The following is a 57,346-nucleotide window of genomic DNA, read 5'->3' on the forward strand; positions in this document are numbered from 1 at the left end:
AGGGCCGCTGGCGGGCGGGCCGGCGCATCCACGCGTACTCGGTCTTCGGCAATGTCGAGATCGACCTGAGCGAGGCGATCTTCGAGTACCAGCAGGTCGTGATCAAGGCGATCTCGGTCTTCGGCAACGTCGAGATCTTCGTTCCGGAGAATGTCTCGCTGCGGGGCAGCGGCGGGGGCGTGCTGGGCAACTTCGAGGTGGACACGCTGGATTCGGGCGACCCCGACGCACCCGTGGTCTACATCGACGGCCTCGCCGTCCTGGGGAACGTCGAGGCGAGGCCCAAGCGCGGCAAGCTGATCGCGGACATCCTCGACCGGGTCACGAGCCGGGTCAACGAGCGGGTGGCGGACCGGCTGGACCGGAGTTTGCGCAAGCACCTGGACCGTTGACGCCCGTGAACGCGCGGACGGCGGATGCGAGGTGGTCCGGCGCGGGGTGGTCCAGAGTCGAACGATCGATCATGCCCGAGAACGGCCGGGCTTCGGAACGCAGTGCATAGGCGCGCGCACAGCGGGTAGGGCTTGCTGCATCGTCTCTTGGAGGGCGCAGCGGAACTTTCCGCCGTGCCCGGCACGCTCGCGAAGCCGTCGTCAGGAGTAGACCGTGCTGCAACCGCCGCATCAGTCCCTGCAGGTAGCTGCCGTTCCGGCCCAGCGGGCGCCAGTGCGGGACAGGGATCAGGAAGCGCCATGGCACACGGAGGCGGTGTGCCGGCGCGACGAAGCCGGCCTGTTCTTCGCCCCCTCCAAGGAGCCCACCGCTTCCCGGCTCTCCCGTGAGGAGGCCGCCAAGCGCGTCTGCGGCCGCTGCCCGGTCATGGTCGAGTGCCGCGAACACGCGTTGCTGCAACCCGAGCCGTACGGCGTCTGGGGCGGCCTCACCGCCGCCGAGCGCCGCGTCGTGCTCGCGCGCCGCCGCCGCCGCGACCTGGAACTCAAGAAGGCCGCCCGCGGCACGATAGCCGCGGCCGGCTGACCCACCCGCGGCACAGCGGGCCCCCGGCCTGCGTGGCGGCGGGTCGGTTCACCCGCAGGGCGGCGGGCTCGCCACGCATGGCAACGGCCGGACAGAGCCACGCGGCACCGGACTCGGCCACCCGCCGGGCAGGAGGCCGGCCCACCCGCGAGGCGGCGGGTCGGTTCACCCGCAGGACGGCGGGCTCGCCACGCATGGCAACGGCCGGACAGAGCCACGCGGCACCGGACTCGGCCACCCGCCGGGCAGGAGGCCGGCCCACCCGCGTGGCGGCGGGTCGGTTCACCCGCAGGGCGGCGGGCTCGCCACGCATGGCAACGGCCGGACTCGGCCACCCGCCGGGCAGGAGGCCGGCCCAGCCGCAAGGCGGCGGGTCGGTTCACCCGCAGGGCGGCGGGCTCGCCACGCATGGCAACGGCCGGACCCAGCCACGCGGCACCGGACTCGGCCGCCCGCCGGGCAGGAGGCCGGCCCACCCGCGTGGCGGCGGGTCGGTTCACCCGCAGGGCGGTGGAGTGGCTCACCCGCAGGGCGGCGGGCCGGTCCACGCGTGGGGAGTCGGTCGGCATGCCCGCAGCGGAACCGGCCCGGCTCGCCTGTGGGGCAGCCGGGCTGACAGGCGGGCCTTGCCGGCCGGTGCCGGTCGGCACGAGCGCAGGGAAAAAACGGCCGGTGCCGGTCGGCACGAGCGCAGGGAAAAAGGGGCGCCCCTCCGCACAAGGGGCGCCCCTTCCACGCCTCGCGGCGCCCGGCCCAGGTGGGCCGGCGGTCCTACTTGGCGCGGTCGAAGTCGATCGCGCTGTACGCACGCAGCTTGCTCAACCGGTGCTCCGAGGTGATCTGGCGGACCGTCCCGGACTTGGACCGCATCACGATCGACTCGGTCGTCGCGGTCTCGGAGCGGTAGCGCACACCGCGCAGCAGCTCGCCGTCGGTGATGCCGGTCGCGACGAAGAAGACGTTCTCGCCGGAGACCAGGTCGCTCGTGGTCAGGACACGGTCGAGGTCGTGCCCGGCGTCGAGCGCCCGTTGCCGCTCCTCGTCGTCCTTGGGCCACAGCTTGCCCTGGATGGTGCCGCCCAGGCACTTGACGGCGCAGGCCGAGATGATGCCCTCGGGGGTGCCGCCGATGCCGAGCAGCAGGTCGATGCCGGTGCCCTCGCGCAGCGCGAGGATGGAGCCCGCGACATCGCCGTCGGAGATCAGCTTGATGCGCGCGCCGGTCTCCCGGATCTCCTTGATGATCCCGTCGTGGCGCGGCCGGTCGAGGATGACGACGGTGACGTCCTCGGGCGTGACCCGCTTGGCCTTGGCGACCCGGCGGATGTTCACCGACACGGGCGCGTTGATGTCGACGAAGTCGGCGGCCTCCGGGCCGGTGACCAGCTTGTCCATGTAGAAGACCGCGGACGGGTCGAACATGGTGCCGCGGTCGGCGGCGGCGAGCACGGCGATCGCGTTCGTCATGCCCTTGGCGGTGAGCGTGGTTCCGTCGATCGGGTCGACGGCGATGTCGCACTCGGGGCCGGTCCCGTCGCCCACGCGCTCCCCGTTGTAGAGCATCGGGGCCTCGTCCTTCTCCCCCTCGCCGATGACGACGACGCCGTTCATCGAGACGGTGGAGACGAGGGTGCGCATGGCCCGGACGGCGGCGCCGTCGGCGCCGTTCTTGTCGCCGCGGCCGACCCAGCGGCCCGCAGCCATCGCGGCGGCCTCGGTGACGCGGACGAGTTCGAGGGCGAGGTTCCGGTCGGGGGCTTCCGACGGGACTTCGAGTTCGGAGGGCAGATGATGCTCGGTCATCGACACGCACCTTTCTGATACGACGACGGCCGGATGAGGGTGTTGTCCCGACTCTATCGCCAGGCTTACAAAATGAGCAGGGGGGCCCACGGATGAGCAGGCCAGGGCACCTGCGACGATAGGTCCGTGGCAGGTATGAAAGGCAAGCAGTCGGTCCGGGACATGATTCTTTCCCTGGGCCTCATCGGGCTCATGGCGGGCGTTATCTACATCTTCATCCCGCATGACGACTCCAAGCCCGATCTCCAGCGTGTCGACTTCCGGGTCGAGCTGCTGACGGCTCGCCGCGCGGCGAGCTATCCCGTGGCGGCGCCCGAAGGGCTGCCCCCGGCGTGGAAGGCGACCTCGGTGCGCTACGACGGCAGCGAGTTCGACGCCTGGCATCTGGGCTTCCAGGCCCCCGACGGTCAGTACGTCGCGGTCGAGCAGTCCACTCAGCGGCCGGCGGTGTTCATCGACACGGCCAGCCAGGGCGCGCGGCAGACGAAGGCCACCCAGCGCATCGGCGACCGGACCTGGCAGCGCTACGAGGGCGACCACTACGACGCCCTCGTCCTGGAGGGCAAGGGCTCCACGACCGTGGTGACCGGCACGGGGTCGTTCGGCACGCTGGTGAAGTTGGCGCAGGCCCTGAAGACGTCGTAGACCCCGCGGTCGGTGATCCCGCGAGGTCGCAACCGCGGTCGTGGAACCGCGCCCGTTCATCCCGCACGCGTACGAGAAGGGCCCCCGGCAGCAGTGCCGGGGGCCCTTTTCATACAGGTGCGGGTCGAACGGTGGTGCCGGTGATGCCGGTGGAGCCGAGGGTCAGACGGTCGTGATGACCTGGTCGGCGTCCAGGCGCGGGCCGCGCGGGAACCAGGCGTCCTCGCCCGGCTTGCCGATGTTGACGATCATCAGCGGGGTGTGGTCGTCGTCCAGGAACTCCTTCTGGATGCCGGCGAGGTCGGCGCCGGTCATCGGGCCCGCGGCGAGACCGGCGGCGCGGATGCCGATGATGAAGTACGCGGCCTGGAGGGCGGCGTTCATCGCGGCGCTGCCCTCACGGACCGGGCGCTCGGAGAAGAAGAGGTCCTTGGCGGCGGGGAAGTGCGGCATGAGCGTCGGCAGTTCCTCGTGGAACTCGTTGTCCGCGGCGAGGATCGCGACCAGCGGGGCGGCGGCGGTCTTCGCCCGGTTGCCCTCGGCGAGGTGCTGCACCAGGCGCTCACGGGCCTCGGGGGAGCGGACCAGGGTGACGCGCAGCGGCGACTGGTTGAACGCGGTCGGGCCGTACTTGACCAGGTCGTAGATCGCCTGCACCTGCTCGTCGGTCACCGGCTCGTCGGTGAACGTGTTCGCGGTGCGGGCCTCGCGGAACAGCAGGTCCTGAGCGGTGGGGTCAAGGACGAGAGACATGAGGAACCTTCTCGGTATGTGCGGTGGATCCCGGGGGGATCTGTTGGCGAGTACGACAGTACGACGAAGAGGTTTAAAGTTCAACCAAAACCGGGGCGTCGTGATCCGCTTCACAGATACGGGACCGGAAAACGGAGGCTGCCGGCCGAAACCGAGAGCCTCCCGCTACTCCGAACCGCTCGTCACTCCGAGACTCCCGCTACTCCGGGCCGCTCGTCACTCGGGGCCGGGGCCGGTGTCCTTCTCCTGGGACTCCTCCTCGGCCAGGGCCGCGTCCAGGCGGGCCCGCGCGCCCTCCAGCCAGCGTCGGCACACCTTGGCCAGCTCCTCGCCGCGCTCCCAGAGCGCCAGGGACTCCTCCAGGGTCGTACCGCCCGCCTCCAGGCGGCGTACGACGTCGATCAGCTCGTCCCGTGCCTGCTCGTACCCGAGCGCCTCGTCCACCTTGCTGGTCATGCGTCCACCCTATGCATCGACTCGAACCGTGAATTCACCCTCGGCGACCCGCGCCCGCAGCGTCTCGTCCGCCGCGACCCCGGCCGGGTCCCGGACCACGGAGCCGTCGTCCTTCTGCAGCACCGCGTACCCCCGCTGGAGGGTCGCCGCGGGGGAGAGGGCCACCACGCGCGCGTGGGTGTGCGTCAGCTCCGAGTCCGCGCGGTCCAGGAGATGCCCGAGCGTGCGCCGGCCCCGGTCGAGCAGGGCGGCGACCTGGTCCGCCCGCTCGTCGATCATCCGGTGCGGATCCTCGATGGAGGGCCGGGCCAGCGTGTGCGCGAGCCCGCGCTCCTCGCGGTCGAGGAACGACTGGACGCAGCGCCGCGCCCGGTCCCGCAGGAACCGCACCCGCTCGTACTCCTCGCCGACGTCCGGCACGACCTTCTTGGCGGCGTCGGTCGGTGTGGACGCCCGCAGGTCGGCCACGAGGTCGAGCAGCGGACTGTCCGGCTCGTGCCCGATCGCCGACACGACCGGGGTGCGGCAGGCCGCGACCGCGCGGACGAGCTGCTCGTCGGAGAACGGCAGCAGGTCCTCCACGCTGCCGCCGCCGCGCGCCACGACGATCACGTCGACCTCGTCGAGCGCGTCCAGCTCCTTCACCGCCTGCACGACCTGCGGGACGGCGTGGACACCCTGCACGGCGACATTGCGGACCTCGAAGCGGACCGCGGGCCAGCGGTGCCGCGCGTTCTCCAGCACGTCCCGCTCGGCCGCCGACGCGCGCCCGCACACCAGCCCGACGAGCTGCGGCAGGAACGGCAGCGCCTTCTTTCGGTCGGCCGCGAACAGCCCCTCGGCCGCCAGCGACTTCTTGAGCTGTTCGAGGCGGGCGAGGAGCTCGCCCACGCCCACCGGCTTGATCTCGACGGCCCGCAGGGAAAGCTGCCCGCGCGGCGCGTACCACTCCGGCTTCGCGTGGACCACCACCCGGGCGCCCTCGCTCACCACGTCGGCGACCGCGTCGAAGACCTGCCGGTAGCAGGTCACGCCCACCGAGATGTCGTACGACGGGTCGCGCAGCGTCAGGAAGACGACGCCGGCGCCGGGGCGCCGCGACAGCTGGGTGATCTGCCCCTCGACCCAGACGGCGCCGAGCCGGTCGATCCATCCCCCGATGAGCCGTGACACCTCTCCGACGGGCAGCGGAGCGTCCGCGGACGTGTTGAGAGCCATGCGCCCGAGCGTAGTGGCCGCCACCGACAAGGCCGTACGCCCGGCACGGGCCGGGGCTCCGAGGACTCTGCGAGGAGGCGATCCCTGGCCTGCCGGGAGCGGCCTTACGATGGGGGGCATGACTGCTTCGCCTGGCCGCCGTGTCCTGCTCGCCGCCCCCCGTGGCTACTGCGCGGGCGTGGACCGCGCCGTGATCGCCGTCGAGAAGGCCCTCGAGCAGTACGGGGCCCCGATCTATGTCCGTCACGAGATCGTCCACAACAAGTACGTCGTGCAGACCCTGGAGCGGAAGGGCGCGATCTTCGTCGAGCAGACGGCGGAGGTCCCCGAGGGGTCCATCGTCATGTTCTCGGCGCACGGCGTGTCCCCCGTCGTGCACGACGAGGCCGCCGCCGGCAAGCTCGCCACCATCGACGCGACGTGCCCGCTGGTCACCAAGGTCCACAAGGAAGCCGTCCGCTTCGCGGGCGAGGACTTCGACATCCTCCTCATCGGGCACGAGGGTCACGAGGAGGTCATCGGCACCTCCGGGGAGGCACCCGACCACATCACCCTGGTCGACGGCCCCGAGGACGTCGCCAAGGTCGAGGTCCGCGACCCCTCCAAGGTCGTCTGGCTCTCCCAGACCACCCTGTCGGTCGACGAGACCATGGAGACGGTCGACGCCCTGAAGGAGAAGTTCCCGCTGCTCATCTCCCCGCCGAGCGACGACATCTGCTACGCCACGCAGAACCGCCAGCTCGCCGTGAAGCAGATGGGCGCGGAGGCCGACCTGGTCATCGTGGTCGGGTCGCGCAACTCCTCCAACTCCGTACGGCTGGTCGAGGTCGCCAAGCTCGCCGGTTCCCGCGCCGCGTACCTCGTGGACTTCGCCGACGAGATCGACGAGGCGTGGCTGGAGGGTGTGAGCACGGTCGGCGTCACCTCCGGCGCCTCCGTCCCGGAGATCCTCGTCGAGCAGGTCCTGGAGTTCCTGTCCGAGCGCGGCTTCGAGGACGTGGAGATCGTCAAGGCCGCCGAGGAGTCCATCACCTTCTCGCTCCCCAAGGAGCTGCGCCGCGATCTGCGCGCCGAGGCGGCCGCTCTGGTGGACGAGCGCACCGCCGGTACGCCCGGGAAGTGACGCTCAGTCGTACGACGTAACGTGGGTCCATGAAGATCTTCGGTGTGGACATTGGCGGATCCGGGATCAAGGGCGCCCCTGTGGACCTTGATCGCGGGGACCTGGCGGAGGAGCGCTTCAAGGTGCTCACCCCGCATCCCGCGACGCCCGACGCGGTGGCCGACGGCGTGAAGGACGTCATCGGCCACTTCGGCTGGACCGGCCCGGTGGGCATCACCTTCCCGGGCGTGGTGACCGGCGGTTCCACCATCCGTACGGCGGCCAACGTCGACAAGGCCTGGATCGACACCGACGCGCGCGCGTTGCTCGGCGACCGGCTGGGCGGCCTGCCCGTGACCGTGCTGAACGACGCGGACGCGGCCGGCGTCGCCGAGATGGAGTTCGGCGCCGGGAAGGGCCGCCGGGGCACGGTCATCCTGCTCACCTTCGGCACCGGCATCGGCAGTGCCCTGTTCATCGACGGCGAACTGGTCCCGAACACCGAGCTGGGGCACCTGGAGCTGAACGGCCACGACGCGGAGACGCGCGCGTCCACCAAGGCCAAGGACGACAACGAACTGACCTGGGAGCACTGGGCGCGCCGCGTCACCAAGTACCTCGCCCATGTCGAGATGCTCTTCTCCCCGGAACTCTTCATCATCGGCGGTGGCGTCAGCCGCAAGGCCGACAAGTTCCTGCCGCTGATCGAGGACATCAAGGCGGAGATCGTCCCGGCGCAGCTCCAGAACAACGCGGGGATCGTGGGCGCCGCGATGCGAGCGGCGCAGCTGGCCCAGTAGCGGCCGGCAGCGGTCACACCGCGGCCCGCGAAGGTGCCGGCCGGCGGCGGTACGAGGGTCAGCGGGCCTGCCTGTCGGGCGGCAGGCCGCGCGCCGCCGCCCGCCGCTGGGCGGCCCGGCGGTTCATCAGGCGGACCCTGCGGACGGTCACGACGAGGCCCGCGACCAGCGTCCCGCCGTACAGCCAGCCGGCCTGGAGGGCGAGGCCGGTGATCAGGCCCATGAAGAGGCCGCCGACGCCGCCTCCGCTGTCGTCGGTGATCGGCAGCAGCCCGAAGGTGAAGGCGATCGGTGCGACCACGGGGGCGGTCATCAGGTCGCCCGGCCGCACCCACAGCGCGGTCAGCACGCACACCGGCAGGAACAGCACCCCGTAGACCGTCGCCGACCCGCCGAACAGCAGGTGGTCGACACAGGCCAGCGCGAACATCGACGCGCCGCAGAGCAGACCGCCGCCCAGTCCGGTCAGCCGGGGACGCGACGTCCGGCGTGTCGGGCGGGCGCCGGCGGGCGCGGGCCGCCGCGCCACCGGGGCGTCCCGTCGGACACCGCCACCCGCGGCCCGCCCGGCCTGAGCCGGAACGGGTGCGCCGCGCCGCGGTCTGTACTGAGGGGGACGCGTCCTGTGTTGCTCCACTGGACCAACTTAGGTCGTTTTATGTGTGGAATGGCCCATCGGACACGCCGGAGACCGGCCGAAGGCGAGGCCGTGGAAAGAGCTTGGCCATGCGTTCGATACCTCGCGGGTCGGGGCCGGGTCACGCCGTAGACTGGTGGATCGGCCCGCTCTCCTGGAGGGCCCTTCGCCCATCCTCTCGTACGGGAAGTCGCAACGTGTCGCTCACGATCGGAATCGTCGGTCTGCCCAATGTCGGCAAGTCGACCATGTTCAACGCCCTGACCAAGAACGACGTGCTCGCGGCCAACTACCCGTTCGCCACGATCGAGCCGAACGTCGGCGTGGTCGGCGTCCCCGACGCCCGTCTCACCAAGCTGGCCGAGATCTTCTCCTCGCAGAAGATCCTCCCGGCGACCGTCGACTTCGTCGACATCGCGGGCATCGTGAAGGGCGCCTCGGAGGGTGAGGGCCTGGGCAACAAGTTCCTCGCGAACATCCGCGAGTCGGACGCGATCTGCCAGGTCATCCGCGCCTTCAAGGACGAGAACGTCGTGCACGTCGACGGCAAGGTCTCGCCCAAGGACGACATCGAGACGATCAACACCGAACTGATCCTCGCGGACCTCCAGACGATCGAGAAGGTCCTGCCGCGCCTCCAGCGGGAGTCGCGCATCAAGAAGGACATCGGCCCGAAGGTCGCGGCGGTCGAGGCGGCCCAGGCGATCCTGGAGAAGGGCGAGACCCTCTTCTCCGCGGGCATCGTCCAGGGCTCCGGCAACGAGGAACTGCTGCACGACCTGCACCTGCTCACCACCAAGCCGTTCCTCTACGTCTTCAACGTCGACGAGGACGAGCTGGTCGACGACGCCTTCAAGGCCGAGCAGAGCGCCCTGGTCGCTCCGGCCGAGGCGATCTTCCTCAACGCCAAGCTGGAGGCGGACCTCGCCGAGCTCGACGAGGAGGACGCGAAGGAGCTCCTGGAGTCGGTCGGCGTGGAGGAGCCCGGCATGGCGACCCTGGCCCGCGTCGGCTTCAACACCCTCGGCCTGCAGACCTACCTGACGGCAGGCCCCAAGGAATCCCGCGCCTGGACCATCAAGAAGGGCGCGACCGCCCCCGAGGCCGCCGGTGTCATCCACACCGACTTCCAGAAGGGCTTCATCAAGGCCGAGGTCATCTCCTTCGCCGACCTGGTCGAAACGGGCTCGGTCGCCGAGGCCCGCGCCAAGGGCAAGGCCCGCATGGAGGGCAAGGAGTACGTCATGCAGGACGGCGACGTGGTGGAGTTCCGGTTCAACGTGTAGGGACTGACACATCGCCACGTCGCTGACGTGGCAAACATGCAGGTCAGAAGGGGTCGGGCTCAGTCGAGTCCGACCCCTTCGTCGTCACCGTGCTGGATGGGCGCTGGATATTCTGACGTGGGGTCAGCGGCAATCAGGTCTCGTAGGCAGTGGACCGGTGTCCCACGTGAACGACCCAGACCACCAACTCTCCGTTGTCGATCGTGTAGACGACGCGATGGTCGCCGACGCGCAGACGGCGTCGTTCGGGCTGGGACACGAGTGCGGTGGTGTTCAAGCCGAGGGGGTCGGTCTCCAGCTCGGTCAGCTTGGCCAGGATGCGCAGTGCCGTGTCGCGAGGGATCTTCCGAAGCTCGGCCTGCGCCTCGGGGCGGAAGACGGTTCGGTACTCACTCACCGCGCGCCAGCGTCTCCCTCATGATGTCCTCGATCGGGATACCGGGAGCCGGGTTGGCCATGCGCTCGTCGATGATCCGGTTGATCTCGCGCTCTTCCCATTCCTGGTACTTGCGCAGCACCTCGATGGAGACCACGGCGGCGACTTCCTTGCCCCGGCGCGTGATCACCGTGGGTACGTCGTCGCGGTCCGCGCGCTCCACGACCTCGGCCAGATGTGCGCGCACGTCGCGGATGGACTCTATGGGCAGCGGCTGCGTCATGCGCACAAGCGTACCGAGTGTCCCATGTGTACACAACTGATGGCGCCCGGCCCGCTTGTTGGCGGGTCGGGCGCAGACGCCTGGCCGTGGGGGGTCCTCGTCCGCGAAGTGCTGTGGCTGCCGGCCGACCTGGTTGGAGTGGCTGTGGCCGGCGCTTCAGACCTTGACGACCTCTACGGAAGGGCCGCACAGGAGGGCCTCGGGAAGACCATCCAGGCGATCGCCGTGCTGGCGCACCTGGCCGGCGAGGGACAGAGGCACTTCATGGTCGTCTGCCCGGCGAGCGTCCTCGTGAACTGGACACGGGAGATCGAGGCCCGCAGTGCCTTGCGGGTCATGGTGCTCCACGGCCCCCATCGGCACTACGCGTTCGCCGACTGGACGGGGCGGGGCGGGGTCGCGGTGACCACGTTCGACGCGCTGCGCGGCTTTCCCGCGCCGGGCGGCGGGGAGGTCGGACTGCTCGTGGTCGACGAAGCGCACTTCGTGAAGAACCCGAAGGCCAAGCGGTCCCAGGCGGTCGCCCTGTGGGCGGAGCGTTGCGGGCGCACCCTTTTCATGACCGGGACCCCGATGGAGAACAGGGTCGGGGAGTTCCGCGACCTGGTCCGGATGCTCGACGGCGACCTCGCGGACTCCCTGGGCGAACGGGACGCGTCGGCCGGATCGGTCGCCTTCCGCAAGGCCGTGGCCCCGGTCTACCTGAGGCGCAACCAGGAGGACGTGCTGACGGAACTCCCCAGTCTCCAGCAGACCGACGAGTGGGAGGAGCTGAGCGCGTCGGACGAGGAGGCGTACAGCGAAGCCGTGCGCGCGGGCAACTTCATGGCGATGCGCAGGGCGGCGTACATGCGCCCCGAGAAGTCGGCCAAGCTGGACCGGCTCCGGGAGATCGTCCAGGAGGCCGGCGAGAACGGGCAGAAGACGGTGGTCTTCTCCAGTTTCAAGGACGTACTGAGCGTGGTGGAGGAAGCGCTCGCGGCGGGAACCACCGACGGCACTCCACTGTTCGGTCCACTCACGGGAAGTGTCCCGGCCGGGCGGCGGCAGCAGACCGTCGACGACTTCGTCGGCGTCCCGGGCCCCGCGGTGCTCCTGGCTCAGATCCAGGCGGCGGGCATCGGCCTCAACCTGCAGGCCGCCTCCGTCGTCGTCATCTGCGAACCCCAGATCAAGCCGACCATCGAACACCAGGCGGTGGCCCGGGCCCACCGTATGGGCCAGGTCAGGCCGGTTCGTGTGCACCGTCTCCTCGCCACCGGGGGCGTGGGCGAACGCATGGTGAAGATGCTGGAGGACAAGACTCGCCTCTTCGACGCCTACGCCCGCCGCAGCGCCGTGGCTGAGGCCACCCCGGACGCGGTCGACGTGTCGGACACCGAGCTGGCACGCCGGATCGTCGAGGAGGAACAGGCGCGTCTGGGCATGCCCGGGTGAGCCGGGGCGCCGGTCCCGGGTCAGGGACTCTGCCGGGCTGCGGTGTGCAGGGCCGGACGTGCCGTGCCCGGGTAGTCGGGCGGGGTCGCCCAGCCGAGGAGGATTCCGGCGACGGCCGCGAGGGGGCGGGAGCGGATCTTCGTGGCGAGGCTTTCGAGGAGCCGGAACGTCGTGTAATACAGGCCGGTGAGGAGCGCGGTGACCGCGCTCGCCACCGAGGCCGAGCCGAAGTCGACGCCGAGGTGGACCAGCAGGGTCAGTGCGAGCCCCGCGACGATCGGCACGACCGTGCGCATGAAACTGGCGAAGAGGTTCACGGGATTTCCTGTCTCACGGGTCAGGGTGTCGGGTTCTGGACGCGGGGTTCAGGACGCGTAGTTCAGGGCGCGGGATTCATGGCGCCGGATTCAGGACGTGGGGTCGAGGTGGACGACGACCTTGCGCAGGGCCGTGTCGATCGCCGCCGTGATCGAGGCGACCAGAGCGGCGGCGTCGACGGTCTTGTCGAACGCCGCGATCGTGCCGGCGAGTTGAGCGATGGCGGCGCTGTGGGCCGCCTCGGTCGCCTGCACGAGGCGCACGCGGGCGTTGGTGTCCTTGACGTAGGACTCCAGGGCCCAGTACGGATTGGTCTTCACGTCCGGGGCATCGGCAGGGGCCGAGATCACCCCGTCCATGGTCAGGACCGCCCTCGCCGCGGCGGACGCCACGTTGGTGACGTCCTGCGTCTCCAGCACACCGCCGCCGGCGATGAGCTTCGCGGCGACCGCGGCCGCGACCTTGTTGATGTCGTCCGTGGTGAGTGCCATGTCTGTCTCCGTTCCGGCGGCCCACGCGCGCAGCGCGGACTCGCTCAGGTAGCAGATGGATCGGTCGAGCGGAGTCGAGGTGAACTGCCAGAACAGTGGCGACCTGCCGGACGGGCTCGGCTTCGCGTGAGCCTCGGCCTGCGTGTAGGCCGCCGCCCCGGACCAGGGATAGGCGGGATACCAGAGCGGGACGGCGGTGGGCGCGTGGCCCGCGGCCAGGTCGCTCGCCGAGGTGTAGACGCCGACCCGCTGGCCGGGGAACGCGGCTTGCACCCGGGCGATCCAGGCGGTGGCGTAGGTGTGGATCCCGGCCGCCGTGACGCCCGCGTAGTTCGAGCCGTCCGACCTGCGTTCCAGGTCGAGCCAGTGCACGAAGCCCCGGCCCGCGTACGGCCGGACGGCGGCGATGTAGTTCGCGGCCTCCTCGCCGACATCCTGGTTGGGCCAGCCGAAGTGGTAGGCGCCGGGTACGAGACCGGCCTCGGCGATGCCCTTGACGTGCAGGGCGAAACGCTCGTCGTGGGTGTGCCGGCCCTCGCTGGCCTTGGCGAAGGCGAAGACCACGCCTTCCGCCCTGCGGGCCTTCCAGTCCTGGGCTCCCTGATAGACGGAGAGATCGATTCCGCGGCATGTGGCCATGGGGGCCGTCCCCTTTCCTGGTGTCGATCGCGTACTGACGTCGTGCGTGGCGTTCTCGTCCCGCGGCGGTCTCCCGGCGCGGGTGCGATCTCCGCTCGCCGGACGTGCTGCCTTCCGTTCGCCGGACGGGACCGCGCGCACCGGCGGACGGTCCCGTCCGGTGACCGGTCCGGTGACGCTGACACGCGCCCCGTGACCGTTGCGTCACCGCCGCGTCAACTCCCCTTGCGGCAGCGCGCCGTCATCCCGGGCGGTCGTGTGTCACGGGCGTCGAGACCAGGGGTGCGGGCGCTCGCCTGCCGTCCTTGGCCCGGTACGGGAACATGCCGGCGAAGCGTGCCGAGGGTTCGAGTCCCAGTTCTTCGCGGAGCAGCCGCCGGAACGCCTCGTAGTGCCGGATCGCCTCCACGACGTTGTTCTCGGCCAGGTGCACGGCCACCAGCGCGCAGTGCGCGCTCTCCCGGAGGGGTTCGATCGCGACGCACTTGAGGGCGGCCTCCAGCGCGAGGGCGTAGCAGCCGCGTCCGATGAGCCGTGTGCTGAGCGATTCGAGGGCGTGCAGGCGGAGTTGGCGCAGGCGCTCCCGTTCGAAGGAGATCCACTCCTCGTCCCATCCCGGCAGCAGCTCGCCCCCCTCCAGAAGGCCCGGCGGGGGCGTCGCGTCACCCGTCTCGTGCGCCGGGCCGGTCAGGCGCAGGGCCGCCCGGGTGAGGTCGTCGACGTCCACCGACACGCCGTCCGCCAGGTGGAGCGTGTCGCCGTCGGCGCGGACCGCCGGATGCCTCGCGCGGCGCAGCCGCCACAGCGCCGTACGCAGGCTGCCGTGGGCGTGCTCCTCGGTGACGTCGGGCCACAGGGTCCCGGCGACGACGGAACGCGTCGCGTGCTTGTGCAGGCCGAGGTAGGCCAGCAGCCGCTGTTCGTTCGCCGGGACGGTGATGCTCCCGTTCGCGCCCTCCAGCCGGAAGGCGTCGAACAGCCGCAGTCTGGCCGTCGCCGCCTGTCCCGGCTCCGTCAGGTGGTCTCTTCGTGGTTTCGTGGGTAATTCGTTCCAGGCCATCGATCGTTCCCGTTCCCCCGTGTCGAGGCCGCCGGTTGAGCGGCCTGTGTGCCCGGGCGGATCGCCTGTGCCCGGGTGGCCAGAGTGAAAGGCCGGGGGCGGTCTGTCACGTGGTGTTCCGCTCAGCGAACCGGACCCCGTACGCCCGGGGCCGACCGGATCGCGGACGGATGCCGGCCGCCCGCCGGGGCGGCCTCGGTGCTCCGCCCGGCCGGGAGCGTGAGGGGCGGCTCCCGGCCGGTGGAACGGCATCGCCCCGCGCCTTCGGCCCTGGGGGGCCACGGCCGTGGCAGGACCGACCACCGATGGACAGCGTGAGCCCCCGGCCCCCGGCTGTCGCGTCCCGTTCCGTTCAACGGACCCGGTGGCCGTGCGCGCGGCTCGGCGTCGGGAACGGCCCGGCGCGGGAACGGGAAGGGGGCGCGGGTCAGATGGGAAGGACCGCGGGTCGGACGAGAAGGGCCGCGGGCCAGACGGGAGACGGGTGCGGTCGGACGGGAAGGACCGCGGGTCGCACGAGGAAGGTCGCGGGTCGGGCGGGAGACGGGCGCGGTCGGACGGGAAGAGGTCGCGGGTCGGACGAGGAAGGCCGCCGGGTCGGACGGGAGACGGGCGCGGTCAGATGGGAAGGACCGCGGGTCGGACGAGAAGGGCCGCGGGTCGGGCGGGAGACGGGCGCGGTCGGACGGGAAGAGGTCGCGGGTCGGACGGGGAAGGCCGCCGGGTCGGACGGGAGACGGGCGCGGTCAGATGGGAAGAGGCCGCAGGCCAGATGGGGAAAGCGCAGGTCGGTGTCCGGGTCCGAGCTCGGTGACGGGGTCGTGACGGCGCGGTGACGGGCGGTCCCGCACAGTCGTCGGCATGCGACAGCACGGATGCGGACAGTACGGATGCGGGCCATGACCGCGCGGATCATCGAACCCATGGGCGACGCGGCCCAGTGGGCGGCCGTGGGGCCGGACGGCTCCACACCGTCCACCGAGGTCACCATCGCCGACGAGACGTTCGTGGTCGGCTACGGTCCCGACCGGCGCAGCGCGAGGGTCTCCGCGACGCCGCTCGCCGAAGGACACCGCCTGCGGCGCACCCTCGCACCGGTGGACCTGAGCGGGTTCACCGAACTGCGGCTCTCCGTGCGGGCCGATCGCCCGGCGGGCTACGGCGGTGCCCCCTTCTTCCTCGAACTCCGCCTCGGGTCGGCGGCGACCGCGATCGACGACCCGGCCAACACCTGGCACCGCCTGCTGCCGGTCAGGGCCGCGGACCGCTGGGAGACCGTGCGGCTGAGCCTCGACGACCTCACCACGGCCGGCCCCCTGACCGAGATCCAGGTGCGCTGCCTCGGCGGCACGGGATTCACCGCCTACCTCGACGACGTGATCGCGGTCGCGCCGCGGCCGTTCGCGGACGCCGACCGTGCCCTCGCCGTGCGCCTGGCCGGCATCGAGGTCGGTGGCAGCGCCGTACCCGTGACGGTACGCGCGGCCGGTGAGCCTTCGCCGGTGGCACCGGCACTCGACGTCGTCCAGTTCGACGTGCGCTACGCGTACGACCGGGTGGTGGACGCCGTCGTCCCCCGTGACTTCACCGCCGCCGGTTCGCGGCAGGCGGTTCCCGGTGACCCGTACGACATCGACTACGCCGTCACACCGGTCGCCGCCACCCGCGGCGACCAGGCGGCTCTGCTGGAAGCGGTGCTGGACCGGCTGTCCCCCGTGGACGAGCTGGTCGCCGACGGCGAGCGGCTGCCCACCCGTCTCGTGTGGATCCCCGGTCCGAACCGCATCGGCGGCTTCCTGACCGAAGTCCCCGCCCTCACCTACCGCGTGAGCGTCCGGCGCACCCCGCCGGCCGTCCCGCCGGTCCGCCCGGTCGACCAACTCGCCGTCACCGCAGACCTCTTGGAGACCGTATGAGCACGGCCCTCGCCAACACCCGCAGCCGGCCGGTCGAACTGCATCTGAGCTCGGGCGTGGTGGTCGTCGGACCGCTCGGCCAGGTGCCCTGCGACGCCGAGGACCTCGATCTCGGCCAGGTCCGATTCCTGTGCCGCACCGGCGTCCTGGTCGCGCACACCGTGTCCGTCACACCGGCCCGCCGCCCCCGCAAGCGCGGCTGAGAGCAAGGAAGGAGAACCCTGCGATGGCCTTCAACATCGGCGTCAACGTCATCGAGACCGACGGCACCGAGGCGCCCACGGTCACGGGTGCCGCCGTCTCGGTCGGCGCGTTCAACGTGCTGACCCAACGCGGCGTACCCAACACCCCGGTACGGGTGACCAGTTTCGTGCAGTTCGTGGCCCAGTTCGGCAGCTACTTCGCCAGTGGTCTGGGCGCGTACCTGGTGAAGGGGTTCTTCGACAACGGCGGTCAGACGGCGTACGTCAACCGGGTGGTCGACCCCACGCTCAGCGCCGCCGACGCGGTCGCGAGCCGGACGCTGCCCGACACCGGCGGCACCAACGGCACCCTGCGTCTGGAGGCCGGCTACCGCGGACAGGCCGACCCCGGCGCATGGGGCCGCGGACTGTTCGTGCGGACGGCGCTCAGCGCGTCGGCGTCCAGCAGGCTCCGCGAGTCGGCACGCGCCACGGTCACCGGCTCCCCGCTCGCCGCCACGGTCAACCTGTCCTCGCCGCCGGTCCTGTCGGTCAAGGTGGACGGCGCGAGCACACCGACCGCGCTCACCTTCGTCAGCACCGACTTCGCCAACCCCGCGGCCGCCACCCGGCAGGAGATCCGCGACGCGATCAACCGGCAGACCCATCTGCTGGTCGCCTCGCTCAGCGGCGGCAACGCCCTGGTCCTCACCTCGACCGGCGAGCGGGCCGCGGTCGGCGGCGGCTGGACCGGGCTCCAGGTCACCGCGGACGCGACCGCGCTCGGCTTCGCCGTGATGGCCAACCCGGTGCAGGGCACGCCCGTCGCGCTGGGCGCCGGAGGCACCCAACTGGCCAGGCCGGACGGCTTCGACGTGGGCGACGCGATCGTCGTCGCCGACACCGTCACCACCGCCCGCGTCCGGCTGCTGTCCGTCGACCCGGCGAGCGGCGCCGTCGCCTGGGCGCCGGATCTGCCCAACCCCGGCGCCTTCACCGACCTGCGCGCGGTCGCCGTCTCCAACGCCGAGTTCGACCTGACCATCGCGCAGGGGACCGGGGACACCGACCACGCCGTCGAGACGTACACCGGGCTGTCGATGGAGCCGGGCGCCGCGAACTACGCGCCCACCGTGCTGAACAACCCGCTGTCCGGATCGCGGTACGTACGACTGGTCGACGTCGGCACGCCGAGCCCGGGAGCCGACCGGCCGGCCGCGACGAACGGCTTCCTGTCGTTGCAGGGCGGTGCCGACGGCACGCCCACCGCCACGCACTTCATCGGCGATCCCGCGGCCCGCACCGGCTTCTTCGCGTTCGACCCGTTCGACGTCCAGCTCGTGTGCTGCGAGCGCACCGACACCGCGATCGCCGAAGCGGCCCTCGCCTACTGCGCGGGCCGGGGCGACACCCTGTTCGTCGGCTCCGTCCCGGAGGGCTTCGTCGCCGCCGGGCAGGCCGTCGCGTACGGGCAGGCGCTGCAGACGAGGAAGGCGTACGGGGCGCTGTACGGGCCGTGGATCGTCGTACCCGACCCGATCGGCACCGGGAACAGTCCGCAGATCACGCTCCCGCCGGTCGGGCACGTGCTGGGGGTCTGCGCGCGGATCGAGGCGACCCGAGGCATCTGGAAGGCGCCGGCCGGCGACGAGGCCAACCTGCTCGGCGTCCTGGACGTGGAGACCCGGCTCTCCGACACCGACCACACGGACCTCGTGGTCAACGGCGGCGTCAACGGCATCCGGCCGGTGCCGCGGGCCGGGATCGTGGTGGACGCCTCCCGGACGCTCAGCTCCGACCCGCGCTGGCGCTACGTCAACGTGCGGCTGCTGTTCAACTTCGTCGAGAGCAGCCTCCGTACCGGACTGCGCTGGGCACGGCAGGAGCCCAACCGGGCATCGCTGTGGAGCGCCGTGAAGTTCGGCACCGTGACCCCGTTCCTGATGGGGCTGTGGCGGCAGGGCGCGTTCGGCACCGGCAGCCCCGAACAGACCTTCAAGGTCACCGTCGACGCCACCAACAACCCGCCCGACCAGGTGCAGCAGGGCCTGCTGCAGGTCCAGGTGCTGTTCTACCCGTCCCGGCCCGCCGAGACGATCGTGATCGTCGTCGGCCAGCAGGCGAGCGGCGCCACGACCAATGAGGCCTGAGTCCACCGGAAGGTCCCACCCGACAGCCGCGCCGGACCGTCCATCGGAAGGTCCCGCCGGACGGTCCCACCAGAGGGAAAGTGAGGAGCGGTCATGCCCAGGGTCAACGACTTCGACGAGGGTTACCGGGCCAACGAGTTCGTCCTCGTCATCGAGGGCGTGGAGAGTCCCGGCGTGAGCAAGGTGTCCGGGCTCAGCGAGGGGGAGCTCGACACGATCGAGCAACCGGACGGCGGCAGCGGTCATGTGTACAAACTGGCCGCCGCGAAGATGAAGTTCGAGCCGCTGACCATCGAGCGACGGGTCGACGGCAGCGCCGACGACAAGCGGTTCCTGGACTGGTTCCAGCAGACGTTCCGTCTCAACGCCCCACGGCAGGGCGGCTCTTCGGTGCGCAAGAACGGCATGATCGTCAAGCGTCACTTCGGGGATGTCGTCCTGCAGTTCGCCTTCTACGGCGCGTGGGTCAAGTCGTCCAAGTTCACCGACCTCGAAGCCGGGTCGACCAACCTCTTCCTGCAGACCATCGTGCTGGAGCACGAGGGTCTCGAACGCGTCTCCTAGGAGCCCGCCGATGACCCTCACCGATACTGCGCCCGGCCGGGCCGGCGTCCGCGAACTGGACGTCACCCTCCCGATCGGCCACGTCGACCACGACGGACAGACGCACCGGCAGGTGACGTTGCGCAAGATGACCGGCCGCGAGGAGGCGCTCCTCGCCGACCCGGCCAACCAGCGCAACGGCGGCCGGCTGGTCACCGCCCTGCTGCACAGCTGTGTCGTGCGGCTCGGCGACCTGCAGCAGGTACGCCGCGCCGACATCGACGCCCTGTACTCCCTGGACCGCAACTTCCTGCTGATCCGGCTGCGCAGCTTCACGTTCGGGCCGGAGCTGAAGGCCGGCTACACCTGCCCGTCCTGCGGGGACCGTTTCGAGCAGACCGAGGACCTGGACACACTGCCGGTGCGCCCGCTCGCCGACGGGGAGCCGCCGCAGGACGTGGTGGTCGAACTCCTCGACGGGTACGTCGACCGCGACGGGTCGGTGCACACCGCCATGACGCTGCGCCTGGCGCGTGGCGACGACGAGGCGGCGGCGGCACCGCAGTTGCGCAAGAACGCGTCGCTGGGCAAGAACGCGCTGCTCGCCCGCTGCCTGAAGTCCCTCGGCGACCTGCCGCCGCACCGGCTGGAGGCGCTCGGCCCGAAGATCCTCGCCGATCTCACCCTGACCGACCGCCGGCTGATCGACCGGGCCTTCAACGACGGCGCGCCCGGCATCGACTTGATCCGCGAACTGGACTGCCCGGCCTGCGGGCACGAGATGCGGGCCACTTTGGACATGACGAATTTTTTAGTTCTGGAGTGAGTCTCGACCAGCTCCGCCGGGAGGTCTTCTTCCTCGGCTACCACCTGCACTGGCCCCACGGCGAGCTGATGGACATGGCCGCCGGGGACCGGCGCGAGTTCGTGGATCTGCTCGTCGAGCAGATCCAGCGGGAGAACGCCCAGGTCGAGGCGGCCCGCGACCGCGACTGACCAGCTGACGGAGGGGAGGGCCGGCACCATGCCGGTGATCATGCTGCTGCGCGGGCTGACCCGCTCGCTGTGCGCGACGGTCCGCACCCTGACACCGTGGCTGGAGATCGTCGACCACGAGTCGGTGATCGTCGAGCGCGCCCGCGCCGCCTTCCTGGTGCACTGGTGGGGGTTCGAGACTCCTCTCACCCGTCTCAACCTGAGCGGGTACCTCGTCAACATCGGCCAACTGGAAGAGCGGTTCGCGGCCGCCCAGCGCTCGGTGCCGGTGAGCCAGGGCGGCCCGAACGCCGTGGGGTCGCTGCTCGGGCTCGCAGGGAAGATCGTCGGCATGGCGCTCGACCCGCTGTACGCCGTGGCCGGGATCTACCTGCTGATGAGGTTCACCGAGTTCAGCTGGAAGACGCTGGTCCTCGCGGTGGTGTGGAGGCTGGCCCCGTTCGCGCTCGCCGTCGGCCTGGTGGTCGCGCCGGTCGGTACCGGCGTCCTCGTGGGTGGCGGACTGGCTGCCGCGGGCTTCGGTTACGGCCTGCTGGCGGCACTCGGCGACCGCCGCGAAGTACGCGCCGCCTACGACCTGTTCGGGTCCCTGACCCGCCTGTTCATCGCCGTGCGGGACCTGATCGGCCAGGTGCTCGGCGACCGGATGCGCAACCCGCTCACGGCGGGTCTCGTCATCGTCGGGACGCGGCTCGGGCGGCTGTCCGGCCAGGCGCTCGGTGCCCTGGCCCTCCTGGTCGTCCGGGTGGGGCCGGCGCTCGCACCGGTCGCCGCGCTGATGAACGGCCTCGCCGCGCTCGCCGGCGGTGCGGCCACCGCGATCGGGGAGGTGGCCGCGGGCGCGACGTCCCGGGTCGACGGCGCGCTCTCGGCCGACCGCCTCCTCACCCGGGTGACCGGCGTACTGCGGACACAACTCATCGCCGCGGGCGCCGCGTTCGGCCAGGGTCTCGGCCAACTGGAGTCCGCTCTCTCGACGGTGGGAGGCAAGCTCTCCGCCGGCACCCTTCCCGCCGAACTCGGCACGTTCGCCGGGGCGTTGATCGCCGGGCACCCGACCGTCCGGGTCGTCACCGCGCTGCGTACCGAGGCGGACGTCTTCAAGGCCGCGCTGGACGCCGCACCGGCGAAGAACAAGAAGTCACCGTCCGGACCGGGCGGGTCCGCATCACCGTCCGAGCCGGGCCGGCTCGCGCCGCTGCTCGCCGCGCTGCCGGAGCTGCCGCCCCTCTCCTTCCCGGCGCTGCCCGTGCTGCCCGTACTGCCCGACCTCACGGTGCCGTCCCCCGCCCCCGCCGCCGAACCGCCCTTCGTGGTCCGGGTCCCGGCCGTCCGGGTTCCCGCCGTGACCGGACTGGCCGTGCCGGAGCTGCCGGGCTTCCTGAGCGCGCCGGTCGACCTCACGCCGCTGAACGCGATCGTCGACCACCTGCTGCCGGCCGCGTTGGCGGGCCCGGTGCGGGAGAAGGTGGACCGGCTGCTCTCCGACTTCCCGGTCGCCGAGCTCCCCGAGAGCGACGTGCTCCGGCCGGTGGTGCGCACCCTGCGCCTTCGGGTGCCCGGCGCCGACCCCGACGACGTGCGCCGCTTCCAGGACGGGCTCCTGGCACGGCTGCGGAGACAGCCCTACCTGACCGGCGCGGGCGGGTGATGACGATGCCGATCGACTTCGCCGCGGCCGCCGCCCGGTTCGCCGATGCCTTCGCCGCCCAGGAGCACGCCCTGCGCGTGGCACGGCGCGCCGTGCGGCCGGTACTGGAACGCCGGCTGCTGGCCGGACGGCAGGCCGACCGGGCCACCGCGCGCTTCCCGGCGCTGCGGTTCGTCGACGGCGCGGTGACCCTGCGCGTCGTACCGTCGCAGCGCCGCGCGCTCACCCAGGCCGCGCCCGTGCCGAGCCTCGCCGACGCCGGGCTCGCGTTCCTCGCCGGTCTGACCCGGCCGCTGCGGCTCGACGACGCGGACGCGATTCCCGGCCTGCTGAGCCAACTCCTCGCGACAGCAGCCGCGTTGGACGTCTCGGCGTCCAACGCGGCACCGCGGCCGGCCCTCTTCGACAGCCCGGACCTCGTCGCGGTCGCCGTACTGGCCTTCCGCGCCTTCTCGGAGGCCAGCGTCAAGGGCGGCGAGCTCGAACGGTTCACCGACCAGCTCCGGCCCTTCGTGCCGGCCCACCGGGCCGAGACAACGCCGCCCTCCCCGTCCCCCGCGTCCTCGACCGGGTCACTGGACGGGATCGCGGCGGGCATCGCCACCGGGATCGCGGTTGTCGCGCTGCTGCCCGCCGTCGCCGAGTCGTTGCTGGGCGCGCTCGGCACGGTGCTCCGGCGCACCCTCCAGCAGCAGTTCCAAGCCGTGTTGGAGCTACGGCGCGACGCGCTGAGCACCGCGTACGCCCGGTTCGCCGGTCTGATCGGCACGGCGACGCGACTGACCCGCGGGATCGCCGGACTGCTCGGCGCGCACCTGGACCTCACGGTGCGCGTCCTGCTCGCGTTCGGCACCGCACTCGGCACCCGGATCCGTGACTTCGTCGGCGCGCTCGGCTACGCGCTGCGGGGCGTGGTCCGGTTGCTGCGCGTGGCGCTGTTCGTCGTCACCACGGCGTTCGACTTCAACCTGGCCCGTCTGATCCCGGGGATCGGCGACACGTTCGTGGCGAACGTGGCCGCCTTCTCGCTCGACGACCTTCTCGACAAGCCCGGAACCGGACTCAACCGGAACCTGTACACGACCCTCTCGGACGTCCTGGACTGGATCCGGAAACGGGTGCGCCGCAGCCCGCTGGTGCTGTGGCCGTACGCGCACCGGCAGCTCCGCCGCGCCCGCCTGCTCCTGGACGCGCTGTTCGACACCCACGGCCCCGGGCAGGTGCTCCTGCCCGCGTTCCCCGAGGGCCCGCCCCTCGCCTTCCACTCGGACTTCCCGCGCCTGGTCGACCCGGCGCTCGGTCCCGCCCTGGCCGGCGCGGTCGGCGCGCTGGGCGACGGACTGCGCACCGCCGTCCGGGGAGCGCTCACCAGCACCGCCACCGGCCTGGGCGAGCTCGCCGAGGCGAGCGTCGCCGCACAGCTCGACGCGAGCCGGCTCCCCGGCCTGGACCGGATCGGCGATCAGTCCGTCGCGCTCGCCGACCGGGTGTTCGGCGACGAGATCAGGCGGCAGAGCGCGGACCCGCCGGCGGACCAGCTCGCGCGGACGTTCGAGTCGTGGCTGGCGAGCGGCGGATTCGTGGTGGTCGGCGCGGTCATCGACGGGTACGTCGGCGGGCTGGTCGACCGCGCGGGCGAGCGGCTGCCCACGTCACCGAGGATCCTGCGCCGGGCCGCGCTCGGACGGGTCGTCCTGCCCCGGCTGACCCTGCGCGTCCGCGCCGGCCGGGACCTCGACGAGGACCTCGCCGACGCGGTGGCCGCCGCGTTCGCCGGCGCCGTCCGGGACGCCTTCCGCACGGGCGAGCGGCGGCTTCGGGTCCTCACCGAGGGGGTGCGGGTCTGACATGGACGAGACCGAGGAACTCATCACCCAGCTCGGACTGCTGCTCACCCAGACCCGGTTCGGGCGCCGCGCCCTGGAGGACATCGAGCGCGCCACCTCGACCTACGGCACGTTCGCGTTCACGTCCGTCATCACCGCCGGGCCGAACTTCGGCGCACCGCCGATGTACGAGGGCGCCCTCAAGGTCCATGTCGTCAACATCAACGACCTCGCGCCGGGCGCCGGGTTCGGCGACTTCCTCTCCGGGCTGCTGGGCGGTCTCGGCGGGTTCGTCGGCAACCTGATCGGCGGCGCCGCGGGCGGTGTCGTCTCGCAGTTCCGGCTGGTCTGGTCGTTCCAGGACATCGCGAAGCTCGCCGAGCACGTCGAGCACATCCTCACCATGATCGGCGGCCCCGCGGTCACTCCCAAGGCCGGACCCGCGCCCGGTGCCGGGGCTCCAACGAGCCCGGGAACCGGCCTGGTCGCCCAGCTCGACAGCATCAAGGGCGCGGTCGACTCGCTCACCAAGCTGTTCCAGGCCGCCGGCGACCCGCCCGTCGGCACTAAGCCGCCCATCGACCAACTGGGCAGTGCCACCGCGCTGTTGAACGCCGTCGCGAAGGTCGTGGACGGCCTCGTCCTCGCGCTGCCCATCGCCGTCGGCTCGCTCGCCGTGCTGATCAGCCGGCTCGGCGACATCCGTCAGGGGCTCGCCGAGACACTCCGCTTCGCGCTGCGGGTCACGCTGCTGACGCGCGGCGCCCTGTTGGTGCTCGCGCTGGACACGGTGGCCGTCGTGGCCCGGGTCGGAGCCTCCGTCGTAGGCGTCCTGGCATCCACCGTGGACGGGATCGTCGGCGGCGTCTTCGACGGCGTCCAGCAGGCGCTCATCGCGGTGCTGCGGATCGGTGTCGTGCTCGGCGACGCCGTCCGGGCCACGGTGGACGGTCTGCTCAACTGGCTGATCCCGACGATCGACGCGGTCCTGCGCAACCTCGGCGACCTCAGGGCGTTCCGGATCATCACGCACCTGGTCCGGATCCTGCCCGCGGTGCTCCCTCTGGTCTTCCAGCTGCTGACCGACACCCAGGTGTCCGACAAGCAGCAGAACGCGCTCACCCAGGCGGCCGAACTCGGCCTCCCGGCCACCTCCCTCGACAGCGCGGGCCCGGTGGCCGTCCGGCCCGCGCCGCCGAACTTCGCCGCGGTGCTGTCCGATCCGGCCTTCATCGCGGGCCTGACCGAGCCGCTCGGCAAGGTGCGCAAGCTCGGCACGGACGCGCTCGACCTCGGCACCGGGCAGCTCTCGGACGGACTGCGCACCATCGGGTCCACCCTGGAGGCCGCCGCGCGGGCCGAGACCAGGCTGTCCGACGCGCGCCTCGGCCGCGCGCTGGACGACGTCAGCACCCAGTCGGCACGGCTGGCCGACCGACTCGTGGTCGGCGAGGCGACGACACCGCAGACCGGCCTGACCGCGGTCGCGAACGCGTACGAGGCATGGCTGACCCACGGCGGACTCGACGGCCTGCTGTCCTCGATCACCGGCCACTTCGCCGGTCCTGCGGGTCACGACGGGATTCCGCGCCGCGCGGCCGAGACCGCCGACCGGACCCGGGCCACCGTCCAGATCGACGAGGTGGTCGTCGACGTGGAGAGCTCCGCACCCGGACCGGTCGCGACACCCACCGTCACCTGGACCACCACGGAACCCGCCCTCTCCACCGCCCCGTCGGACGACATCGACCAGCACGCCCGGATGTGGTTCGACTACGACCAGCGCGGCGGCGGCAGCCGGCTGCCCCTACCGATCTAGGAGTCGTCATGGCACGCACCGCCGGCTACCTCGCCAACCTCATCGCCGTTCCGCCGCTGATCTTCCGGTTCCAGTTCAACCCGGAACTGCTGTCCGAGAAGAAGAGCTTCGCCTACCGGGAGACCACCAGCCTCGGCAACTGGGCGTTCGACCAGACCGCGGCGTCCAAGGGCTTCGGCAACGTCAGCGGGATCGCCACCGACCTGAAGGAGATCGGCAGTTCGCTGGTCGGGACCAAGGCGCTGGAGGCCGACTTCGGCAAGCCGCGCTCGTTCGCGCTGGACTTCGCCCTCGACGCGCGGTCCCTCCCGGACATCCCGGCGCAGCAGAGCGGAGACGGCCCGGCGCCGGACGACGCGCGGTTCGGCGGCCGGATCGAGCCCAGCCTCGCGGTGCTGCGCTCGTTCATGAACCCCGCCTGGGATCCGGTCAACGACGTACTCGCCTGGTTCAGCGGTGCCAAGACGTTCTGTCCGCCGGCCCAGCCACCGGTGTGCACGCTCAAGCTCGGCGGCATCGACCTGGACTGCGTGATGACCGACCTCAACATCAAGATCACCAAGTTCAAGCCCGACCTCACGCCGGAGCGCGCCGAGGTCAGCCTGACCCTCAACGAACAGACCGCGTCGATCACCACCAGCCTCGACGTGCTCGACCGGCTGGTCGAGGTCGGTAAGTCCTACGGACAACTGGACTTCCGGGACTGGGTGCAGGCCGTACCGGGCGCCGGCCTGGTGCAGAACATCTTCGAACTCTGAGAGGGGCGCCCGATCATGTCCGTGTCGATCACCTCGCGGTACCGGCAGGCGGCGGTCTATCCGGCCGTCGACGCCACCGGCAGCACGCGGGCCACCGTGGCGATCCGCCGGTACACGCCACCCGCCGCCGACGACATCACCTACGAGCACCGGGTGACCGGCGTCGAGGACATGGAGTACCTGTCCTGGCGCTACTTCGGCGACAGCGAGGTGTGGTGGCGCATCGCCGACGCCAACCCGGTGGCGTTCCCGCTCGACCTGCGGCCGGGCGCCGCCCTGTCGGTGCCGGCCTCGCAGGACATCGGCGTGGTCGGCCGGGACCGGGTGTTCTGACATGGCCGTAGCGACCCCGCCCCCTACGGGCGGTGACAACCGGGCCCCGTTCGCCACCGTGCGGATCGGCACCGGCCCGGGCGACCTGGCCGACGTCACGGTGCCGGTGCGCTCGGTCGCCGTGGAGGACCACGACCGGCTCACGGACGAGGCGAAGGTGGTCCTCGACGACCACACGGGTGTGCTCGCGCACGCCCTGTTCGAGGGCCTGGTGGTGCGGCTCGACCTGGGTCGGCAGATGCAGCACGCGGCGTTGTTCGAGGGGGTCGTGGTGAGCAGCCGGGTGCTGGCCGGCCCCCAGGGGCAGCACATCGAACTGACCGCCCGGGACTACAGCCACCGGCTGGCGCAGACCCCGTTCGCCCCCGAGACATGGAACACCGGCGAACCGCTCAGCGCCCTGCTCGGCAAACTGGTCACCGCGTCCGGCACCGGGATCACGGTGGGGAAGATCGAGCCGGTCGACGACACCGCGCCGGACGTCCGCGGCGCCGGCCGCTATGTCGCCACCTCGGTCTGGGACTTCATCCTGGAGCAGGCCCGCGGCCAGGGCTGCCTGGCGTACGTCGAACTGACCGACAACAAGGAGTCACAGTTCTCGTTCCGGCCCATCGCCGCGATCGCGGCCTCGGAGCCGATCGGCACGCTGCGGTACTGCCGGGTGGGCAGCGACCTGGTCACGTTCACCTACGAGCGGATCAGCTCCGGCGCGCTCCCGGTCCGCTCGGCGAGCACCGTCGATCCGGACACCGGCCTGCTCGTGGACCAGCCGGCGCCGGTCGCCCCGCCCCGGCCTCCGCTGGCCGCGCCGCAGACGGGCCGCGCCCCGGCCGCGTCGGACCGGATGCGCGCGGCGATCGAGGCGCTGACCGGGAAGGCGGCCGTGGCGCAGGGCCGGCTCACCACACCGGCCGAGCGGGTCGTCGGCAAGGCGGCGGGCACCGCCCAGGACGCCAGGAACCGCGTGAGCGTCGACCCGACCCGGATCGTCGGGATGAGCGGCCGGGGCAAGGCCGTCGGCAACGCGCTGCTGCGGGCCAAGGCGATGCTCCGGATCACCGGGCTCGCGCCCTGGGCCGAGGGGGTCTGGTACCTGACGAAGGTCAACCACGTGTACACCCGCGACCTGGTCGGCGACCGCCAGGAATCCAGCTACTTCACCCACATCACCGCGACCCGGTGACAGGAGGCCCGCCATGCTGTCCGACGAACTGACCCGGCACACCGGCAACTACTACGGCAAGTACCGCGGGATCGTGCGGGACAACACCGACGACGGCCGGCGCGGCCGGCTCCGGGTGATCGTGCCGGACATCTTCGGACCGGAGGCGCTCGTCACCGCCGAGCCGTGCTTCCCGCACGGGCACTTCTTCGTACCGCCCAAGGACGCCAACGTATGGGTGGAGTTCGCGGCCGGCGACACCCGGGCCCCGATCTGGGTGGGGGTCTGGTACCCGGCGGACGCCGTCCCGCCCGAGGCCGCCGTGACGCCGCCCGACCACCAGGTCATCCGGACCACCGCCGGGCACACCGTCGACCTCACCGACACCGGCGGCGGGGAACGGATCCTGATCCGGCACAGCGGCGGCGCCTTCGTCTCGATCGAGTCCGACGGCAGCGTGCGCGTGAGCGCCGACCACATCGTGCTGGACGGGTCGAAGGTCGAGGTGGGCAGCGGCGCGAGCGAGCCGACGCTCCTCGGCAACGGCTTCGGCCAGTTGTGGGGCCAGTTGCTGACCCACGTCCACGGTCCGCCCGGCTCCCCGTCGCCCCAACTAGCACCGCTCGTCCTGCAGCCCGGCGTGCACCTGAGCCGGTCCGCCGTCGTGAAGTGAACGAAGTGAAGGAGACCTCTATGGCCGACGCCCGCGGAGCGGCGTTCCCGTTCCGGATCGACCCGCACACCGGCGGCATCGCCTGGACCGAAGGCACCGAGAAGATCCGCGACGACCTGCGGATCCTGCTCGGCACCCGGCTCGGAGAACGGCCCATGCTGCGCGACTTCGGCACCCGGGTGCACACGCTGGTCCACGAGCCGGACGACGACGTGACCGCCGACCTGCTCCGCAAACAGGCGCACGAGGCGGTCGTACGGTGGGAGCGGCGCGTCGTCGTCACCCGGGCCCGGCTGTCCCGTTCGGACGGCGGACTGCGGCTGCTGCTGAGCTATGTGCACAGCGACAAGCCGGTGTCCGCCGAGATGATCGTCCCCCTGGTGTAGGCGATGACGACACCGGCACCCGCGATCGACTACACCGACAAGGACTTCGCCTCCCTGCGTACGGCGATGCTCCGGCTGGCCCAGCAGCGCCTGCCGGAGTGGACCGACCAGAGCCCCGCCGACCTCGGCATGCTGCTGGTCGACCTGTTCGCCTACGTCGGCGACATCACGCTCTACTACCAGGACCGCATCGCCGGCGAACTGTTCCCGGGCACCGCCACCGAGCGGGCCAGCATCGTCGACCTGCTCCGGCTGATCGGCTACGAGCTGACCCCGGCCGCACCGGCGATGGCCGATCTGCTGCTCACCTTCCCCCGGCCGGCCGGCGCGCGGACCGTGGCCGTCCCCAGCGGCGCGCGGTTCGCCGCCCGGCCGCCGGGCGCCGCCGCGATCGAGTTCACCTACCTCGGTCCCGACCTGGACCTGGTTCTCCTCTCCGACCAACTGCGCCCGGGCGTCGGCACGGACGGCAGACCGGTGGTGCGCTACGACGGACTGCCGGTCGAACAGAGCCGCACGGTCGGGCCGGTGCTCATCGGCTCGTCCACCGGCGAGGCCGGCCAGTCCTTCGCGCTGCCCGACGCGTCCGTGGTCGTCGCGTCCGTGGTCGTCGAGGTGAACGAGGGCGCCGGCTGGGTGACCTGGGACCGCAGGGACAGCCTGCTCTTCGACATCGCCCCGGACGGGCGGGCCGTGTTCTCCCACCCGGAGGCGCGCTACTACCAGCTCCTCTTCGACGCCGACGGGATCGGACACGCCGTGTTCGGCGCCGGCCGGGTACCGCCCGCCGGGCCGAACAACGTCCGCGCCTCCTACCGGGTCTGCCAGGGCACCGCCGGGAACCTCGCGGCCGGCACGGTCACCACCGCGCTCACCACGATCGACACGCTGCAGGCCGTGGTGAACCAGGCCGCGGCGGCGGGCGGCAGCGACGCCGAACGCTCCGACCACGCCGCGCGGTACGCCCCGTTCGCGTTCCGGTCCACCAACCGGGCGGTGACCGCGAGCGACTACGAGGCGCTCGCGCACAGCACGGGCACGGTGGCCAAGGTCCGCGCCCGCAGCGTCTCCTCGAACCGGATCGACCTGTTCGTCGCGCCCGCCGGGGACACCCTGGTCCCGGTACCGGAGGCGCTGCGCAACCGGCTCGTCGGCTACTTCGAGGACAAGCGCATGGCCGGCTGCCTGGTCCGGGTGCTCGACGCGCAGCCGGTCGCCGTGGACATCGGCGTCGAACTGCTGGTCGACGAGCGGTTCGTCACGGACGCGGTGGCCGGACAGGTCGAGGCCGCGATCACCGCGCTCCTGTCGTTCTCCCGGGTCGACTTCGGCCGGCCGCTGTTCCAGAGCGAGGTGTTCGCGGCCGCCGAGTCCGTCCCCGGGGTCCTCGCGGCGACCGTGACCGGCCTTCGCCGACAGGACCGGCCCGCGCCGGACGTCGACGCGGAACTGGCGCGGCACAACCTTCCCCCGCTCGCCGAACTGCCCGCCTTCCTGCGCGACGCCGTCTCGCTCGACGTGGCCACCGACGGGCGGATCGAGATCGGCGAGTTCGAGATCGCCGTCCCCGGCACCCTCGACGTGACCGTACGGACGACACTGCCATGAGGATCGACACGTTCACCGCGAGCGCCGACCTGATCGGCCGACGGACCTGGGTCCGCTGGGCGTTCACGCCCGACGCGGGCGAGACCGTGCTCGACGCGCCGCCGGTCACCGTACGGCGCAAGACGCGCGACTTCGCGTTCCCGGACACCGGCGCGCCCTGGCTGCTCCACGACAGCGCCGCGTTCCCGCCCGCACCGGTGCCCGGCGCGCTCACCGTGACCGATCTGCCGGACAGCGACACGGCGGCCGGCGCGCTGCGGGTCCGGGAGCGGACCGTCACCGTGACCGAGACGGCCGCCGCGGTGTCCCGTGAGGTGCTCCGGCTCGTCACCCGCACCGTCTTCGGCGCGGACCGCGCCGTGCTGCGCCTGGAGCTCGACCTGCTCGACGTCGGCGGCGTCGGCCGCGGCGAACTGGACGCCGGCACGCCGTACTACTACGAGCTGGACAGCCCGGCCCTGGACCGGCCGATGCGGGCCGTCGCCACCCCCGGCGATGTGCACGGCGCGCACCGCACGCTCTACGAGCTGATCCCCGAGGTGTACCGGCGTCACGACACCGTCACCCGGGCGCCCGACGCCGCCACCGGCCTGCTTCCCGAAGCCGGCACCAACGGCGGGCAGTTACGCCGTTTCGTGGACGTGTACGGCGCCGCCGTCGACGCGATCCGCAGCTCCGCCGACAACCTGCGCGGACTGCGTGCCGTATCGGACGTGGACAGCCGGTTCCTGCCCCTGCTGTCGCAGTGGGTCGGCTGGGACCTGACCGCCGACACGGACCTGGCACGGCAGCGCAACGAGATCCGCACCGCGCCGAGACTCTACGACTCCGTCGGGACCGTCCCGGGACTGCGCAGCCTGGTCGACTTCTACACCGGCTGGTCCACCCGGGTCGCCGAGTTCTCCCAGCACGTCGCGCGGGCCGGGACGGCGCCGCAGCGCAACGTCTTCGCCGCGGTCCGGCGCGGCGGGGCGTGGTGGGGTGCCGAGGAGGCGTCCGCCGTGCTCGGATTCACCGCCCCGCACGACGTGGCGACCGGCACCGCCACCACCAGCGCCGCGCTGACCGGCGCTGCCGGCGAGCCGTTCGCACTGCGCACCGGCATGACCGTCACCATCGCGCCGGACGGCGGTCTGCCGGTCACCCTGACGTTCGGGCCGGCCGACTTCGCCGACCTGGGCGCCGCGACGGCCGCCGAGGTCGCGGCGGTCGTGAACCGGGACATCGGCGAGCTGCGCGCGGACGGGACCGGCGGTGCGGTGCGGCTCGTGTCGCGCCTCACCGGCGAGGCGTCCCGTATCGAGGTGCGTACCGCGGCCGCGAGCCTGGTCTCGCTGGACGGCGCGGCCCGCGGCCGGCTCGGCACCGTCACGGACCCGGCCGGCCGGCTGTGGGTGGCGCACGCCACCACCGTCGGCGCCGGCGGCGTGGTCCCCCGGCTGCATTTCAAGGCGTACTTCCGGGGAGCCTGGGCGGACACCCGGGTGGTCGAGCCCCAGCCGGTCGCGCCGCAGGCCGAACCCGCGCCGGTCGCGCTGCCGGACGGCCGGCTCGGCCTGGCCTGGGTCGAGCACCCCGACACCGGTGCGGCACGGCTGCGCTGGCGGCTGGGGACACCGTCCGCGCCGACCCCGGCCCGGCTGCGCGGCGACACGTCACCCCCGTTCGCGCTGACCGCCGGCACCGTGCTGACCCTCACCGGCTACGGCGCCACCGAGCGGTTCACCGTGCGCGCGGCCGACTACGCCGATCCGTCCGCGGCCCGCGCGGACGAGGTCACCGCCGCGTTCAACGCACAGCTCACCGGCGTCACCGCGGCCGTCGCCGGGGACGGTTCGCTGGCCCTGGCCACGACCGCGACCGGACCGGGGGTCGCGCTGCGCGCCGATCTGGCCGCCTCGACCGCGGCCCGGGCGCTGGGGTTCGGCGACCGCGCGCTGACCGGGCGGGGCGGCTGGCAGCCCGACATCGACTGGGCCCCCGCCACGGACATCCCGGCGGTACCGGCGGGCCGGCACGCCGACTGCGCCGCCGTACTCGATCCGGAGGGGGCGGTACGGCTGTGCTGGGCCAGCCGGCTCGACGGATGGCGGCTGTACCGGCTGCGGTGGGACGGCCGGGTACGGATCGCCACCGCGACCGGGGCGCGGGTGCTGGCCGGGGACGGCGCGGTCACCTCGCTCACCGGGCTGCCGTCGGCGGACGTGCGGGGCGTCGCGGTCGACGCCGACGGGTCGAGCTGGTTCGCCACCGGCGCCGGGGGAGCCGTCCGCAGGCCGGACGGGACGACGACCGTGTTCACGCCGGGCACCACCGGCGGAAGTCTCTCCACCGCCGATGTGCGGACCGTGGCCGTGGACCCGTCCGGCACGGTGTGGTTCGGCCACGGGGCGGGCGCCGCGGCGCTCTCGCCGGGCGGCTCGTGGCAGGTGATCACCGCGGCGACGGGCGGTCTCGCGAGCGACGACGTACGGCACATCGCCGCCGACTTCACCGGCGCGGTGTGGTTCGCCACGGGCGCGGGCCTGTCCCGGCTCGACCCGGCGGGCACCTGGACGACCTTCCTGGCCGGGACGGAGACGCGGCACGCGGCACCGGCCCAGGACGGTTCGCTGTGGACGGCGCTGGCGCACGGCGTCGCCCGCGTCGGCGCCGACGGGTCGGTGCGCACCGTGGACCTCGGTGCCGCCGCCGACGTCCGGCAGGTCGCCCCGGCGCCCCCGGCGGCGAACCCGAAGCCGCGGGCGGACGACGCGGGACCGGTGTGGGCCGCGACCGCCGCCGGGCCGGTCGAGATCCGGTCGGTACGCGACATCCGGGTGCACACGCCCGCCGAAGGTCTGCCCAGCGGTGACTGCCGGGCCGTCCTCGTCGACCAGGGCACCGTCTGGGCGGGCACCGCCGCCGGTCTCTCCTTCCTGGACGGTTCGGGATCGTGGCGGACCGTGCCCGGACTCGCCACCCCGGTCCGGGCGTTGAGCGGTTCCTGGTCAGCTCCGGGCTGGTTCGCCCCCGGTGGCCCCGGCGAGCGCGACCCGCACCTGACCGGCGACGGGAACCGGCTCTGGCTGGCGTCGGCCGTCCGGCACGCCCACGCGGACCCGGACGACCGCTGGCGGATCGTCGTACGGCACCTCGACTTCCCCTCCGTCGCCTGGTCGGCGCCGACCGCCGTCACCGGTGTCACCGGCACCGACCGGGAACCGGCGCTCGCCCCGCTGCCGGGCGGCGCAGCCCGTGTCCACTTCCGCTCCGACCGGGGCGGCGGCCCGCGCCTGTGGTCCGCCGACCTGGACGCCACCGGCAGCCCGTCGGCGCCCACCGTGGTCACCGGCGGGCCGTCCTCGGACGCGAACCCGGCGCCGGTCACGCTCGCGGACGGCACGACGTGGCTGCTGTTCCGCAGCGACCGCAACGTCGGTCTCGGCCGGCTCGGCGGGGGTGTGCCCGGCCCCGGCCTCGACCAGTCCAGCCGGCGCGCGCCGGAGGAGGCGTCCGTCCGCCGGTTCGCCGGCACCGTCACCGCGACCCTCGCCGACCTCGACCGCAACCGCGGCACCCGGCAGTTCGGCGACCTGCTCGACTACACACCGCAGCGGCCGGACGGCACCGCCCTGGCCGCCGACGAGGTCTACACGCCGTCCACGATCGGGCTCTACGTCGAACGCGGGCCCACCGGCCGACCGCTCGTGCAGCGCGACGCCGACCGTCTGCGACAGCTCCTCGAACGGTTCCTTCCGGTCAACCTGCGGGCCGTCGTCGTGCTCGGCTCGGGCCCGCTGGAGGAGCTGGTCTTCCCGGCGGGGCACGAGCTCGCCGACGCGTTCAGGGACGACTACCCCATCGCCGAGGTCGTCCGGATCGCCGAGGAGACCGCGGTCGCCCTGCCCGGCTGGCAGGTGTTCCTGTCCACCGACGGGACGAGCGTCACCGTCGACCCCACCAAGCCCACCACCCTGCGCCGACGCGTCTGGTGGCCACCGTTCCGCTAGGAGGAGCGCACATGTCCGCAAGCGAGTACCCGGCCGGTCGGCTGCACGGTCAGTACCGCGACGTCCTGTACGACGCCGCGGGCGGGGTGGTGTGGGACCACGGCTGGCGGTCCAACACGATCGTCGGGGACTGCCGCCGGCTGCTGGCCACCATGCTGCGCGGCACACCCGGGTCGACCGGGCTGCTCGGCCTGCGGGTCGGAGCCGGGCTGAGCCAGTGGGACGGCGCCGGTCCGCCGCCGGCCGGCGGCGCGCAGACCGCGCTGGTCGACCCGCACCCGCACACCGTCGCCGCGGCGGACCTGCGGATGGACTTCCTCGACTCGGCGGCCGTGTCCGCCACGCCCACCAACCGGCTGCAGATCCAGGCGACCCTCGGGCCCGGCGTGCCGAACTGGCCGGACGCGAACCACGTCAGCGGCAATCTGCGCGAGTTCGGCCTGATCGCGAGCCTGGACGGGACCACCGTGCTCGTCAACTACGTCACCCACCCCGTCATCGCCAAGGATCCCGCGAGCACGTTGCAGCGGACCGTCTGGCTGACGTTCTGAAGCGGAGAACCCATGGCCTCGATGACCTCCAGCACGTTCCACCCGCTGCTGCGGTACGTGAACGTGCGGCTGCAGCAGGGCGTTCCCATAGTCGACTCGGACCTCAACGAACTGGACGACGTCCGCAAGTTCGAGCTCAGGGCGTTCCTCAAGTGGTACGTCGGCGACGGCGTGCCCGAGGGCACCAACGGGTTCCAGATCACCGGCGGCCTGAGCAACGACTTCACCATCGGCGCCGGTGCCCCGGCCGGGGGCAGCGGCGGTGAGCTGGACACCGCGCTCGCGCACACCGGCCGGATCATCGTCGACGGTCTGGACGTCATGATCACGACCGATCTGGCGTTCTCGGCCCAGCCGCTGCACGCGTCGCAGCCCGGCGCCGCGGCCCTGGCGGCGAAGCTCGGCGTGCCCGTCGTACCGGCCCTCACCACACCGGGCACGGCCACGGTCCTGGTCGCCTACCTGGACGTATGGGAGCACCTGGTCACCCCCGACGACGACCCGAACCTGATCCTGCCCGCGCTCGGCGTCGAGTCGTGCGCCCGGATCAAGCGCGAGTGGGTGGTGCGCGTGGGGGCCGCCGTGCCCGCGGCCGGGTCCTCCGACTTCCTGGCCGGGCACTCCTACACCGCGCTCGCCGGGCTCACCCGCCCGGCCGCCACCGCCCTCATCGCCCCGTCGAACATCGCGGACAAGCGCCAGCGGCGGCTGCTGCTGCCACCGGCGCACCTGATCGCCGACACCGTGGGCGTCGACCCGTTCGACTACCGCGGCGGTGTCAACCGTCCGCTGATCAGCCTGCGCGCCGCGATCAACGCGCTGCTTGCCGGCCAGCTCCCCACCACGGGCGAGATCGCCGTCGCCAACGGTCCGGGCGCCGACCTGCTCGGCAAAGCGGTGTTCCTGGACAACGCGAACGGTCTGGTGATCGTGTGGCAGTCCGGCCAGTCGGGCACCAGCCAGGTGGCCCTGGCCCGGATCGACCTGACCAACCCGGGCCTCACGAGCGTCGCTGCCACGCCGTTGACCACCGGCGGCGTGCACGCGGCTCCGTCGGCGCTGATGCTGCCCAACGGGGACTTCCTGGTCGCCTACCAGACCGCGGCGACCGAGGACCCGAACGCCGACCTGAAGCTGAAGCGGGGGCCGCTGGCCTCCCTCGCGGGTGCGGGCGAGGTGACGATCGCGGCCACCGCCAACGTCGCCGACCAGCGGATGCAGGCGGTCCTGGCGGGCGACTTCGTGGTCTTCGTCTTCGACCAGTCGGGCAGCAGCACCGACAAATGGTCCTACCTCCGCTACAAGCACACCGACAACTCCTTCCCGGACACCGCGCCGGTGCAACTGGCGACGAACTCCGGCGGCCGGGCCGTGCACACGGCGTCGGCCGGGAACGTCGTGTTCATCGCCTTCCACGACGGCACCAAGCTCACCGCGGTGCTGCTGAACCCGGTCACCAACACCGTCAGCAGCAGTACGCAGCAGACCGGGCAGGCGACCGACATCCACGTCCTGGCGTTCAGCGCCACCTCGGCGATGGTGTTCTACAACAGCGGCAGCGGGCTGTCCGTGCTCACGTTCGGCGGGGGCACCTGGAGCGGTCCGGCCACCGTCTCGGGCACGGACGCCAACGACAGCCAGCCGGCCGCGGTCCAGGACACCGACGGCACCATCTGGCTGCTGTCCACCCGGAAGTTCTCCGACAACACCAACCACGTCGTCGTACGCCGCCGCAACGCGGCCAGCGGCGACTGGACCGCGCCGCAACGGCTCGCCCCGAGCACGGGCAACGACGGGTTCCCGGCCGCGGTCCCCGTCCCGGGCCAGGGCATCTGGGCCGTCTGGGCGAACGACCGCAACGGCTCCACCAACACCGACCTGTTCGCACGACGGGTCATCACCGCCATCTGACACGGCGGGTCGTCACCGCCATCCGAGAAGGGCGTTCCATGCCACAGCCACGCATCACCAGGTCCACCGTCCCGGCCACCAACTCCTACACGGTCGGCGACGCGAAAGCGTTCGTGCTGCACTTCCACCAGGACATCGGCGCCGGGGTCACCAAGGCCGTCAACATCACCTACGGTGTCGCCGCCGCCGACCCGATCCTCGAACTCACCCTCACCGGCAACGCTCCGATCAACCTGCTGACCGTCCCGCCGGGCCAGGAGGTGACGGTCGGCGACTTCACCGTGGGCGTCACGGCCAGCCCGGACACCGACACCGGCACCGTCCTGGTCAACTGCCGGATCACCAACCAGACCCTCGGCTCCCTGGGCTCCCCGTGGACCCTGCGCGGCAGCCGGACCGCGCCGAACCAGTGGGACATCCGGTTCTCCGACACCAGCGCCCTGGTCGACTACGTGATCTGCGACCCGCGCGCGGTCGTCCAGGACCCGGGGACGGCGCTGGAACAGGATCACATCACGCTGATGGCCGACGACGCGGCCGGTGTGGCCGGCGAGCCGACCGTGCTCGGGGCCGACAACCTGCCGCCGGACGCGTTCACGCCGAGCTACTTCTGGCACCACGACGCCGAGTTCGCGATCCTCCCCATGGACGAGACCACCCCGACCCCGACGCTCGACGTGACGCTTCCCGGCGTGTACAGGACGATCGCGGCCCCGCTGACCCTCACCACCTCGTACGGCACCGACGGCTTCCTCACCAACGTGAGCGAGCCCAAGCAACTGACGATCAGCCACCGTCCGCAGGACATCGTGCTGGTGCTGGACCGCTCGGGCAGCATGGCCGACGAGGAGAAGTGGACCAACGCGGTCATCGCCACCCGGGCCCTCGTCCACCTCATCGCCGACGCCCGCGCGGGGGTCAACGACCAGGACCGGATCGGCATCGTCACGTTCACCGACCCCGGCGGCTGGCACGGTCTGCCGGTCTCCGACGCGGTCGGGATCGCGATGCCGCTCACGGCACTGGCGGACGCGCGCAAGGACATCAACACCCTCGACCTGGGACAACCGGCCGACAACACCAACATCGGCGACGGCCTGTTCACCGCCCTCGACCTGCTCGACAGGGCCGGGCCGATCGGCGACCGGCGTTTCACCCTGGTCTGTATGACCGACGGGCTCCAGAACGCGGGCCACTACTACATCGGCGACAAGGTGCCGGACGACGCGCCGTCCGGGACGGTCGAGGCGCTGACCAGCGTCATCGGCGCCAAGAAGACGATCCTGGCCGCCGCGCGCATGTACGTCATCGGCCTGGGCTCGACCATCGACGCCGACCTGCTCAGGAAGCTCACCGACACCGGATTCACCAACGTCCTCGACCCGGCCGGCCTGCCGGGGGTGTTCACCGACATGCTGCACTTCTCCCAGGAGGTCAACCGGCCCGTCCCGAGCGACAAGGCGCCCGACCCCATCCTCAGCGAGGCCGGCCGGGTCTACGTCAGGACCACGGACGCCGACCGGGTCGTCCTCTCGGTGATCGCCCCGCCGACCGACGGCACCATCGCGCTCGACCTGTGGAACGGCTCCGCGTTCGTCCCACCGCCCGTCACGGTGCCCGAAGCCAACGTGTCGCCGACGGACCAGGCACTGTCCGTCGGCGCGCCGGACAAGCTGCCCGAGGGGGAGGTCATATGGCGGGTGAGCCTGCTGGACGACACCACCAAGGCGCCGCGGGCACTGACGCCGGACCAGGTGCTGCTCTATGAGGACCTGCACCTCAAGGCCGAGCTGACGCTGGACCAGCAGACGTACCTGACCGGCGACGACATGGTCCTGACGGTCCGCATCCGCCGTGACGCGGCACCCGTCCTCGGCGCCGTCGTCCGCGCCGAACTCGACGCCCCCGCCGTGGGCATGGGCGAGGCGCTCTCGGCCGCCGCGCTGTCGGCGACCCCGCCGCCGACGGCCACGGCACCGGCGAACCCGGGCGGCAGGGACGTCCCGCCGCCGGCCGAGCAGCGTGTCATCGACCTGATGCGCCACAACGGCTGGTCCCGGTGGCCGCGCCACCAGGCCCCCGGTCTGTTCGCGGACGGCACCGACCTCCTGCACGACAAGGACGGCACCGGCGACTACACCAACACGTTCAGCCGGGTGTTCAAGGCCGGCACGTACGGCTGGAAGGTCTTCGCCGACGGCCAGGACCCGGAGGGCAACGGGTTCGACCGCCAGCTCACGGTCTCGACGGTGGCCGCGGTGAAGGTCGACGCCCGCACGACGAGGGTGAGGACCGAACGCATCCTCCACCACCCCAGCGGGCTGCGGGCGACGAGGATCACCATCACACCGCAGGACGTGCGGCACGAGCGGCTGGGCCCCGGTCACGACGACGAGGTCGTCTTCGCCCTGAAGGACGGCATGTTCGAGCAGATCCTCAACCACCAGCCCGCGCCGGTGTTCACCGACGGGACCTATCAGCGGGTCATCCTGTTCAAGGCCAACCAGCATCCGGTCGTCGCGGTCCGCGCCGCGGGCACGCTGCTCAAGCCGATCGACGCCACGGACTGACCCCTCCGCGGCCACGCGGCCCGGATCCCCGCTCCGGCCGCGTGGCCGAAGACCACCGCGTGATCAGGCCTGTGCGATCACGCCCGCGCCATTCCCGTCTTCACCCCGGCCCCGCACAGCGGCACCACGGCCTCGCGCCCGCCCAGCGCGCCCTCCCGGACCGCCGCCCAGCAGGCCACCCCCGTGGACTCCACGTACAGCCCGCGCCCCGCGAGATCCGTCTGCGCGTGGCGGATCTGATCCTCCGTCACGGTCAGGAAGGCGCCCCCGGAGGCGCGGACCGCGCGCAGGATCTGGCGGGCCCGGAGCGGGTGCGGGATCGCGATGCCCTCGGCGAAGGTGGGCGCCATGGGGGTGACACCGACCAGGTCGTCGGCGCCCTCGGACCAGGCGCGGGCCAGCGGGGCGACCGCGGCGGACTGGACGGCGTACAGGGCGGGCCTGCGGTCGATCAGTCCCGCCGCGTGCAGTTCGGCCACGGCGAGGGCGGCGCCCAGGAGCAGCGTGCCGTTGCCGACCGGCACCACGACGACGTCCGGCAGACGTCCGCCGAGGTCCTCCCAGAGTTCGTGGACGTACGTCTTCGTGCCGTGCAGGAAGTACGGGTTGAACACGTGCGAGGCGTAGAACACGCCGTCCTCGTCGGCCGCCTCGCGTGCCGCGCGCGCCGTCGCCTCGCGGTCGCCCTCCACCACCCGCAGCCGCGCCCCGTGCGCCTCGATCTGCTCCAGCTTCTTCGCGGAGGTGCCCTCGGGGACGTACACGGTGCAGGGCAGTCCGGCCCGCGCGCAGTACGCGGCGACCGCCGTGCCCGCGTTGCCGCTGCTGTCCGCGAGCACCTGCCGGGGCCCCAGCCGCAGCGCGAGCTCGGCCAGCAGCACGGCCCCGCGGTCCTTGAACGACAGCGTCGGCATCAGGAAGTCGAGCTTGGCCGAGACGCCCTCGCGGAGCGGGACCAGCGGAGTGCGGCCCTCTCCGAGGCTGACCGTGGGCGCGGCCAGCGGCAGGCACTCCGCGTACCGCCACAGCGAGTTCACCCGCCCGGTGAGGGAGGTGAGCGGAGCCGGCGTCGGGGCGAAGTCCAGATCGAGCGGGCCGCGGCAGACCGGGCAGCACCAGGCGAGCGAGCCGGCCGGGACACGGGTGCCGTCCGTCGGGCAGAAGCAGTCCGGCAATGGAGTCATAGGCGCAGGTTAGACGCGCCGGGGGGTGACGGAGCGTCACGAGTGGACGCCCGCTGTCATGGCCGCGTCGCGCCACGCTTACGATGCGCGCAGTCATTCGGCAGTCGTACGTGAGTTCCACCGCAGGTGGATGAGGAGCAAGGGAACCCGTGGCCATACCTCCGCCGCCCGGTCCGCAGCAGCCCGAGGGGCAGTACCCGCCGCCAGGGACACCGTCGGGCGCTCCGGAGACACCGCCCGGCACTCCGGGGGCGCCCGGTGCACCCCTGCCTCCATATCCGCACGCCCCGCACGCCCCGTACGCCCCCTATGCCCCGTACCCCCAGGGGCCCTCTCCCCAGGGCCCCCACCAGCAGGGGCCCTACCAGCAGCCCCTGTACGCCGGCCCGTACCAGCCCTGGGGGCAGGGCTACTCCCCGTACAACCGGCCCGTGCCCTTCAACGGGTTCGCGATCGCGTCGCTCGTCCTCGGCATCCTCTGCTGCCTGCCCGCCGTCGGGCTGGTGCTCGGGATCGTGGCGCTCGTCCAGATCAAGAAGCGCGGCGAGCGCGGCAAGGGGATGGCGGTGGGCGGCATGGTGATGTCGTCGATCGGCGTCCTGCTGCTCGTGCTCATGGTCGCCACGGGTGGCGCGCGCGATTTTGTGAACGGTGTCCAGGAGGGGGCGAGCGGCACCGGAAGCTCGTTCTCCCTGCACAAGGGCGAGTGCTTCGACGCGCCGGGCGGCTCGCTGGAGGGCCTCGCCTACGACGTCGACACCGTGCCGTGCGCCGGGAAGCACGACGCCGAGGTGTTCGCCGAGGCGGCGGCGCACGGCGACTCCTACCCCGGCGACTCCGCGATCTCCGCCGAAGCCGGCGACACGTGCTACGGGCTCGCCGACACGTACGCGATGGACGGCTGGGCCGTCCCGGACGACGTCGACGTCTACTACTTCACGCCGACCCCGCAGAGCTGGCGCACGGGTGACCGCGAGATCACCTGCATGTTCGGGAACACCGACGCGCAGGGCACCCTGACCGGCTCCCTGCGCAACGACGCCACGACGCTCGACGCGGACCAGCTCGCCTATCTGAAGGCCGCGCGGATCCTCAACAGGGCGATGGACTCGGCTCCCGACGAGGCGTACGTCGAGGACGATCTGCCGGGCCACAAGGAGTGGGCGACCCGGGTCTCGGGCGCGCTCACCACGCAGGCGGGCCTGCTCCGCGGCCACACGTTCGCCCCGGCCGCGAGCGAGCGCGTCGCGGTCCTGGTCAAGGACCTCGACCGGTCCCGCAAGGAGTGGGCGAAGGCCGCCGCCGCGCCGGACGTGGACACCTTCTCCGCGCACTACGACAAGGCCCTGAAGCTCATCGACCCCAAGAAGACGGTCACCACCCGCAAGGCTCTGGGGCTCGCCACCACCCCGCCGAAGTACGACAACGGCGGGGGCGGCCAGAACGGCGGCGAAGGCGGCACCGGGATCGAGGTGTGACGGCGGCCACAGTGGGGAGAAAGTGCCTGCGTAATGCCCTCAAGGGGCTGCGTCATCACATCGAGTGATTCTCTGGCCTTTGCTTGCATGGCACAACCCACGGTTGCCACGCTGTTGCTGTCTGTACAACCTGATGGGAGCGGCTAAGTGACTTTCGGTGAGCAGCCGGCGTACTTGCGTGTCGCGGGTGATCTCCGCAAGAAGATCGTCGACGGCTCGCTGCCACCGCACACCCGACTCCCCTCGCAGGCCAGAATCCGCGAGGAGTACGGCGTCTCGGACACGGTCGCCCTGGAGGCGCGCAAGGTCCTGATGGCCGAGGGTCTGGTCGAGGGCCGCTCCGGTTCGGGCACCTATGTGCGGGAGCGGCCGGTGCCGCGCCGCGTGGCCCGGTCCGGATACCGGCCGGACAGCGGTACCACCCCCTTCCGCCAGGAGCAGGCCGACCTCGCCGTGCGCGGCACCTGGGAGTCCCACAGTCGGCAGGTCGAGGCGAGCGGCGCGATCGCCGAGCGGCTGGCCGTCCAGCCGGGCGACCGTGTGATGTGCACGAACTACGTCTACCGGGACGGCGGCGAGGCGATGATGCTCTCCACGTCGTGGGAGCCGCTCGCCGTCACGGGGCGTACGCCGGTGATGCTCCCCGAGGAGGGTCCGCTCGGCGGCATGGGTGTCGTCGAGCGCATGGCGGCCATCGACGTGATCGTGGACAACGTCACCGAGGAAGTGGGGGCGCGCCCCGGCCTCGCCGAGGAACTCCTCGCGCTGGGCGGTGTGCCCGGGCATGTGGTCGTCGTCATCCAGCGCACCTTCTACGCCTCCGGCCGTCCGGTGGAGACGGCGGACGTGGTGGTCCCGGCCGACCGGTACCGGATCGCCTACCACCTGCCGGTGAAGTGACCGCGCGTCACCTTCGAGCGGTATCCCGTACGGCCTTTCGTACGGCTTTTCGCGCGACCTCTTCGCGTACGGCATGGCGTCCGGACCTCGGGCGTGCGCCCTGACCGGCGGTCCTGTGCGGACCGCCGGTGCCTCAACGGGGCGACCCGTGCGCCCGGTTGGAATCTGGCCTTTCTCAACTGGCGGGCCGGGAAAGGGCTTCGCCCTGTTCGGGGGCGCGCGGGGAGTCGGGGGCGGCGTGTTCGACGGCGTGCGCCCCCCGGGTCGGCGTTCCTTACTGGCCGGTTGCGTACCTCTTTGTGAAAAGCCGTATTCGCTGCGTGAAGGTTAGGCGTAGGCTCGGGCATATGCGGATTGCGGTTTCCTTGGAATGCGGGGTTCGGCGGGGGCCCGGGGCGGGAAGCGGAGGGGCTCGATGAACGACAGCACGATCGCTCTTCCCTGGCTCGTCATACGGCAGGACGACAACGGCAATCGCTATCGCGTGGGCAGGTACGCGACCCGCGCGGAGGCTCAGAAGATCGCGGACAGCCTCGACGGCCGCGGGCACAAACAGCTCTACTGGGTCGAGCGGATCGGGTAGAACGGAACCCGCTGATCCATCCCGCCCGGGACCCGGCCACGCTCCCGTAGGCTCCGGCGCATGACGGAACGGATCGTGGTGGTCGCCGGCGCCCTGGTGCGCGGCGGGCGCCTGCTCGCCGCCCGCCGCAGCGCACCCCCCGAACTCGCCGGGCGCTGGGAACTGCCGGGCGGCAAGGTCGAGCCCGGCGAGACCCCCGAGCGCGCCCTCGTGCGCGAGTTGCGCGAAGAGCTCGGCGTCGACACGGAGGTGCTGGAGCGCGTCCCCGGCGAGTGGCCCCTGAAGCCGGGATACGTCCTCGTGGTGTGGGCCGCCCGGCTGCTGCCAGGCTCGGCCGAACCCGGAGCTCTCCAGGACCACGACGAGCTGCGCTGGCTGACCCCCGAAGAGGTCTGGGACGTGGACTGGCTGGACCAGGACGTACCGGCGGTCAAGGGCGCACTGCCGTGGCTCGATCCGGGCGCGTGACGAGCCGGGTGCGGAATTCGTACGCCGTTCGCGCCATAGTGTGCCCCCGAGTGCGGTAAGGCGTCACGGATATCGGGTATGTGCCCATTAATCCCACGAAACCGGACATGGGTGGGTTCCTGGTCTGGGAAGTGATCGGCTTGATCGACACCGAAGGCGACTGCGCAGAGTGGACCTTTCCCGCGGAGCCCGGTGCCGTCCGCACCGCCCGCGCCGTCGTCCGGGGACAGCTGCGCGCATGGGATCTCGACTCCCTCGGTGACATCGCCGCGCTGCTGGTCAGTGAACTGGTGACGAACTCGCTGCGGCACGCGACGGGCCCGATCGGCGTCCGGCTCGTCCGTCCCGAGGGTGTGCCGGGGGCTCTGCGCGTCGAGGTCTCCGACCCGCTGCCGGACCCGCCCCGCGAACGGGCCGCCGACACCTCCGACGAGAGCGGCCGCGGACTCCAGCTCGTGGCCGGCTCGTGCAGACGCTGGGGCACCCGGCCCGCGGACACCGGCAAGACGGTCTGGTTCGAGCTGGCCGTGCCGGGCTGAGACGCGGACGGTTCCGGCGACCGCGCGGCGACCGGCCGGATCATGACCCCGACGGGTGTCCCCTTGTTTGATTCGACCGGGCGCCACCTGGTTAGAAGACTGGAAGTATGTCGCGGCCGGTCCAAAAACCATCGGGACCGTGCTGTGATCGTGAACACCGTGTCGTGCGGCGCCGTAGTGCTGGATACTGCGGGCAGCCGCCCCCGGTGACCGGTGCCGGACGCGGTGAGCTGGAGGGGACGGTTCGCGTGAGCGAGATACCAGCGAAGGCCACGGAGTCCGAGGACCCGTCGGACGGCGCGAGGGCTGATGCGGCGGGCGATTTGGCGCGCACGGTTCCCGGGGTGACCGGCGGCGGGGCCACGGGCGAGGAGGCCGACGGCGCGGTGGCCGACCTGGCCGGTGACGCGGTCGGCGAGGTGCCGGGTGACGCGATGTGGCAGAGCAGTCCACCCGGTTCGATCTACGACTACATCAAGGCCGCCTCGTTCTCCATCGGCGCCGACGGGCTGGTCGACCAGTGGAGTCGGCGGGCCGAGCAGATCTTCGGGATCTCCGCGGAGCGGGCCGTCGGCATGGATCCCATCGAGGTGTTCGTCCCCGCCGACCGGCGTGCGTCCGGTCAGCGGAAGATGGCGGAGATCCTGGACGGCCGCGAGTGGACCGGTCTGGTGCCCTTCAGGACGCCCCCCTCCGAGGACGCCGGTGAGGGTGCCGCGGACCCCGGGGGCACCGAGGGCCTCGCCGAGGTCTACGTGATGCCGACCACGACCGAACACGGCGAGCGGGCCGCCCTGTGCATCGTCGTGGACGTCCGTACCCTGCGCACCATCGAGACGGACCTCGCCGCCTCGCAGGCGATTTTCGGTCAATCTCCTTTCGGATTCCTGCTGATCGACACGGACCTCCGGGTCCGGCGCGCCAACCAGCGGTTCGCCTCCATCTTCGGCGGCAGCGTCGACGACCACCGCGGCAAGGGTGTCCACGACTATCTCCCGCGCGCCGAGGCCGAGCGGGTGACGGCGATCCTGCGCCGGGTCCTGGAGACCGGCGACTCGATCACGGACATGCACGTCACCGGGCAGGTGCCCGGCTCCGACGAGCGCCGCCACTGGTCCATCAACCTCTACCGGGTGCACAGCGGCAGCGGGCGCCCCATCGGTATCGCCTGGCTCGGAACCGACATCACCTCCCGCCGCGCCGCCGCCCGCGAAGCGGCCGCCGCACGGCGAAATCTCGCCCTTCTGAACGAGGCGGGCGCCCGCATAGGCAACTCCCTCGACCTGGAGACCACGGCACGCGAACTCCTCGACGTCGTGGTCCCCGGCTTCTGCGACCTCGCGACGGTCGACCTGTACCAGGGTCTGCTGGCCGGCGACGAGGCCCCGCCGGGCCTCGCGGACGGCAGTGCCGAACTCCGCCGGGTCGCCTTCGCCAGCGCCGTCTCCGACGCGCCCTTCGTCGGCGGTCCGGCGCCCGTGGCCGTCGGCGCGGTCCACCACTACCCGTTCAACTCGCCCTGCGCGGACGCCCTGCGCACCGCGCGGCCGCAGCACATCCCCGCCGATGAGGGCGGTCTCATCCAGTCCACGCTCGCGGTCCCGATGGTCGCCCACGACACCGTCGTCGGACTCGCCCAGTTCTCGCGTACGAAGGGCAGCGAGCCCTTCGGGGAACGCGACCGCGCCCTCGCCGTGGAACTGGCCGCCCGCGCGGCCGTCTGCATCGACAACGCGCGCCTGTACCGCCGCGAGCACGAACGCGCCCTCATCCTGCAGCGGTCGCTGCTGCCCCCGGGCGACCCCGAGGCCTCCGGTCTCGACATCGCGTGCCGCTATCTGCCGGGCAACGCGGCGACGGAGGTCGGCGGCGACTGGTTCGACGTCATCGAACTCCCCGGCCACCGCACGGCGCTCGTGGTGGGCGACGTGATGGGCCGCGGACTGCGCGCCGCGGTCGCGATGGGCGAACTCCGCACCGCGGTACGCACCTTGGCCCTGCTCGACCTCGAACCCGCCGAGGTCCTCTCGGCGCTGGACGAGATCGCGCGCGGCCTCGGCACCCCCGGAGGGGTCCAGCAGGCCACCCGTACGGCCCGCCAGCCCCGCGACGCCGACCTCTCCGAGGTGTACCTCGCGACCTGCGTGTACGCCGTCTACGACTCGGTGACCCGCCGCTGCACCTTCGCCAACGCGGGCCATCTGCCCCCCGTGCTGGTCGAGCCCGGCGAGAGCGCGCTGATGCTCGACGTGCCGCCCGGGATGCCGCTCGGAGTGGGCGGCGAGCCCTTCGAGGAGGTGGAGGTCGAACTACCCGAAGGTGCGCTTCTGGCGCTCTACACGGATGGACTGGTCGAATCGCGCGACCACCCCCTCGACGAGGGCCTGCAGGCGTTCGTGGGCGCCCTCACCGATCCCTCCCGGCCGCTGGAGGACGTCTGCGACCACGTCCTCAACACCCTCGACACCCACCACGGCGAGGACGACATCGCCCTGCTCATGGCACGCGTCCAGGGGCTGCCCGCCGACTCCGTCGGCGACTGGACCCTGCCGCGCGAACCGCGCAGCGTGGGACGGGCCCGTGAGTACGCGCGCACCCAGCTCGTCGCCTGGGACCTGGAGCCGCTCGTCGACACGACGGAACTGCTGGTCAGCGAGTTGGTGACGAACGCCCTGCGGTACGGCGAGGGCGAGATCAGGCTGCGGCTGCTCCTCGACCGCACTCTCGTCTGCGAGGTCTGGGACGCCGGCCTCGTCCAGCCGCGCCGACGCCGCGCCCGCGACACCGACGAGGGCGGGCGGGGCCTGCAACTCGTCGGCCTGCTCTCCGCGGGCTGGGGCTCCCGCCGGACCCCGCGCGGGAAGACCGTGTGGTTCGAACTCCCCCTGCCGGACGGAGAAACGGGCCTCACCGACCCGGCGGAGGCATTGCTCAGCCTGTTCTGAGGGCTGAGGGCTGAGGGCTGAGGGCTGAGGGCTGAGGGCGGGAGGTTCGCGGGGGCTCGGACAGGGCAACTACGCCGCTGTGAACGCCCGCTCGGACGCGCTCGCCGAGCGTCGGCATGCCGAGGGGGCGGCCGTGATCTCCGTGGCCCGGGGACGCCGGGGCGAGGCCGGGTTTGGCCTGGGCGGCGCGAGCGGGGCGGCGTCGGGCCCGGGGGCTTGCGTGGCTGGAGGGCCGGTGCGGGCCTTCTCGGCTTGCGCGCTCAGGTGAGGGAGGCCGCCCGGCGGCCGCCGGTGCGCGGGCCGCCGTAGCTCATCGGGCCGCCCTCTCCGTCGCTCAGGAGGATTCCGCCCAGCACCGCGCCGCCCGCCCCGGCGCCCCCGCGGCCGCCCGCGGGATTGCCGTACGCCCGTACGTCCCGCTCGGCCAGCCGTCGGGCCTCCCGGGCGAGGTTGTCGGCCCTCCGTACATCGGACAGGCCGGCGGCCCCCGGCCCGAGCAGCCGTTCCGCCTCGGCCAGCCGGGTCCGGGCCTCGCTGCCGACCACTCCGCGGTGCGTGCCGATGAAGCAGGACGCCCCGGCGAGGGCGCTGCGGGCGGGCAGCAGCGCCAGGGCGCGCCCGTCGGGCACGTCACCGCCCGCTGCCTCCGCGAGGCCCGCGGCGGCCTCCATCACCCGGCGCAGCGCGTCCAGCGGATCGTGCGGCCCGGCCGCCCTCTCGTGACGCACCCGGGAGAGAACCGCCTCCGTGTGCCCCAACTGCCCGACGAGCCCGGCAGAACGGTCCGGCGGGAGTCTGCGGGCCGCCTCTCGAACGGCCTCCACCGCCGCCAGCGCCCGGGGCAACTCCGCCGCCGCCGAGGCCAGTTCGCCCGCCAGCCGGTCCACGCCGTTCACCAGGTCGGCCGCCTGACCCAATGCCCCCTCCGCGGCCCGCAGATGGGCGGCCGCCTTGGCGCCGTCGCCCCGGTCCGCGTACTGCCGGGCCTGGTTGAGATGGAACGTGGCGAACACGAGCCGGTCCTTCGCCTGTTCGGCGTCGCCGACGACCGGGAGCGAGGTGGCGGAGGCGTACCGCTTGTGGAGATCGGCGATCGTGGCCTCGGCGGCCGGGGTGCGCGCGGCGACCTCCCGGAAGCGGAACTCGGCGGACTCCACGGCGGCCACCGCGTTCCGCTCCAGCGCCCGGATCTGGTCGAACCCCGGAGCCGCCTCGTCCAGCCGCCGGCCGGCGTCCTGGCACCGGGCGACGATCTCCTCCAGGATCTCCCTGGTGTCGTCCTCGGCCGGGATCGCGCCACTCGCCTCCGCCTCGTCCAGGCGCTGCAGCAGCCGGAAGGCCGCGGCGAGTTCGGCCTCCGCGTGCCGCAGGTCGTACACGAACGGTTCGATCGCGTCACCCGCCGACCGGTCGGCGGCGAGACTCAGCTCCTCGGCGCAGACGCGTACGCAGTCGTCGATCTCGACGAGCAACTGCCTTGCCCGCCGGTCGAGTTCGTGCAGGGGTACGACCTCGGGGTCGCCGCCGGGTGTCGTCCGGGTCGTCGCCCGCCGTCTGCGGCGCGTGTACGCGTACGCCGCCAGCGCACCCGCGGCACCGACCGCGACCAGGGGCGGCACGAGATCGCCGGTCGCCGTCCCGTCCTGCGGGGCAGCGGCCGGCGCGGCGGTGGCCCCCGCGCTCCGCGCCACGGCGGCCGGGTCGTCGGCTCCAGCCCGCGCCGGCGGCAGTATCAGCCAGCTCGCCGCGACCAGCCCTCCGAGCACGGCGTGCGCCACCCGCACGGCCGTGTGCGACGGGGTCCGGCGCGACCGGCTTCGACTCTGGGACGGCGTCACATTTGGGAGCGTATGGCCGTTCGAGCGCCTCCGCGACCGGTATACGGGGAGTTGGCGGCACCCGGGGTACGGGAGATACGGGGGCGTACAGACGGGGTGCGAGGGTCCCGATCCCGGGGGCCCTCGCCGACCGGAGACCGAGGGACCGCGGACCGCGGACCGCGGAAAGGGGGGATGACCGCCGTGACCCCGCATGCCATGATCGAGCGGCGTGCTCAAGCAGGGACGCGGGGGAACAGGGGACCGGGGGAGCGATGCACTGGCACTGGTATCTGGTGGGGTTCGCCGCGCTGGCCGTCGCCGCGCAGGCCGGATTCGGGATCGCGGCCATCACGCTGTACTGGACTCCGTCGTGGTTCCGCGGCCGGGTCGTGCGCCCGAAGCTGTGGGGATGGGGCGCGCTGGCGGGGGCCGTCGGCATGTCGCTGTTCATGTTCCTCGGACCGTTCCGCGGACCCGACGCCGACATGACGCCTTACGCCCTGGGCGGGATGGCCCTGTTCCTCGTGGGCCAGACGGCCCAGATACTGGGGCAGCGCCCGGGCAGCCGCGCCGCGGTCCTGCCGGACACCGAAGAGCGATGACGGCAGGACGCGCGTGGACAGGGACGGCGTGAAGTCGCCCTAGTTGCTCCGCCTGCCGATCTTCGAGCCCAGCCACACCAACGGGTCGTACTTGCGGTCGACGGCCCGCTCCTTCAGCGGGATCAGCGCGTTGTCCGTGATCTTGATGCCTTCGGGGCAGACCTCCGTGCAGCACTTGGTGATGTTGCAGTAGCCGAGGCCGTGCTCCTCCTGGGCCGTGCGCTTGCGGTCCAGGCCGGACTCCGCCGCCGCGTCCAGCGGGTGCATGTCCAGCTCCGCCACCCGCATCAGGAAGCGCGGTCCGGCGAACGCCGGCTTGTTCTCCTCGTGGTCACGGACTACATGGCAGGTGTCCTGGCACAGGAAGCACTCGATGCACTTGCGGAACTCCTGCGAACGGTCGACGTCCTCCTGCATCATCCGGTACTCACCGGGCCCGACCCCGGCGGGCGGTACGAAGGCGGGGACCTCCCGCGCCTTGTCGTAGTTGAAGCCGACGTCGGTCACCAGATCCCGTACGACCGGGAAGGCGCGCAGGGGTGTGACGGTGATCGTCTCCTCCGGGGTGAACACCGACATCCGCGTCATGCACATCAGCCGCGGCCGCCCGTTGATCTCCGCCGAGCACGAACCGCACTTGCCCGCCTTGCAGTTCCAGCGCACGGCGAGGTCGGGGGCCTGGGTGGCCTGGAGCCGGTGGATGATGTCCAGCACCACCTCGCCGTCGTTGACCTCGACCTCGAAGTCCTTCAGGCCGCCGCCCTTCACATCTCCGCGCCACACCTTGAAGCGGGCCTCGTAGCTGCTCACGCGTACCGCGCCTCCTCGTACCGCTGCTGCTCCCTGCTCACTCGTACAGCTCCTCTTCGGCGAGGTACTTGACCAGCTCCTCCTTCTCGAAGAGGGCGAGCAGGTCGGGGCGGATGGGCTGGGTGGTCTCGTTCACCAGGTCGATCTGTCCGGCCACCGGGTCGGTGGCGGCCAGCCCGCCCGTGGGGTCGGTGAGCCGGCACAGGAGGTTGATCCGGCGCCAGGAGCGCTCCATCGCCGGGTGGTCCTCGCGGGTGTGCCCGCCGCGCGACTCGGTGCGCTCCAGCGCCGCTCGTGCCACGCACTCGCTGACCAGGAGCATGTTGCGCAGGTCCAGGGAGAGGTGCCAGCCCGGGTTGAACTGCCGGTGGCCCTCCACCCCGGCCCGGCGCGCCCGGACCCGCAGTTCGGCGAGTTTCTCCAGGGCCCGCTCCATCTCGGCCTCGCGGCGGATGATGCCCACCAGGTCGTTCATGGTCTGCTGGAGTTCCTGGTGCAGGGTGTACGGGTTCTCCGGCGGGCGCGCACCGGGGGCCGGGCTGCCGTCCGCCGACGCGGCGGGGACGGATTCCGGTCCCTCGGCCGAGAAGGGCCGCAGCGCCTCCGCGGCGGCCGCGTCGATCTGGGCGTCGTCCAGCGCCGGGCGGGTGCCGCCGTCCCCGGTGAGGCCGGCCGCGTACTCCGCCGCGTGCCACCCGGCCCGCCGCCCGAACACCAGCAGGTCGGAGAGCGAGTTGCCGCCCAGCCGGTTGGAGCCGTGCATACCGCCCGCGACCTCACCGGCCGCGAACAGACCGGGTACCCCGCGGGCCGCGGCCGTGTCCGAGTCGACCGCGATACCGCCCATCACGTAGTGACAGGTGGGCCCGACCTCCATGGCCTCCGCCGTGATGTCGACGTCGGCCAGCTCCTTGAACTGGTGGTACATGGACGGGAGCCGGCGCTTGATCACCTCGGCGGGCATCCGGGTCGAGACGTCGAGGAAGACGCCGCCGTGCGGGGAGCCGCGGCCCGCCTTCACCTCGGAGTTGATCGCCCGCGCGACCTCGTCGCGCGGCAGCAGCTCCGGTGGGCGCCGGTTGTGGTCCGGGTCCTCGTACCAGCGGTCGCCCTCCTCCTCCGACTGCGCGTACTTCTCCTTGAAGACATCGGGGATGTAGTCGAACATGAACCGCTTGCCGTCGGAGTTGCGGAGCACTCCGCCGTCGCCGCGCACCGACTCGGTGACGAGGATGCCCTTGACCGACGGCGGCCAGACCATGCCCGTCGGATGGAACTGGACGAACTCCATGTTCAGCAGCGGTGCCCCGGCCAGCAGCGCCAGCGCGTGCCCGTCGCCGGTGTACTCCCACGAGTTGGACGTCACCTTGAAGGACTTGCCGATGCCGCCGGTGGCGATCACGACGGAGGGTGCTTCGAGGACGAAGAAACGGCCCGACTCGCGCTCGTAGCAGAAGGTCCCGGAGACGCGCTCCCCGTCCTTCAGGATCCGGGTGACGGTGCACTCCTGATAGACCTTCAGACGCGATTCGTAGTCGCCGGTCTCCTTCATGTCCTCCTGCTGGAGGGACACGATCTTCTGCTGGAGCGTGCGGATCAGTTCGAGTCCGGTGCGGTCGCCGACGTGGGCGAGGCGCGGATACTCGTGGCCGCCGAAGTTGCGCTGCGAGATCCGCCCGTCCTCGGTACGGTCGAAGAGCGCCCCCCAGGTCTCCAACTCCCATACGCGGTCCGGGGCTTCGGCGGCGTGCAGCTCGGCCATCCGCCACTGGTTGAGGAACTTGCCGCCGCGCATGGTGTCGCGGAAGTGGACCTGCCGGTTGTCGCCGGAGTTCACATTGCCCATGGCGGCCGCGATGCCGCCCTCGGCCATCACCGTGTGTGCCTTGCCGAACAGCGACTTGCAGATCACCGCCGTACGGGCGCCGCGCTCGCGTGCCTCGATCGCGGCACGCAGTCCGGCGCCACCGGCACCGACCACGACGACGTCCCACTCCTGTCGGTCGACCACGGACATCAGAAGGCCCCACTCATGTCAGAAGAAGCGCGGATCGTCGAAGGCGCCGGAAGCGACCAGGTACACATAGAAGTCGGCGAGCGCCACGCTCACCAACGACGCCCAGGCCAGCAGCATGTGACGGGCGTTCAGCTTCCCGACCCACTGCCACATCCGGTAGCGCACGGGGTGCTTGGAGAAGTGTTTGAGCTTCCCGCCGACGATGTGCCGGCAGGAGTGGCAGGAGAGGGTGTACGCCCAGATCAGCGTGATGTTGACCAGGAACACCAGCGTGCCGAGGCCCATGTGGCCCCAGGCGTAGTGCTCGTCGCGGAAGGACAGCACGGTGTCGTACGTCAGGATGCCCGCGACGACGAGGGCCGCGTAGAAGAAGTACCGGTGGATGTTCTGCAGGATCAGCGGGAAGCGGGTCTCGCCGGTGTACTTCTTGTGCGGCTCGGCGACCGCGCAGGCCGGCGGACTCGCCCAGAAGCCACGGTAGTAGGCCTTGCGGTAGTAGTAGCAGGTCAGCCGGAAGCCGAGCGGGAAGATCAGGATGATGATCGCGGGGGAGATCGCCCACCAGCTCCCGAACAGGTCCGCGTTCGGTCCCGCGTGCATGGTCCCGCACCGCTCGGCCAGACAGGGCGAGTAGAACGGCGAGACGTACGGCGCCGCGTAGTAGTGCGCGTCCGAGAAGGCCCGCCAGGTCGAGTACACGACGAAGGCCAGCAACCCTGCCGCGGTGGCGGCGGGCGCCAGCCACCAGCGGTCGGTCCGCAGATGCGGGGCGGCGATCGCGGCGCGCGTACCGGTTCGTACACCGCCGCTGTTCAGATTTGGTTCCGTACCAGTGGCCAACTTCGCACTCCGGTCGGGTTCGGGGGCGCGCCGGTGTCGAGGGCGCGGCGCTCAGTGGGTGGGACCGTGATGGGCGCCGAGCCCCTCGTCGTCGGAATCGGTCCACAAGGAGCTGTCGTACGGGGTGTCGGGGACGGGCACCAGGTCGGGCAGCCGACCGGACGCGGTCACCGCCGGTCCGGGCCCGGTGGAGAGCCGGGGGGCGGGGCCGGTGGCATCGCGCAGCAGCGCGACGCTCTCGCGCAGGTGGTCGGCGTCGGCGCGCACGCGGCGCATCTCCAGGCCGGGGCCCATCTGCTGTTCCAGGCGCCGCACCGACCGCTGCAGATCGTCGAGGCTGCGCTGGACTGACGTCAGGTCGTCGTGCACGGACATGACTTGCCCTCACTTCCGCGGGCCCTGTGGCCCCAGGCGGCAACGTTCATGCGCCTGCGAGTGTTGCGCGTCACCCGCACCCGTGTGAAGGCGTGTGCACGGATTGAAGACCGACACGCTCCAGAACGAAGGGTGCGCGCCGGTGGTTTTCCCTGTGCGCCGGTCGAATCCGACCGGCGCACAGGGAAGTTCCCGGCCGCCTCGTACCGTCCCGGGCGCCCGGGACGGTACGAGGAGACGCGTCCCCGGGTGCCCGGGAACGAGGAATCCCGCGGCGGGCCCTTCGCCGTGCCGGCGCCACGGCGCCGGCGGACCACTCGCCCCCGCTCGCCCCCGCTCGCCATGGGCAGGCCCGGCGCGGGCCCCCGCGGGTCTCGCGGGCGTGCCTCGGTTCCACCGCGCTCGGTGGGCGTGCCTCGGTTCCACCGCGCTCGGTGGGCGTGCCTCGGTCCCGCCGCCCTCGGTGGGCGCGCCTCGGCTCTACGGCCCTCGGCGGGCGTGCCTCCGTCCCGCCGCCCCCGGTGGGCGTGCCTCGGTCCCCATGCCCGCCAGGGCCCCCGCGGGCGCCATGGCGGGCCCGGGTCCGTGGTGGGGGCCGCACCGCCGCGCGGTGCGGGCCCGGATTGCGCCGCACGAGTGGGGTTCCGTACGCCCGCCGCCGTGTCGGCGCCCACGCACTGCCGCACTGCTCTTCAGTTAGCCCGTAGATCAGATCAGCTCCATATACCGCCAAACGGGATCAGAAGCAGACCTGCCCCCTACAGCGGAGCGTCCCCCGGAGGTTGCAGTGATGTCCCACGAAGGCGTCGGACTGCGCGCGGTGTTGCGCTCGGCCGCGTTCCTCACCGCGGGCGTGCTCGCGGTACCCGCCCTCGCCGCGTGCAGTGCGGACACAGAGGCGGACGGACCCGCGGTCGTGCAGGACATCGCGCCCGCGTCCCGTGACCTGGTCGCCGACGGCGGCACCCTGCGCTGGGCCGTGGACGCCGTACCGGAGACGCTGAACGCGTTCCAGGCGGACGCCGACGCGGCGACCTCCCGGGTCGCCGGTGCCGTACTGCCGTCGATGTACCGGCTGGACGCGAAAGGGCGGCCGCAGATCGACTCCGACTATCTGGAGTCGGCGAAGGTCGTGGGCACGTCGCCCAAGCAGGTCGTGCTGTACAAGCTCAACCAGCAGGCCGTGTGGAGCGACGGACGCGAGATCGGCGCCGCCGACTTCGCCGCCCAGTGGCGCGCCCTGTCCGGCAAGGACTCCGCGTACTGGACGGCCCGCAACGCCGGCTACGACCGTATCGAGAAGATCGAGCGGGGCAAGAACAACCTGGAGGTGCGCGTCACCTTCAGTCGGCCCTACGCCGACTGGAAGGCGCTGTTCTCGCCGCTGTACCCCAAGGACGTCATGGGGACCGCGGACTCCTTCAACGACGGCGCGCGGCGCAAGCTCAAGGTCACCGCGGGGCCCTTCGCGCTGAAGACGGTCGACCGCAAGGCCGGCGAGGTCAGCCTCACCCGCAACGCGCGCTGGTGGGGGCACCCCAGCAAGCTCGACGAGATCGACCTGGTGGCCGTCGCCCGTGACAAGCGGGCCGAGGCCCTGGCCGAGGACAAGCTCGACCTGGCCGACATCGACCCCGTCGAGGCCGAGCGCGTCACCCTCGCCGCCCGGAACAAGGACGGCGCCCCGTTGCAGGGGGCCTCCGCGACGAACGAACGGCACACGGCCGGCGCGAAGAACGAGAAGGACACGTCCGGAGACAAGAGCGAGAAGGCCACGCCCGAGAAGAAGGGCGAGAAGGACACGTCCGCGGAGGAGGACGGGAAACACGCCGCGGACGGCAAGGGCGCCAAGGGCGCCAAGGGGTCCGAGCGGGCCGAGAGCGACAAGAGCGACAAGAGCGACAAGAGTGACAGCGCCGAGAAGAGCGACGACGGCGAGCAGGGTGACGGGAGCAGGAAGGGCGAGGCGGGTGCGAAGGGAAGCGAGGCCAGGGCGGGGAAGGAGGCTTCCGTGCAGTCGGCGCTGAGCGGTTTCGTGGTCCGCAAGTCCCTCGAACCCGCCTACACCCAGCTCGCCCTCAACGGCTCCGAGGGCCCCCTCGCCGACGAGCGCGTCCGCCGCGCGGTCGCCCGCGCCCTGGACCGCAAGGAACTCGCCCGCATCGTCCTCCAGCCGCTCGGCCTGCCCGCCGAGCCGGTCGGCAGCCATCTCGCCCTGGCTGGCCAGGCGGCGTACGCCGACAACAGCGGCGCCCTCGGCGACCAGGACGCCGCCGAGGCGCGGGCACTGCTCGCGGACGCCGGGTGGGTGCCCGGCGGGCCGATCACGGAGCAGAAGAAGACGGAGAAGGCGGCCGGGTCCAAAGGCAAGAAGGGGAACGCGGGCGAGGACGACAGGCCGGGTGACGGCGGGACGTACGTCGACGGCGGGGACAACAAGCCGTCCGGGGTGTACCGGGAACCGGCCCAGGACCCCAAGGACCACACCGGGAAGCAGGAGCAGGCCGCAGGCGTCAGGCCGGGCGCGCACGCCGACGAGCAGGCCGCCCGGCACCTGGACGGCCGGCGTTACGCCGAGCAGGGCGGGCTTCCGGGGGCGTACGCGCCCAAGGGATCGGCCGCGCCCAAGGGGACGGCCGCTCCGGCGGGTGCCGCGTCCAATGTCCTCGCCAAGGACGGCAAGCCGCTGACGCTCCGCTTCGTCGTGCCCTCGGGGGCGGGCTCGGAGTCCTTGCGTGCCGTCGCCGACCGGATCGCGCGGATGCTCCAGCGCATCGGTGTCCGTACGGACATCTCGAAGGTCCCCGACGACAGCTACTTCAAGGACCACATCGCCTCGGGCCAGTACGACCTGGCGCTCTACTCGTGGCCCGCCTCCGCCTTCCCGGCCACCGACGCCCGCCCGATCTACGCCAAGCCCGTTCCGGCGGCCGACGGCTCGCTGAGCGTCGAGCAGAACTACACCCGCGTCGGCACCGACCAGGTCGATCAACTGTTCGATCAGGCGCTCTCCACCCTGAACGAGGACGAGGAGCTTTCCCTGGTCCGCAAGGCGGACGCCCGCATCTGGGCCGCCGCCGGCTCCATCCCCCTCTACCAGCGCCCCCAGCTCGCCGCCGCCCGCATCGGTCTGGCGAACGCCGGAGCCTTCGGATTCCAGACCCCGGTGTACGAGGACATGGGCTTCCTGAAGAAGGGCGCACACCCCTCCGCGAGCCCGTCGAAGAGCGGGTGATCTGCTGGTGAACGGCCGGGGCCCGCACAGTGACGGGCCCGTCCGGCCGGGCCCCCCGCCGCCCTGCGGAGGCCGCCTCTGTTCAGGCCACGTACCATGGGGTAAGGCCGTGGCGTGTTCAGCCCGGCAGGCCCCGCGCTGCGGAGGCCGTCCACTCACTCCGGGAGAAGCGCCTCAATATGGCCACGCGCCACGACATCCGCAACGTCGCCATCGTCGCCCACGTCGACCACGGCAAGAC

General features: G+C 72.1%; 51 protein-coding genes and 1 pseudogene (2 of these 52 cut by a window edge). 36 read left to right on the forward strand and 16 right to left on the reverse strand.

From position 1 onward, the window contains the following. Window positions 1-392 carry the 3' portion of a DUF1707 domain-containing protein gene (locus ACIQRL_RS19585; protein WP_401332833.1) on the forward strand. 337 nt of this gene lie to the left of the window's left edge, so the window shows 392 of its 729 coding nt (coding positions 338-729); the start codon falls outside the window, past its left edge; its stop codon occupies window positions 390-392. A 214-nt stretch (window positions 393-606) separates the two neighbouring features. Next, complete coding sequence (locus ACIQRL_RS19590; protein WP_401332834.1) at window positions 607-978, forward strand: WhiB family transcriptional regulator; 372 nt, start codon at window positions 607-609, stop codon at window positions 976-978. A 771-nt stretch (window positions 979-1,749) separates the two neighbouring features. Here ACIQRL_RS19590 and glpX read toward each other — a convergent pair. Then, entirely contained in the window at window positions 1,750-2,781 is a 1,032-nt protein-coding gene (glpX, locus tag ACIQRL_RS19595) for a class II fructose-bisphosphatase (RefSeq protein WP_401332836.1), read from the reverse strand. A gap of 126 nt (window positions 2,782-2,907) precedes the next feature. Here glpX and ACIQRL_RS19600 point away from each other — a divergent pair, with 126 nt between their 5' ends. Next, a complete protein-coding gene (locus ACIQRL_RS19600; protein WP_401332837.1) occupies window positions 2,908-3,426 on the forward strand; it encodes a DUF4245 domain-containing protein in 519 nt (172 codons plus the stop codon). 162 nt (window positions 3,427-3,588) lie between these two features. Here ACIQRL_RS19600 and ACIQRL_RS19605 read toward each other — a convergent pair whose 3' ends face one another. The 3 genes from ACIQRL_RS19605 to xseA all read right to left on the reverse strand — a co-directional run bounded on the left by ACIQRL_RS19605 (window position 3,589) and on the right by xseA (window position 5,853). Then, window positions 3,589-4,179 carry a malonic semialdehyde reductase gene (locus tag ACIQRL_RS19605; RefSeq protein ID WP_401332839.1) on the reverse strand — a complete coding sequence of 197 codons (591 nt, stop codon included), beginning with the start codon at window positions 4,177-4,179 and terminating at the stop codon, window positions 3,589-3,591. Window positions 4,180-4,395: 216 nt separating this feature from the next. Next, window positions 4,396-4,635, reverse strand: coding sequence for an exodeoxyribonuclease VII small subunit (locus tag ACIQRL_RS19610; protein ID WP_401332840.1), 240 nt, complete (start codon window positions 4,633-4,635; stop codon window positions 4,396-4,398). A gap of 9 nt (window positions 4,636-4,644) precedes the next feature. After that, entirely contained in the window at window positions 4,645-5,853 is a 1,209-nt protein-coding gene (gene xseA, locus ACIQRL_RS19615; protein ID WP_401332842.1) for an exodeoxyribonuclease VII large subunit, read from the reverse strand. 109 nt (window positions 5,854-5,962) lie between these two features. On the opposite strand from xseA, the gene ACIQRL_RS19620 reads away from it, so the two are divergent. Then, window positions 5,963-6,976 (forward strand): 4-hydroxy-3-methylbut-2-enyl diphosphate reductase, encoded by a 1,014-nt coding sequence (locus ACIQRL_RS19620; RefSeq protein ID WP_401332844.1) that lies wholly within the window; start codon window positions 5,963-5,965, stop codon window positions 6,974-6,976. Window positions 6,977-7,005: 29 nt separating this feature from the next. Next, on the forward strand, window positions 7,006-7,755 hold the full coding sequence (gene ppgK, locus ACIQRL_RS19625) for a polyphosphate--glucose phosphotransferase (RefSeq protein ID WP_401332846.1): 750 nt from the start codon (window positions 7,006-7,008) through the stop codon (window positions 7,753-7,755). 58 nt (window positions 7,756-7,813) lie between these two features. On the opposite strand, the gene ACIQRL_RS19630 is transcribed toward ppgK, so the two are convergent. Continuing rightward, complete coding sequence (locus ACIQRL_RS19630; protein WP_401332848.1) at window positions 7,814-8,284, reverse strand: DUF6542 domain-containing protein; 471 nt, start codon at window positions 8,282-8,284, stop codon at window positions 7,814-7,816. A 305-nt stretch (window positions 8,285-8,589) separates the two neighbouring features. Here ACIQRL_RS19630 and ychF point away from each other — a divergent pair, with 305 nt between their 5' ends. Further along, window positions 8,590-9,678, forward strand: a complete 1,089-nt coding sequence (gene ychF, locus ACIQRL_RS19635; protein WP_401332850.1) for a redox-regulated ATPase YchF — start codon at window positions 8,590-8,592, stop codon at window positions 9,676-9,678. A 133-nt stretch (window positions 9,679-9,811) separates the two neighbouring features. Here the strand turns inward: ychF and ACIQRL_RS19640 are convergent, their stop codons facing one another. Beyond that, window positions 9,812-10,075: a type II toxin-antitoxin system RelE/ParE family toxin gene (locus tag ACIQRL_RS19640; RefSeq protein ID WP_401332851.1), complete on the reverse strand. Its 264-nt coding sequence runs from the start codon at window positions 10,073-10,075 to the stop codon at window positions 9,812-9,814. After that, window positions 10,068-10,337, reverse strand: coding sequence for a type II toxin-antitoxin system Phd/YefM family antitoxin (locus ACIQRL_RS19645; protein WP_019434848.1), 270 nt, complete (start codon window positions 10,335-10,337; stop codon window positions 10,068-10,070). The genes ACIQRL_RS19640 and ACIQRL_RS19645 overlap by 8 nt, the downstream gene beginning before the upstream one ends. Before the next feature lie 195 nt (window positions 10,338-10,532). Between ACIQRL_RS19645 and ACIQRL_RS19650 the strand changes: the two are divergent. Beyond that, window positions 10,533-11,774: pseudogene (locus ACIQRL_RS19650) on the forward strand (DEAD/DEAH box helicase); the annotation flags it as partial. 20 nt (window positions 11,775-11,794) lie between these two features. Here the strand turns inward: ACIQRL_RS19650 and ACIQRL_RS19655 are convergent. From ACIQRL_RS19655 to ACIQRL_RS19665, 3 genes are all read right to left on the reverse strand, one after another. Then, window positions 11,795-12,091 (reverse strand): hypothetical protein, encoded by a 297-nt coding sequence (locus tag ACIQRL_RS19655; protein ID WP_401332853.1) that lies wholly within the window; start codon window positions 12,089-12,091, stop codon window positions 11,795-11,797. Between the two features lie 90 nt (window positions 12,092-12,181). After that, window positions 12,182-13,222, reverse strand: a complete 1,041-nt coding sequence (locus ACIQRL_RS19660; RefSeq protein WP_401332855.1) for a glycoside hydrolase family 25 protein — start codon at window positions 13,220-13,222, stop codon at window positions 12,182-12,184. A gap of 241 nt (window positions 13,223-13,463) precedes the next feature. Beyond that, entirely contained in the window at window positions 13,464-14,282 is an 819-nt protein-coding gene (locus ACIQRL_RS19665) for a BTAD domain-containing putative transcriptional regulator (protein WP_401332857.1), read from the reverse strand. 899 nt (window positions 14,283-15,181) lie between these two features. On the opposite strand from ACIQRL_RS19665, the gene ACIQRL_RS19670 reads away from it, so the two are divergent. From ACIQRL_RS19670 to ACIQRL_RS19760, 19 genes are all read left to right on the forward strand, one after another. Beyond that, window positions 15,182-16,198 (forward strand): hypothetical protein, encoded by a 1,017-nt coding sequence (locus ACIQRL_RS19670; protein WP_401332859.1) that lies wholly within the window; start codon window positions 15,182-15,184, stop codon window positions 16,196-16,198. Continuing rightward, window positions 16,195-16,401 (forward strand): hypothetical protein, encoded by a 207-nt coding sequence (locus tag ACIQRL_RS19675; protein ID WP_401332861.1) that lies wholly within the window; start codon window positions 16,195-16,197, stop codon window positions 16,399-16,401. The genes ACIQRL_RS19670 and ACIQRL_RS19675 overlap by 4 nt, the downstream gene beginning before the upstream one ends. A gap of 23 nt (window positions 16,402-16,424) precedes the next feature. Then, window positions 16,425-18,530: a phage tail sheath family protein gene (locus ACIQRL_RS19680; protein WP_401332862.1), complete on the forward strand. Its 2,106-nt coding sequence runs from the start codon at window positions 16,425-16,427 to the stop codon at window positions 18,528-18,530. A gap of 93 nt (window positions 18,531-18,623) precedes the next feature. Continuing rightward, on the forward strand, window positions 18,624-19,094 hold the full coding sequence (locus ACIQRL_RS19685) for a phage tail protein (RefSeq protein WP_365874677.1): 471 nt from the start codon (window positions 18,624-18,626) through the stop codon (window positions 19,092-19,094). Window positions 19,095-19,104: 10 nt separating this feature from the next. Next, entirely contained in the window at window positions 19,105-19,899 is a 795-nt protein-coding gene (locus ACIQRL_RS19690; protein WP_401332863.1) for a hypothetical protein, read from the forward strand. Further along, on the forward strand, window positions 19,896-20,069 hold the full coding sequence (locus ACIQRL_RS19695; RefSeq protein ID WP_401332865.1) for a hypothetical protein: 174 nt from the start codon (window positions 19,896-19,898) through the stop codon (window positions 20,067-20,069). Before ACIQRL_RS19690 ends, ACIQRL_RS19695 begins: the two co-directional genes overlap by 4 nt. A gap of 28 nt (window positions 20,070-20,097) precedes the next feature. Continuing rightward, window positions 20,098-21,720, forward strand: a complete 1,623-nt coding sequence (locus ACIQRL_RS19700) for a hypothetical protein (protein ID WP_401332867.1) — start codon at window positions 20,098-20,100, stop codon at window positions 21,718-21,720. 5 nt (window positions 21,721-21,725) lie between these two features. Further along, the gene (locus ACIQRL_RS19705) at window positions 21,726-23,567 is read left to right on the forward strand and encodes a hypothetical protein (RefSeq protein WP_401332868.1); all 1,842 of its coding nucleotides are present in this window, start codon (window positions 21,726-21,728) and stop codon (window positions 23,565-23,567) included. Window position 23,568: 1 nt separating this feature from the next. Beyond that, complete coding sequence (locus tag ACIQRL_RS19710; RefSeq protein WP_401332870.1) at window positions 23,569-25,365, forward strand: hypothetical protein; 1,797 nt, start codon at window positions 23,569-23,571, stop codon at window positions 25,363-25,365. 8 nt (window positions 25,366-25,373) lie between these two features. Further along, window positions 25,374-26,123: a hypothetical protein gene (locus ACIQRL_RS19715; protein WP_401332872.1), complete on the forward strand. Its 750-nt coding sequence runs from the start codon at window positions 25,374-25,376 to the stop codon at window positions 26,121-26,123. A gap of 15 nt (window positions 26,124-26,138) precedes the next feature. Further along, window positions 26,139-26,456, forward strand: a complete 318-nt coding sequence (locus ACIQRL_RS19720) for a hypothetical protein (protein ID WP_401332874.1) — start codon at window positions 26,139-26,141, stop codon at window positions 26,454-26,456. A gap of 1 nt (window position 26,457) precedes the next feature. After that, on the forward strand, window positions 26,458-27,639 hold the full coding sequence (locus ACIQRL_RS19725) for a hypothetical protein (protein WP_401332876.1): 1,182 nt from the start codon (window positions 26,458-26,460) through the stop codon (window positions 27,637-27,639). 13 nt (window positions 27,640-27,652) lie between these two features. Continuing rightward, on the forward strand, window positions 27,653-28,291 hold the full coding sequence (locus ACIQRL_RS19730; RefSeq protein ID WP_401332878.1) for a phage baseplate assembly protein V: 639 nt from the start codon (window positions 27,653-27,655) through the stop codon (window positions 28,289-28,291). A gap of 20 nt (window positions 28,292-28,311) precedes the next feature. Beyond that, entirely contained in the window at window positions 28,312-28,677 is a 366-nt protein-coding gene (locus tag ACIQRL_RS19735) for a GPW/gp25 family protein (protein WP_261702319.1), read from the forward strand. Between the two features lie 3 nt (window positions 28,678-28,680). Then, window positions 28,681-30,285 (forward strand): baseplate J/gp47 family protein, encoded by a 1,605-nt coding sequence (locus tag ACIQRL_RS19740; protein WP_401332880.1) that lies wholly within the window; start codon window positions 28,681-28,683, stop codon window positions 30,283-30,285. Beyond that, a complete protein-coding gene (locus ACIQRL_RS19745) occupies window positions 30,282-34,277 on the forward strand; it encodes a hypothetical protein (protein ID WP_401332882.1) in 3,996 nt (1,331 codons plus the stop codon). The genes ACIQRL_RS19740 and ACIQRL_RS19745 overlap by 4 nt, the downstream gene beginning before the upstream one ends. 11 nt (window positions 34,278-34,288) lie before the next feature. Next, entirely contained in the window at window positions 34,289-34,828 is a 540-nt protein-coding gene (locus ACIQRL_RS19750; protein ID WP_401332884.1) for a hypothetical protein, read from the forward strand. A gap of 12 nt (window positions 34,829-34,840) precedes the next feature. Beyond that, window positions 34,841-36,739 (forward strand): DUF6519 domain-containing protein, encoded by a 1,899-nt coding sequence (locus ACIQRL_RS19755; protein ID WP_401332885.1) that lies wholly within the window; start codon window positions 34,841-34,843, stop codon window positions 36,737-36,739. Window positions 36,740-36,777: 38 nt separating this feature from the next. Beyond that, window positions 36,778-39,309: a VWA domain-containing protein gene (locus ACIQRL_RS19760; protein WP_401332887.1), complete on the forward strand. Its 2,532-nt coding sequence runs from the start codon at window positions 36,778-36,780 to the stop codon at window positions 39,307-39,309. 77 nt (window positions 39,310-39,386) lie between these two features. On the opposite strand, the gene ACIQRL_RS19765 is transcribed toward ACIQRL_RS19760, so the two are convergent. After that, a complete protein-coding gene (locus tag ACIQRL_RS19765; protein WP_401332889.1) occupies window positions 39,387-40,493 on the reverse strand; it encodes a threonine synthase in 1,107 nt (368 codons plus the stop codon). A 149-nt stretch (window positions 40,494-40,642) separates the two neighbouring features. Between ACIQRL_RS19765 and ACIQRL_RS19770 the strand changes: the two genes are divergently transcribed. The 7 genes from ACIQRL_RS19770 to ACIQRL_RS19800 all read left to right on the forward strand — a co-directional run bounded on the left by ACIQRL_RS19770 (window position 40,643) and on the right by ACIQRL_RS19800 (window position 47,674). Beyond that, window positions 40,643-41,971: a DUF4190 domain-containing protein gene (locus ACIQRL_RS19770; protein ID WP_401332891.1), complete on the forward strand. Its 1,329-nt coding sequence runs from the start codon at window positions 40,643-40,645 to the stop codon at window positions 41,969-41,971. A 147-nt stretch (window positions 41,972-42,118) separates the two neighbouring features. Next, the gene (locus ACIQRL_RS19775) at window positions 42,119-42,871 is read left to right on the forward strand and encodes a GntR family transcriptional regulator (RefSeq protein ID WP_401332893.1); all 753 of its coding nucleotides are present in this window, start codon (window positions 42,119-42,121) and stop codon (window positions 42,869-42,871) included. A 415-nt stretch (window positions 42,872-43,286) separates the two neighbouring features. Further along, window positions 43,287-43,454, forward strand: coding sequence for an SPOR domain-containing protein (locus ACIQRL_RS19780; protein WP_401332895.1), 168 nt, complete (start codon window positions 43,287-43,289; stop codon window positions 43,452-43,454). Between the two features lie 60 nt (window positions 43,455-43,514). Next, complete coding sequence (locus ACIQRL_RS19785; RefSeq protein ID WP_401332897.1) at window positions 43,515-43,922, forward strand: (deoxy)nucleoside triphosphate pyrophosphohydrolase; 408 nt, start codon at window positions 43,515-43,517, stop codon at window positions 43,920-43,922. Between the two features lie 107 nt (window positions 43,923-44,029). Next, complete coding sequence (locus ACIQRL_RS19790) at window positions 44,030-44,461, forward strand: ATP-binding protein (RefSeq protein ID WP_401332899.1); 432 nt, start codon at window positions 44,030-44,032, stop codon at window positions 44,459-44,461. 248 nt (window positions 44,462-44,709) lie between these two features. Then, window positions 44,710-47,406 (forward strand): SpoIIE family protein phosphatase, encoded by a 2,697-nt coding sequence (locus ACIQRL_RS19795; RefSeq protein WP_401332901.1) that lies wholly within the window; start codon window positions 44,710-44,712, stop codon window positions 47,404-47,406. A gap of 31 nt (window positions 47,407-47,437) precedes the next feature. Further along, window positions 47,438-47,674 carry a KR domain-containing protein gene (locus ACIQRL_RS19800; protein ID WP_401333381.1) on the forward strand — a complete coding sequence of 79 codons (237 nt, stop codon included), beginning with the start codon at window positions 47,438-47,440 and terminating at the stop codon, window positions 47,672-47,674. Here the strand turns inward: ACIQRL_RS19800 and ACIQRL_RS19805 are convergent. Then, window positions 47,667-49,244: a hypothetical protein gene (locus ACIQRL_RS19805; RefSeq protein WP_401332903.1), complete on the reverse strand. Its 1,578-nt coding sequence runs from the start codon at window positions 49,242-49,244 to the stop codon at window positions 47,667-47,669. The two genes, ACIQRL_RS19800 and ACIQRL_RS19805, sit on opposite strands and share 8 nt — an antisense overlap. Before the next feature lie 254 nt (window positions 49,245-49,498). Here ACIQRL_RS19805 and ACIQRL_RS19810 point away from each other — a divergent pair, with 254 nt between their 5' ends. Continuing rightward, the gene (locus ACIQRL_RS19810; RefSeq protein ID WP_401332905.1) at window positions 49,499-49,828 is read left to right on the forward strand and encodes a hypothetical protein; all 330 of its coding nucleotides are present in this window, start codon (window positions 49,499-49,501) and stop codon (window positions 49,826-49,828) included. A 39-nt stretch (window positions 49,829-49,867) separates the two neighbouring features. On the opposite strand, the gene ACIQRL_RS19815 is transcribed toward ACIQRL_RS19810, so the two are convergent. The 4 genes from ACIQRL_RS19815 to ACIQRL_RS19830 are packed head-to-tail and all read right to left on the reverse strand — an operon-like array spanning window position 49,868 to window position 53,870. After that, window positions 49,868-50,638: a succinate dehydrogenase/fumarate reductase iron-sulfur subunit gene (locus tag ACIQRL_RS19815; RefSeq protein WP_401332907.1), complete on the reverse strand. Its 771-nt coding sequence runs from the start codon at window positions 50,636-50,638 to the stop codon at window positions 49,868-49,870. 37 nt (window positions 50,639-50,675) lie between these two features. Further along, window positions 50,676-52,655 carry a fumarate reductase/succinate dehydrogenase flavoprotein subunit gene (locus ACIQRL_RS19820; protein WP_401332909.1) on the reverse strand — a complete coding sequence of 660 codons (1,980 nt, stop codon included), beginning with the start codon at window positions 52,653-52,655 and terminating at the stop codon, window positions 50,676-50,678. Between the two features lie 18 nt (window positions 52,656-52,673). Continuing rightward, a complete protein-coding gene (locus ACIQRL_RS19825) occupies window positions 52,674-53,495 on the reverse strand; it encodes a hypothetical protein (protein ID WP_401332911.1) in 822 nt (273 codons plus the stop codon). 51 nt (window positions 53,496-53,546) lie between these two features. After that, window positions 53,547-53,870, reverse strand: coding sequence for a hypothetical protein (locus ACIQRL_RS19830; protein ID WP_401332913.1), 324 nt, complete (start codon window positions 53,868-53,870; stop codon window positions 53,547-53,549). Window positions 53,871-54,660: 790 nt separating this feature from the next. Between ACIQRL_RS19830 and ACIQRL_RS19835 the strand changes: the two genes are divergently transcribed. Together ACIQRL_RS19835 and typA are read left to right on the forward strand one after the other, a co-directional pair. After that, a complete protein-coding gene (locus ACIQRL_RS19835) occupies window positions 54,661-57,105 on the forward strand; it encodes an ABC transporter substrate-binding protein (protein WP_401332915.1) in 2,445 nt (814 codons plus the stop codon). A 179-nt stretch (window positions 57,106-57,284) separates the two neighbouring features. Beyond that, window positions 57,285-57,346, forward strand: partial view of a translational GTPase TypA gene (gene typA / locus ACIQRL_RS19840; RefSeq protein WP_328553651.1) — the 5' portion only. It continues 1,852 nt past the right edge of the window; the window shows 62 of its 1,914 coding nt (coding positions 1-62); its start codon is at window positions 57,285-57,287; its stop codon lies beyond the right edge, outside the window.

Origin of the sequence: Streptomyces sp. NPDC091209, from assembly GCF_044757755.1 — a bacterium.
Classification (GTDB): domain Bacteria; phylum Actinomycetota; class Actinomycetes; order Streptomycetales; family Streptomycetaceae; genus Streptomyces.

Coding starts and splice junctions, on each gene's coding strand:
- ACIQRL_RS19765 (WP_401332889.1), bottom strand. CDS start 40,493: ATGACTCCATTGCCGGACTGCTTCTGCCCGACGGACGGCACCCGTGTC.
- ACIQRL_RS19785 (WP_401332897.1), top strand. CDS start 43,515: ATGACGGAACGGATCGTGGTGGTCGCCGGCGCCCTGGTGCGCGGCGGG.
- ACIQRL_RS19780 (WP_401332895.1), top strand. CDS start 43,287: ATGAACGACAGCACGATCGCTCTTCCCTGGCTCGTCATACGGCAGGAC.
- ACIQRL_RS19735 (WP_261702319.1), top strand. CDS start 28,312: ATGGCCGACGCCCGCGGAGCGGCGTTCCCGTTCCGGATCGACCCGCAC.
- ACIQRL_RS19830 (WP_401332913.1), bottom strand. CDS start 53,870: ATGTCCGTGCACGACGACCTGACGTCAGTCCAGCGCAGCCTCGACGAT.
- ACIQRL_RS19700 (WP_401332867.1), top strand. CDS start 20,098: ATGCCGGTGATCATGCTGCTGCGCGGGCTGACCCGCTCGCTGTGCGCG.
- glpX (WP_401332836.1), bottom strand. CDS start 2,781: ATGACCGAGCATCATCTGCCCTCCGAACTCGAAGTCCCGTCGGAAGCC.
- ACIQRL_RS19745 (WP_401332882.1), top strand. CDS start 30,282: ATGAGGATCGACACGTTCACCGCGAGCGCCGACCTGATCGGCCGACGG.
- ACIQRL_RS19730 (WP_401332878.1), top strand. CDS start 27,653: ATGCTGTCCGACGAACTGACCCGGCACACCGGCAACTACTACGGCAAG.
- ACIQRL_RS19750 (WP_401332884.1), top strand. CDS start 34,289: ATGTCCGCAAGCGAGTACCCGGCCGGTCGGCTGCACGGTCAGTACCGC.
- ACIQRL_RS19670 (WP_401332859.1), top strand. CDS start 15,182: ATGACCGCGCGGATCATCGAACCCATGGGCGACGCGGCCCAGTGGGCG.
- ACIQRL_RS19760 (WP_401332887.1), top strand. CDS start 36,778: ATGCCACAGCCACGCATCACCAGGTCCACCGTCCCGGCCACCAACTCC.
- ACIQRL_RS19720 (WP_401332874.1), top strand. CDS start 26,139: ATGTCCGTGTCGATCACCTCGCGGTACCGGCAGGCGGCGGTCTATCCG.
- ACIQRL_RS19675 (WP_401332861.1), top strand. CDS start 16,195: ATGAGCACGGCCCTCGCCAACACCCGCAGCCGGCCGGTCGAACTGCAT.
- ACIQRL_RS19835 (WP_401332915.1), top strand. CDS start 54,661: ATGTCCCACGAAGGCGTCGGACTGCGCGCGGTGTTGCGCTCGGCCGCG.
- ACIQRL_RS19710 (WP_401332870.1), top strand. CDS start 23,569: ATGGACGAGACCGAGGAACTCATCACCCAGCTCGGACTGCTGCTCACC.
- ACIQRL_RS19810 (WP_401332905.1), top strand. CDS start 49,499: ATGCACTGGCACTGGTATCTGGTGGGGTTCGCCGCGCTGGCCGTCGCC.
- ACIQRL_RS19610 (WP_401332840.1), bottom strand. CDS start 4,635: ATGACCAGCAAGGTGGACGAGGCGCTCGGGTACGAGCAGGCACGGGAC.
- ACIQRL_RS19790 (WP_401332899.1), top strand. CDS start 44,030: ATGGGTGGGTTCCTGGTCTGGGAAGTGATCGGCTTGATCGACACCGAA.
- ACIQRL_RS19820 (WP_401332909.1), bottom strand. CDS start 52,655: ATGTCCGTGGTCGACCGACAGGAGTGGGACGTCGTCGTGGTCGGTGCC.
- ACIQRL_RS19755 (WP_401332885.1), top strand. CDS start 34,841: ATGGCCTCGATGACCTCCAGCACGTTCCACCCGCTGCTGCGGTACGTG.
- ACIQRL_RS19715 (WP_401332872.1), top strand. CDS start 25,374: ATGGCACGCACCGCCGGCTACCTCGCCAACCTCATCGCCGTTCCGCCG.
- xseA (WP_401332842.1), bottom strand. CDS start 5,853: ATGGCTCTCAACACGTCCGCGGACGCTCCGCTGCCCGTCGGAGAGGTG.
- ACIQRL_RS19665 (WP_401332857.1), bottom strand. CDS start 14,282: ATGGCCTGGAACGAATTACCCACGAAACCACGAAGAGACCACCTGACG.
- ACIQRL_RS19680 (WP_401332862.1), top strand. CDS start 16,425: ATGGCCTTCAACATCGGCGTCAACGTCATCGAGACCGACGGCACCGAG.
- ACIQRL_RS19660 (WP_401332855.1), bottom strand. CDS start 13,222: ATGGCCACATGCCGCGGAATCGATCTCTCCGTCTATCAGGGAGCCCAG.
- ACIQRL_RS19620 (WP_401332844.1), top strand. CDS start 5,963: ATGGGGGGCATGACTGCTTCGCCTGGCCGCCGTGTCCTGCTCGCCGCC.
- ACIQRL_RS19645 (WP_019434848.1), bottom strand. CDS start 10,337: ATGACGCAGCCGCTGCCCATAGAGTCCATCCGCGACGTGCGCGCACAT.
- ACIQRL_RS19725 (WP_401332876.1), top strand. CDS start 26,458: ATGGCCGTAGCGACCCCGCCCCCTACGGGCGGTGACAACCGGGCCCCG.
- ACIQRL_RS19685 (WP_365874677.1), top strand. CDS start 18,624: ATGCCCAGGGTCAACGACTTCGACGAGGGTTACCGGGCCAACGAGTTC.
- ACIQRL_RS19705 (WP_401332868.1), top strand. CDS start 21,726: ATGCCGATCGACTTCGCCGCGGCCGCCGCCCGGTTCGCCGATGCCTTC.
- ppgK (WP_401332846.1), top strand. CDS start 7,006: ATGAAGATCTTCGGTGTGGACATTGGCGGATCCGGGATCAAGGGCGCC.
- ACIQRL_RS19740 (WP_401332880.1), top strand. CDS start 28,681: ATGACGACACCGGCACCCGCGATCGACTACACCGACAAGGACTTCGCC.
- ACIQRL_RS19605 (WP_401332839.1), bottom strand. CDS start 4,179: ATGTCTCTCGTCCTTGACCCCACCGCTCAGGACCTGCTGTTCCGCGAG.
- ACIQRL_RS19690 (WP_401332863.1), top strand. CDS start 19,105: ATGACCCTCACCGATACTGCGCCCGGCCGGGCCGGCGTCCGCGAACTG.